This window comes from Avibacterium gallinarum (assembly GCF_002921135.1).
Classification (GTDB): domain Bacteria; phylum Pseudomonadota; class Gammaproteobacteria; order Enterobacterales; family Pasteurellaceae; genus Avibacterium; species Avibacterium gallinarum.
In genome coordinates, this window is sequence record NZ_PQVJ01000015.1 from 1 (window position 1) to 56,840 (window position 56,840).

59 protein-coding genes and 1 tRNA gene (1 of these 60 running past the window's edge) are annotated in these 56,840 nt (G+C 41.7%); 41 read left to right on the forward strand and 19 right to left on the reverse strand.

From position 1 onward, the window contains the following. Window positions 1-95: 95 nt before the first annotated feature. Window positions 96-172, forward strand: a tRNA-Ile gene (locus tag C3007_RS06010). 170 nt (window positions 173-342) lie between these two features. On the opposite strand, the gene C3007_RS06015 is transcribed toward C3007_RS06010, so the two are convergent. Continuing rightward, window positions 343-1,131 carry an outer membrane protein assembly factor BamD gene (locus C3007_RS06015; RefSeq protein ID WP_103853589.1) on the reverse strand — a complete coding sequence of 263 codons (789 nt, stop codon included), beginning with the start codon at window positions 1,129-1,131 and terminating at the stop codon, window positions 343-345. A gap of 96 nt (window positions 1,132-1,227) precedes the next feature. Here C3007_RS06015 and rluD point away from each other — a divergent pair, with 96 nt between their 5' ends. Further along, a complete protein-coding gene (gene rluD / locus C3007_RS06020) occupies window positions 1,228-2,202 on the forward strand; it encodes a 23S rRNA pseudouridine(1911/1915/1917) synthase RluD (protein WP_103853590.1) in 975 nt (324 codons plus the stop codon). A gap of 1 nt (window position 2,203) precedes the next feature. Beyond that, entirely contained in the window at window positions 2,204-2,938 is a 735-nt protein-coding gene (gene pgeF, locus C3007_RS06025) for a peptidoglycan editing factor PgeF (protein ID WP_103853591.1), read from the forward strand. Between the two features lie 31 nt (window positions 2,939-2,969). Here the strand turns inward: pgeF and ygfZ are convergent, their stop codons facing one another. Both ygfZ and C3007_RS06035 read right to left on the reverse strand, forming a co-directional pair. Continuing rightward, window positions 2,970-3,812, reverse strand: a complete 843-nt coding sequence (gene ygfZ / locus C3007_RS06030; RefSeq protein WP_103853592.1) for a CAF17-like 4Fe-4S cluster assembly/insertion protein YgfZ — start codon at window positions 3,810-3,812, stop codon at window positions 2,970-2,972. Window positions 3,813-3,826: 14 nt separating this feature from the next. Beyond that, the gene (locus tag C3007_RS06035) at window positions 3,827-4,690 is read right to left on the reverse strand and encodes a YicC/YloC family endoribonuclease (RefSeq protein ID WP_103853593.1); all 864 of its coding nucleotides are present in this window, start codon (window positions 4,688-4,690) and stop codon (window positions 3,827-3,829) included. 113 nt (window positions 4,691-4,803) lie between these two features. On the opposite strand from C3007_RS06035, the gene rph reads away from it, so the two are divergent. The 4 genes from rph (at window position 4,804) to dusC (ending at window position 8,172) form a co-directional block, all read left to right on the forward strand. Then, a complete protein-coding gene (gene rph, locus C3007_RS06040) occupies window positions 4,804-5,523 on the forward strand; it encodes a ribonuclease PH (protein WP_103853594.1) in 720 nt (239 codons plus the stop codon). A gap of 12 nt (window positions 5,524-5,535) precedes the next feature. Then, window positions 5,536-6,177, forward strand: coding sequence for an orotate phosphoribosyltransferase (gene pyrE / locus C3007_RS06045; protein ID WP_103853720.1), 642 nt, complete (start codon window positions 5,536-5,538; stop codon window positions 6,175-6,177). 90 nt (window positions 6,178-6,267) lie between these two features. Then, window positions 6,268-7,131 carry a co-chaperone DjlA gene (gene djlA, locus C3007_RS06050; RefSeq protein WP_103853595.1) on the forward strand — a complete coding sequence of 288 codons (864 nt, stop codon included), beginning with the start codon at window positions 6,268-6,270 and terminating at the stop codon, window positions 7,129-7,131. A gap of 102 nt (window positions 7,132-7,233) precedes the next feature. Beyond that, window positions 7,234-8,172: a tRNA dihydrouridine(16) synthase DusC gene (dusC, locus tag C3007_RS06055; RefSeq protein ID WP_103853596.1), complete on the forward strand. Its 939-nt coding sequence runs from the start codon at window positions 7,234-7,236 to the stop codon at window positions 8,170-8,172. A 557-nt stretch (window positions 8,173-8,729) separates the two neighbouring features. On the opposite strand, the gene C3007_RS06060 is transcribed toward dusC, so the two are convergent. The 3 genes from C3007_RS06060 to C3007_RS06070 all read right to left on the reverse strand — a co-directional run bounded on the left by C3007_RS06060 (window position 8,730) and on the right by C3007_RS06070 (window position 11,991). Then, window positions 8,730-9,719, reverse strand: a complete 990-nt coding sequence (locus C3007_RS06060) for an amidohydrolase family protein (protein WP_103853597.1) — start codon at window positions 9,717-9,719, stop codon at window positions 8,730-8,732. Window positions 9,720-10,019: 300 nt separating this feature from the next. Next, window positions 10,020-11,765 (reverse strand): DUF3413 domain-containing protein, encoded by a 1,746-nt coding sequence (locus C3007_RS06065; RefSeq protein ID WP_103853598.1) that lies wholly within the window; start codon window positions 11,763-11,765, stop codon window positions 10,020-10,022. A 4-nt stretch (window positions 11,766-11,769) separates the two neighbouring features. Continuing rightward, complete coding sequence (locus C3007_RS06070) at window positions 11,770-11,991, reverse strand: YejL family protein (protein WP_103853599.1); 222 nt, start codon at window positions 11,989-11,991, stop codon at window positions 11,770-11,772. Window positions 11,992-12,109: 118 nt separating this feature from the next. Here C3007_RS06070 and yejK point away from each other — a divergent pair, with 118 nt between their 5' ends. The 4 genes from yejK (at window position 12,110) to cpxA (ending at window position 15,750) form a co-directional block, all read left to right on the forward strand. Then, a complete protein-coding gene (yejK, locus tag C3007_RS06075) occupies window positions 12,110-13,120 on the forward strand; it encodes a nucleoid-associated protein YejK (protein ID WP_103853600.1) in 1,011 nt (336 codons plus the stop codon). Between the two features lie 70 nt (window positions 13,121-13,190). Then, entirely contained in the window at window positions 13,191-13,604 is a 414-nt protein-coding gene (bamE, locus tag C3007_RS06080) for an outer membrane protein assembly factor BamE (protein WP_103853601.1), read from the forward strand. 47 nt (window positions 13,605-13,651) lie between these two features. Next, on the forward strand, window positions 13,652-14,353 hold the full coding sequence (cpxR, locus tag C3007_RS06085; RefSeq protein ID WP_103853602.1) for an envelope stress response regulator transcription factor CpxR: 702 nt from the start codon (window positions 13,652-13,654) through the stop codon (window positions 14,351-14,353). 5 nt (window positions 14,354-14,358) lie between these two features. Continuing rightward, on the forward strand, window positions 14,359-15,750 hold the full coding sequence (gene cpxA / locus C3007_RS06090; RefSeq protein WP_370445394.1) for an envelope stress sensor histidine kinase CpxA: 1,392 nt from the start codon (window positions 14,359-14,361) through the stop codon (window positions 15,748-15,750). Between the two features lie 212 nt (window positions 15,751-15,962). On the opposite strand, the gene C3007_RS06095 is transcribed toward cpxA, so the two are convergent. Both C3007_RS06095 and C3007_RS06100 read right to left on the reverse strand, forming a co-directional pair. Further along, complete coding sequence (locus C3007_RS06095; protein WP_103853604.1) at window positions 15,963-16,592, reverse strand: response regulator; 630 nt, start codon at window positions 16,590-16,592, stop codon at window positions 15,963-15,965. Window positions 16,593-16,603: 11 nt separating this feature from the next. Then, a complete protein-coding gene (locus C3007_RS06100; protein ID WP_103853605.1) occupies window positions 16,604-19,096 on the reverse strand; it encodes a class I adenylate cyclase in 2,493 nt (830 codons plus the stop codon). Window positions 19,097-19,275: 179 nt separating this feature from the next. Here C3007_RS06100 and hemC point away from each other — a divergent pair, with 179 nt between their 5' ends. The 7 genes from hemC (at window position 19,276) to C3007_RS06135 (ending at window position 27,710) form a co-directional block, all read left to right on the forward strand. Next, entirely contained in the window at window positions 19,276-20,205 is a 930-nt protein-coding gene (hemC, locus tag C3007_RS06105) for a hydroxymethylbilane synthase (protein WP_103853606.1), read from the forward strand. Window positions 20,206-20,237: 32 nt separating this feature from the next. Beyond that, the gene (locus C3007_RS06110) at window positions 20,238-20,990 is read left to right on the forward strand and encodes a uroporphyrinogen-III synthase (RefSeq protein ID WP_103853607.1); all 753 of its coding nucleotides are present in this window, start codon (window positions 20,238-20,240) and stop codon (window positions 20,988-20,990) included. Window positions 20,991-21,261: 271 nt separating this feature from the next. Further along, the gene (locus C3007_RS06115; protein ID WP_103853721.1) at window positions 21,262-22,641 is read left to right on the forward strand and encodes a uroporphyrinogen-III C-methyltransferase; all 1,380 of its coding nucleotides are present in this window, start codon (window positions 21,262-21,264) and stop codon (window positions 22,639-22,641) included. Window positions 22,642-22,652: 11 nt separating this feature from the next. Then, a complete protein-coding gene (locus tag C3007_RS06120; RefSeq protein ID WP_103853608.1) occupies window positions 22,653-23,945 on the forward strand; it encodes a heme biosynthesis protein HemY in 1,293 nt (430 codons plus the stop codon). A 59-nt stretch (window positions 23,946-24,004) separates the two neighbouring features. After that, window positions 24,005-24,454, forward strand: coding sequence for a PNPOx family protein (locus C3007_RS06125; protein WP_103853722.1), 450 nt, complete (start codon window positions 24,005-24,007; stop codon window positions 24,452-24,454). A gap of 281 nt (window positions 24,455-24,735) precedes the next feature. Continuing rightward, complete coding sequence (locus C3007_RS06130) at window positions 24,736-26,100, forward strand: diaminobutyrate--2-oxoglutarate transaminase (protein WP_103853609.1); 1,365 nt, start codon at window positions 24,736-24,738, stop codon at window positions 26,098-26,100. Window positions 26,101-26,177: 77 nt separating this feature from the next. Then, window positions 26,178-27,710: a pyridoxal phosphate-dependent decarboxylase family protein gene (locus tag C3007_RS06135; RefSeq protein ID WP_103853610.1), complete on the forward strand. Its 1,533-nt coding sequence runs from the start codon at window positions 26,178-26,180 to the stop codon at window positions 27,708-27,710. A gap of 73 nt (window positions 27,711-27,783) precedes the next feature. Here the strand turns inward: C3007_RS06135 and C3007_RS06140 are convergent, their stop codons facing one another. Continuing rightward, window positions 27,784-28,677: a DMT family transporter gene (locus C3007_RS06140; RefSeq protein WP_103853611.1), complete on the reverse strand. Its 894-nt coding sequence runs from the start codon at window positions 28,675-28,677 to the stop codon at window positions 27,784-27,786. Next, window positions 28,674-29,027 carry a dihydroneopterin aldolase gene (gene folB / locus C3007_RS06145; protein ID WP_172459850.1) on the reverse strand — a complete coding sequence of 118 codons (354 nt, stop codon included), beginning with the start codon at window positions 29,025-29,027 and terminating at the stop codon, window positions 28,674-28,676. Before folB ends, C3007_RS06140 begins: the two co-directional genes overlap by 4 nt. Before the next feature lie 102 nt (window positions 29,028-29,129). Between folB and plsY the strand changes: the two genes are divergently transcribed. Then, a complete protein-coding gene (gene plsY / locus C3007_RS06150; protein ID WP_103853613.1) occupies window positions 29,130-29,732 on the forward strand; it encodes a glycerol-3-phosphate 1-O-acyltransferase PlsY in 603 nt (200 codons plus the stop codon). Between the two features lie 13 nt (window positions 29,733-29,745). On the opposite strand, the gene C3007_RS06155 is transcribed toward plsY, so the two are convergent. Beyond that, window positions 29,746-30,144: a helix-turn-helix domain-containing protein gene (locus tag C3007_RS06155; protein WP_103853614.1), complete on the reverse strand. Its 399-nt coding sequence runs from the start codon at window positions 30,142-30,144 to the stop codon at window positions 29,746-29,748. A gap of 138 nt (window positions 30,145-30,282) precedes the next feature. Here C3007_RS06155 and C3007_RS06160 point away from each other — a divergent pair, with 138 nt between their 5' ends. From C3007_RS06160 to C3007_RS06170, 3 genes are read left to right on the forward strand one after another with little or no spacing between them, the layout of a single operon-like run. Beyond that, the gene (locus tag C3007_RS06160) at window positions 30,283-30,765 is read left to right on the forward strand and encodes a hypothetical protein (RefSeq protein WP_103853615.1); all 483 of its coding nucleotides are present in this window, start codon (window positions 30,283-30,285) and stop codon (window positions 30,763-30,765) included. A gap of 20 nt (window positions 30,766-30,785) precedes the next feature. Continuing rightward, entirely contained in the window at window positions 30,786-31,394 is a 609-nt protein-coding gene (locus tag C3007_RS06165; RefSeq protein WP_165779959.1) for an outer membrane protein, read from the forward strand. A gap of 22 nt (window positions 31,395-31,416) precedes the next feature. Next, window positions 31,417-31,866, forward strand: a complete 450-nt coding sequence (locus C3007_RS06170; protein ID WP_103853723.1) for a DUF2846 domain-containing protein — start codon at window positions 31,417-31,419, stop codon at window positions 31,864-31,866. A gap of 349 nt (window positions 31,867-32,215) precedes the next feature. On the opposite strand, the gene C3007_RS06175 is transcribed toward C3007_RS06170, so the two are convergent. The 6 genes from C3007_RS06175 to C3007_RS06200 all read right to left on the reverse strand — a co-directional run bounded on the left by C3007_RS06175 (window position 32,216) and on the right by C3007_RS06200 (window position 36,642). Further along, the gene (locus C3007_RS06175) at window positions 32,216-32,986 is read right to left on the reverse strand and encodes a class I SAM-dependent methyltransferase (RefSeq protein ID WP_103853617.1); all 771 of its coding nucleotides are present in this window, start codon (window positions 32,984-32,986) and stop codon (window positions 32,216-32,218) included. Beyond that, complete coding sequence (gene trmA, locus C3007_RS06180; RefSeq protein ID WP_103853618.1) at window positions 32,968-34,062, reverse strand: tRNA (uridine(54)-C5)-methyltransferase TrmA; 1,095 nt, start codon at window positions 34,060-34,062, stop codon at window positions 32,968-32,970. The genes C3007_RS06175 and trmA overlap by 19 nt, the downstream gene beginning before the upstream one ends. A gap of 75 nt (window positions 34,063-34,137) precedes the next feature. After that, window positions 34,138-34,467, reverse strand: coding sequence for a MaoP family protein (locus C3007_RS06185; protein ID WP_103853619.1), 330 nt, complete (start codon window positions 34,465-34,467; stop codon window positions 34,138-34,140). 73 nt (window positions 34,468-34,540) lie between these two features. Then, window positions 34,541-35,173: a thiol:disulfide interchange protein DsbA gene (gene dsbA, locus C3007_RS06190; protein ID WP_103853620.1), complete on the reverse strand. Its 633-nt coding sequence runs from the start codon at window positions 35,171-35,173 to the stop codon at window positions 34,541-34,543. An 11-nt stretch (window positions 35,174-35,184) separates the two neighbouring features. Next, window positions 35,185-35,451: a YihD family protein gene (locus C3007_RS06195; RefSeq protein ID WP_103853621.1), complete on the reverse strand. Its 267-nt coding sequence runs from the start codon at window positions 35,449-35,451 to the stop codon at window positions 35,185-35,187. 69 nt (window positions 35,452-35,520) lie between these two features. Further along, on the reverse strand, window positions 35,521-36,642 hold the full coding sequence (locus tag C3007_RS06200; RefSeq protein WP_103853622.1) for an ROK family transcriptional regulator: 1,122 nt from the start codon (window positions 36,640-36,642) through the stop codon (window positions 35,521-35,523). Window positions 36,643-36,866: 224 nt separating this feature from the next. Here C3007_RS06200 and C3007_RS06205 point away from each other — a divergent pair, with 224 nt between their 5' ends. The 16 genes from C3007_RS06205 (at window position 36,867) to C3007_RS06280 (ending at window position 52,080) form a co-directional block, all read left to right on the forward strand. Continuing rightward, complete coding sequence (locus C3007_RS06205) at window positions 36,867-37,646, forward strand: SDR family oxidoreductase (RefSeq protein ID WP_103853623.1); 780 nt, start codon at window positions 36,867-36,869, stop codon at window positions 37,644-37,646. An 88-nt stretch (window positions 37,647-37,734) separates the two neighbouring features. Next, window positions 37,735-39,339, forward strand: coding sequence for a xylulokinase (locus tag C3007_RS06210; RefSeq protein WP_103853624.1), 1,605 nt, complete (start codon window positions 37,735-37,737; stop codon window positions 39,337-39,339). 92 nt (window positions 39,340-39,431) lie between these two features. Then, complete coding sequence (locus C3007_RS06215) at window positions 39,432-40,388, forward strand: substrate-binding domain-containing protein (RefSeq protein WP_103853625.1); 957 nt, start codon at window positions 39,432-39,434, stop codon at window positions 40,386-40,388. A gap of 63 nt (window positions 40,389-40,451) precedes the next feature. Further along, window positions 40,452-41,951 carry a sugar ABC transporter ATP-binding protein gene (locus C3007_RS06220; RefSeq protein ID WP_103853626.1) on the forward strand — a complete coding sequence of 500 codons (1,500 nt, stop codon included), beginning with the start codon at window positions 40,452-40,454 and terminating at the stop codon, window positions 41,949-41,951. Between the two features lie 9 nt (window positions 41,952-41,960). Next, window positions 41,961-42,896: an ABC transporter permease gene (locus tag C3007_RS06225; RefSeq protein WP_103853627.1), complete on the forward strand. Its 936-nt coding sequence runs from the start codon at window positions 41,961-41,963 to the stop codon at window positions 42,894-42,896. Window positions 42,897-42,917: 21 nt separating this feature from the next. Beyond that, window positions 42,918-43,193, forward strand: coding sequence for a PTS sugar transporter subunit IIB (locus C3007_RS06230; protein WP_103853628.1), 276 nt, complete (start codon window positions 42,918-42,920; stop codon window positions 43,191-43,193). Between the two features lie 127 nt (window positions 43,194-43,320). Beyond that, window positions 43,321-43,938: a molybdenum cofactor guanylyltransferase MobA gene (gene mobA, locus C3007_RS06235; protein ID WP_103853629.1), complete on the forward strand. Its 618-nt coding sequence runs from the start codon at window positions 43,321-43,323 to the stop codon at window positions 43,936-43,938. An 82-nt stretch (window positions 43,939-44,020) separates the two neighbouring features. Continuing rightward, window positions 44,021-44,545, forward strand: coding sequence for a hypothetical protein (locus tag C3007_RS06240; protein ID WP_103853630.1), 525 nt, complete (start codon window positions 44,021-44,023; stop codon window positions 44,543-44,545). A gap of 199 nt (window positions 44,546-44,744) precedes the next feature. Next, entirely contained in the window at window positions 44,745-46,277 is a 1,533-nt protein-coding gene (fruB, locus tag C3007_RS06245; protein ID WP_103853631.1) for a fused PTS fructose transporter subunit IIA/HPr protein, read from the forward strand. A gap of 23 nt (window positions 46,278-46,300) precedes the next feature. After that, a complete protein-coding gene (fruK, locus tag C3007_RS06250; protein ID WP_103853632.1) occupies window positions 46,301-47,242 on the forward strand; it encodes a 1-phosphofructokinase in 942 nt (313 codons plus the stop codon). A 4-nt stretch (window positions 47,243-47,246) separates the two neighbouring features. Continuing rightward, window positions 47,247-48,935 carry a fructose-specific PTS transporter subunit EIIC gene (locus C3007_RS06255; RefSeq protein ID WP_103853633.1) on the forward strand — a complete coding sequence of 563 codons (1,689 nt, stop codon included), beginning with the start codon at window positions 47,247-47,249 and terminating at the stop codon, window positions 48,933-48,935. A 129-nt stretch (window positions 48,936-49,064) separates the two neighbouring features. Then, a complete protein-coding gene (locus C3007_RS06260; RefSeq protein ID WP_103853634.1) occupies window positions 49,065-49,313 on the forward strand; it encodes an FAD assembly factor SdhE in 249 nt (82 codons plus the stop codon). 101 nt (window positions 49,314-49,414) lie between these two features. After that, on the forward strand, window positions 49,415-49,990 hold the full coding sequence (gene rpoE / locus C3007_RS06265) for an RNA polymerase sigma factor RpoE (RefSeq protein ID WP_103853635.1): 576 nt from the start codon (window positions 49,415-49,417) through the stop codon (window positions 49,988-49,990). Window positions 49,991-50,036: 46 nt separating this feature from the next. After that, entirely contained in the window at window positions 50,037-50,612 is a 576-nt protein-coding gene (locus tag C3007_RS06270) for a sigma-E factor negative regulatory protein (RefSeq protein WP_103853636.1), read from the forward strand. Between the two features lie 73 nt (window positions 50,613-50,685). After that, window positions 50,686-51,645: a sigma-E factor regulatory protein RseB gene (gene rseB, locus C3007_RS06275; protein WP_103853637.1), complete on the forward strand. Its 960-nt coding sequence runs from the start codon at window positions 50,686-50,688 to the stop codon at window positions 51,643-51,645. Continuing rightward, window positions 51,646-52,080, forward strand: coding sequence for a SoxR reducing system RseC family protein (locus tag C3007_RS06280; RefSeq protein ID WP_103853638.1), 435 nt, complete (start codon window positions 51,646-51,648; stop codon window positions 52,078-52,080). Between the two features lie 135 nt (window positions 52,081-52,215). On the opposite strand, the gene pgtP is transcribed toward C3007_RS06280, so the two are convergent. Continuing rightward, entirely contained in the window at window positions 52,216-53,541 is a 1,326-nt protein-coding gene (pgtP, locus tag C3007_RS06285; RefSeq protein WP_103853639.1) for a phosphoglycerate transporter protein PgtP, read from the reverse strand. Between the two features lie 128 nt (window positions 53,542-53,669). Here pgtP and mobB point away from each other — a divergent pair, with 128 nt between their 5' ends. The 3 genes from mobB to pdxH are packed head-to-tail and all read left to right on the forward strand — an operon-like array spanning window position 53,670 to window position 56,237. Beyond that, window positions 53,670-54,170, forward strand: a complete 501-nt coding sequence (gene mobB / locus C3007_RS06290; RefSeq protein ID WP_103853640.1) for a molybdopterin-guanine dinucleotide biosynthesis protein MobB — start codon at window positions 53,670-53,672, stop codon at window positions 54,168-54,170. A gap of 27 nt (window positions 54,171-54,197) precedes the next feature. Further along, on the forward strand, window positions 54,198-55,592 hold the full coding sequence (locus C3007_RS06295) for a DHA2 family efflux MFS transporter permease subunit (RefSeq protein WP_103853724.1): 1,395 nt from the start codon (window positions 54,198-54,200) through the stop codon (window positions 55,590-55,592). 9 nt (window positions 55,593-55,601) lie between these two features. Beyond that, entirely contained in the window at window positions 55,602-56,237 is a 636-nt protein-coding gene (gene pdxH / locus C3007_RS06300; protein WP_103853641.1) for a pyridoxamine 5'-phosphate oxidase, read from the forward strand. Here pdxH and C3007_RS06305 read toward each other — a convergent pair. Then, a protein-coding gene (locus C3007_RS06305; RefSeq protein WP_103853642.1) for a hypothetical protein crosses the window boundary here: on the reverse strand, window positions 56,234-56,840 show its 3' portion. The gene runs 38 nt beyond the window's last position; 607 of the gene's 645 nt are visible here — the last part of the coding sequence; its start codon lies off the right edge, out of view — the gene reads right to left on this strand; the stop codon is at window positions 56,234-56,236. The two genes, pdxH and C3007_RS06305, sit on opposite strands and share 4 nt — an antisense overlap.

Below are 56,840 nucleotides of genomic sequence, written 5' to 3' on the forward strand. Positions count from 1 at the left end.
TTTGTTATCAGGCTTTTTTGTTCAAATTTAAGCCGCATAATTGGCGAATGATAGACTTCGCTGGGATATTTCACTATAATCAGCACTCTCTTACCGCCCCCATAGCTCAGTCGGTTAGAGCAGTCGACTCATAATCGATTGGTCACAGGTTCAAGTCCTGTTGGGGGCACCATCATTTATCTTTCCTTCTAAATTTCCAATAAATTACTCATTAGCTAGCTGCACAAAGAAAATTAAAGTGCGGTCAAATTTTGATGAATTTTTCTTAAAAAACAACCGCACTTAAAAATTAGGCAATAAAAAACCTCTATTATTGCATAGAGGCTTTTTGATCATTATTTGCTAAGATTTTGGTTTATTTAATTCAAAGTCTTTCGGTTTTTCAATATCGCTGAATTTTTTATCTTTATTCGCCTGAATCAAGGTTTCCGTTTGTTTTGCCAATTCAGGAAGATTCATTTTTTCATAAGCTTCTTTCATTAATGGCAAGGCTTCAAGAGTGGCTTGGGTGTCAGGATATTGCTGTAACATTCCTACTACTCGGTTGGCAACGGCAACATAAGCATTACGTTTCATATAGAATTTAGCAATGGCAAGTTCGTGGCGAGCCAAGGCGGCTTTAATATAAGCCATTCTTGCTAAGGCATCTTGCGCATAAGTGCTATTGGGGAAATTATCTACAAGGGTTTGGAAATTTGCGAACGCCGCTTTCATTGCTGTGTTTTCACGGGTTGCGCGATCAACGCCAAAGAAATCTTGGAAGAAGTTTTCACCTGAGGCAAAATTGGTTAGCCCTGCCATATAGATCACATAATCTACATTTGGACTATTCGGATATTGCTGTAAAAAACGCTCTGCGGCCACTAAGGTTTTGGTGTAATCTTGCGATTTATAATAAGCATAAATTAAATCTAACTGCGTTTGCTCACTGTAATTTGCGGCAGGAAAACGGTTTTTTACCGCTTCTAAATAGCGCACCGCTTGGGAATAATCACCGTCTTGTAAATAGGTTTGCCCTTTGGCATAAAGTTCTTGTTCAGAGCCTTGCTCTACCTCTTTTGATGAATTAGAACAAGCACTCACGGCAAGTGCGGCTAATGCAACGAATGTAAAAGATTTTAATTTACGCATTGATGATTCCTTTTTTACGAGCAATGATAAATAAGTTACAATGATCCGTATTTTATAGCACATTGCTAAATAAGCAAATTATTCACGGATTTATTTATGGCATATCTTACTTTATCGGCAGAAGTTCTGCCAAGCCAAATGGGACAACGTTTAGACCAAAGCTTAGCGGAAATGTTCCCAGACTATTCTCGTTCACGTTTAAAAACTTGGATCGAAAGCGATCTGGTGAAAGTAAACGGTGAAGTGGTGAATGTGCCACGCAGTAAAGTTTATGGCGGCGAACAGATTACCATCAATGTTGAAGTAGAAGATGAAACCCGTTTTGAGCCAGAAAATATTCCGCTCAATATTGTCTATGAAGATGATGATATTTTAGTCATCAATAAGCCAAAAGATATGGTGGTTCACCCCGGGGCAGGCAACCCGAATGGAACGGTACTCAATGCCTTGCTTTATCATTATCCACCGATTGCAGAAGTACCAAGAGCGGGCATTGTTCACCGTTTAGACAAAGACACCACCGGCTTAATGGTGGTGGCAAAAACCATTCCTGCACAAACCAAATTAGTGCGCGATCTGCAAAAACGCAAAATCACCCGTGAATATGAAGCCATTGCTTACGGCATTATGACCCAAGGCGGCACCGTGGACGAACCAATGGCACGCCACCCAACCAAGCGTACTCATATGGCGGTTCACCCAATGGGCAAGCCCGCGGTAACGCATTATCGTATTATGGAACGTTTCCGTAATTACACGCGCCTGCGCCTACGCCTTGAAACTGGGCGAACTCACCAAATTCGCGTGCATATGGCGCATATCGCCCACCCATTATTAGGTGATCAAACTTACGGCGGACGCCCACGTCCACCGAAAAATGCCAGCGAGGAATTACTTACCACCTTGCGTGATTTCAAACGCCAAGCGTTGCACGCCATAATGTTACGCTTGGAACACCCAATCACAGGGGAATTAATGGAATGGTACGCGCCATTACCAGAGGATTTTGTTGGCTTAGTGAATGCCTTAAAAGTCGATTACCTTGCTCATAAAGATGAATTGGATTACTAAAATGGACGCACTCAAACCAAACTGGACAGCCCCTGCCAATATCCACGCTTTCACCACCTTACGTCAAGGCGGCGTTAGCCAAGCGCCTTATGATAGCTTTAATCTGGGCGATCACGTTGGCGATGACAAAAATTCGGTAAAAACCAACCGCACTTTGTTGGTGGAACAATTTCATTTGCCGCAGTTTCCGCTTTTCTTAAATCAAACGCATAGCACAAGGGTGATCCGCTTGCCTTATGAGGGCAACAATGTAGATGCCGATGCGGTTTACACCAACCAACCGAACCAAGTTTGCCTTGTAATGACCGCAGATTGTCTGCCTGTCTTGTTTACCAATCAACAAGGCACGGAAGTCGCTGCCGCACACGCAGGTTGGCGTGGTTTATGTGATGGCGTGTTAGAACAAACGGTGCAACAATTTCAAGCTGAACCACAAGAGATTATTGCGTGGCTCGGGCCGGCTATCGGGCCAAAATCTTTCCAAGTGGGGGAAGATGTTCGCCAACAATTTATCGCGCAAGATCCCAATGCTGCACAAGCCTTTGTGCCAGATCCTAGCGAGCAAGGCAAATACCTTGCGGATCTTTATCACATCGCCCGCTTACGCCTTAACAAATTAGGCATTTCACAAATTAGCGGTGGCGAGCATTGCACCTATTTAGAACGGGAAAACTTCTTTTCTTTTAGACGAGAGAAACAAACGGGAAGAATGGCATCGTTGATTTGGTTTGAATAGCAAAATTGGGCATTACGCCCAATTTTCATTTTTATGATAAGTTGTAAGGCAATTCAATGAGGTTTAATGCTGTTTCTGTGCCAGACAGACGAAATGCCGTATCTGCGTCAAACTGATTATTCATCACCACTTGCAGCCATAAAATGCCGTCAAAATGCACCGCACTTAGGATAAAACCTGTTTTGCGCCAGCCATTTTCCAGCTGTATTTCAATTTCTGAACCCAGCGAAACAGGCGTGTTGGTTTGCGCGTTAAACAGGAACATCGCGCGTTTGTTTATGCCACGATATTTCGCTCGCGCCACGGTTTCTTGCCCGATATAACAGCCTTTTTGGAACGAAATGGCTTGTTCGATACATTGTAAATTCAAGGCTTGCGGGATAAATTCGTTTTGGCTCTCGGGCGATAAAATCGGGTAGCCCGCTTGCATTATGGTTTTCTCCCATTGTGCAATTTCACCAGTAAAATTAATCTGTTGTGCGGTTTTATTTAATAACATCGCGCACGCAGATTGCCCTATTTCAAGGCAAAAATCTGCCGAAATTGCACCGCACTTTTGTTTATCCAATAGTCCGATTACTTGCCAATCTTGCTCTGCAAAGGCAACTTTGGAAAAGACCGCATATTTTTTCAGATTATCCAACGCTGAGGGCAATAAGGCGTGGCGGATAATCAAGTAAAACTGCTCGGCATTTTCACGCAACAGACGAAATACGCTGCTCATTTTTCCTTTTGGATCGCAATGGGCTGTGAGGGTGGATTGCCCGTCTGCCAGCCCATTCACATCACAGGTGAGCTGACCTTGCAGAAATTTTTCTGCGTCCATGCCTTGTACAGAAATAACACGATATTGTGAGAGATTGATGATTGCCATAAAGATTCCAAAAATTATTCCAAATTCTGAATTTGTTCACGCATTTGTTCGATAAGCACTTTTAATTCCACCGCAGAATTGGTGATTTCCGCGCTAATGGATTTTGACGCCAGCGTGTTACTTTCGCGGTTGAGTTCTTGCATCATAAAATCGAGTTTACGCCCTACCGCGCCGCCTTTTTGCAAAATGCGTTGGGTTTCTTTAACGTGCAGCTGTAAACGATCTAATTCTTCCGCCACATCAATACGCTGCGCTAATAGCACCATTTCTTGCTCGAGTCGTTGCGGATCGGCTTGTAATTGCAATTCGTCAAAACGTTGTTGCAGACGTTCACGCTGCCACTGCAAAATCTCTGGCATTTTTGACCGCACTTTATCACTTTCAGTGGCGATGGCCGTTAAACGCTGCTGGATCAAGTCGTTTAATTTTTCCCCTTCACGCCCACGCATTGCGATAAATTCATCAAGCGCCGCTTCAAAGCCAGCTAACAATTCTTGGCTAATGCGATCTAAATCCTGCTCTGGGGTTTCCACCACGCCGGGATAGCGCAGAACATCGGTAAGATTGATTTCCCCTTCGCCAGCTTGTTGTTTGATCCATTGTAAGGATTGGATCACCTGCTGCGCCAAGGCTTGGTTTAAATTCAGGCTGGCTGTGGCTTGCTGTTTGCCTTCAAAACGCAGATTACATTCCACCTTACCGCGAGTTAAACGCTGGCGTAATTTTTCTCGCAAGGTGTTTTCTAAACCGCGAAATGGCTCTGGCAAGCGGAAGACGGTTTCCAAATAACGTTGATTAACGGAACGAATCTCCCAAACCGCATTGCCCCAATCTTGCTTGATTTCATAACGGGCAAAGGCCGTCATACTATAAATCATAATAAATCCTTAATTTACGCTAAAAATTGCCGCCTATTCTACCGTTAAATTTCTCATCTGTCAGTTTGCGTGTTAGAATGAGCGCCATTTTATGAATGAGTAAGGAATTTCCAATGCGTCCGAATGATCGCCCATTAAATCAACCCCGCCCAATTAAAATCACCCGCCATTTCACTAAATATGCCGAAGGTTCGGTGTTAGTGGAATTTGGCGAAACCAAAGTGCTTTGCACCGCCAGTGTTGATGAAAGTGTGCCACGTTTCTTAAAAGGGCAAAACCAAGGTTGGGTTACGGCAGAATATGGTATGTTGCCACGCTCCACTCACAGCCGTATGCAACGTGAAGCGGCCAAAGGAAAACAAGGCGGACGCACGATGGAAATTCAGCGTTTAATCGCCCGCTCTTTGCGTGCAATGGTGGATCTCACCGCCCTTGGTGAGCGTTCTATCACCTTGGATTGTGATGTGATCCAAGCCGATGGCGGCACGCGTACGGCTTCTATTACTGGGGCTTGCGTGGCATTAGTGGACGCGATCAACGGCTTAATGCAAAAAGGTGCGCTAAAAAACAATCCAATCAAAGGCTTAGTAGCAGCCATTTCGGTGGGCATTGTAGAGGGCGAAGCGGTATGCGATTTGGAATATGTGGAAGATAGCAACGCCGAAACCGATATGAACGTGGTGATGACCGATGATGGCCGAATGATCGAAGTGCAAGGCACAGCAGAAGGCGAGCCATTCTCCCACGAAGAGTTATTAACCCTGTTAGATCTTGCAAAACAAGGCTGTGAAGTGATCTTCAACGCGCAGCGTGAAGCCTTAGAGCAAGCATAATTGGGGGCGCAAATGCAAGGCTACAAAATCGACTTTATCAAATTCGCGCTCAGCCGTAATGTGCTGAAATTTGGCGAATTTACCTTGAAATCTGGGCGCATTAGCCCTTATTTCTTTAATGCAGGTTTGTTTAATACAGGCGCGGATTTAGCACGTTTAGGCGAATTTTATGCCGCCGCCATTCAAGCAAGCGGCTTAGATTATGACGTGATTTTTGGCCCTGCTTACAAAGGCATTCCCATTGGCACCACGGTGTCGGTGGCGCTGTTTAAGCAATATGGCATTGATAAACCAGTGTGTTTTAACCGTAAAGAAGCCAAAGATCACGGCGAAGGCGGCAATTTAATTGGCAGCCCATTGCAAGGCAAGGTGCTATTGGTGGACGATGTGATCACCGCTGGCACGGCAATTCGCGAAGCAATGGATTTAATCGCACAAAATCAAGCGAAATTAAGTGCAGTAGTGATTGCGTTAAATCGTAAAGAACGTGGCAAAGGCACGCTTTCTGCCATTCAAGAAGTGGAACGCGATTATCAATGCAACGTGCTTTCGATTATTGATTTTGACGATTTAATGCAATTTATTGAGCAAGAGGCGGATTATCAACAATATTTGCCTGCGATGCGTGCTTATCGTGAGCAATATGGCATCTAAAATACAGCGTATAAAAATCGCGAAAAACGCACCGCACTTTATTTTATGTATAACTCAAGATTTTATGCATAACTCAAGTTGGAGAACAGAATGAGTTTTATTGGAAAGTTATTAGGTTTTTTCATTGGCTACCGTTTTGGCGGCTTTTTTGGTGGGCTGGTTGGTGCTTATTTAGGGCATTTAGCCGACAAAAAATTGTATGAACTAGGTAGCGTCAATTCGAGCTTTTTCAAACGCAAAGAAACCCGCCAATCCTTGTTTATGCAAACCACCTTTGCGGTGCTAGGGCATTTGTCTAAATCGAAAGGACGGGTTACGCAAGATGACATTGCCCTTGCTAATAACCTAATGAACCAAATGAATTTGGACGACAAAGGGCGTAAATTGGCACAAGAAGCCTTTAATCGTGGTAAAGATCCGAATTTTCCGCTACGCCAAGTGATCCGCGAATTTTGCCAAGCCTGCGGTCAGCGTAGTGATCTATTAAGAATGTTCTTGCGTGTTCAGCTGCAAGCCGCTTTTGCTGATGATCACCTGCACGAAAATGAAAAAGAAGTGCTACAAGTGGTGGCGGAAGAATTGGGCTTATCTAGTTTCCAATTCCAACAGATTCTAATGGCAGAAATTGCCGCTCGCCAATTCAGCCGCGGTGGTTTTTATTATGAATATAACGGCTCACAACAGGGCGATTATCAACAAGGCGGCTATCAGGGGGGTGGTTATCAAGCACACAGCGGCCCAACCTTGCAAGATGCTTACAACGTGCTTGGCGTGAGCGAAAATGACGACCGCGCCACAGTAAAACGTGCTTACCGCCGTTTAATGAACGAAAACCACCCCGATAAATTAGTCGCCAAAGGCTTACCAGAAGAAATGCTCGAAATGGCGAAAGAAAAAACCCAACAAATTCAAGCCGCTTATGATTTGATTTGTAAAGCGAAAGGGTGGAAGTAAACCTTTCTTCATTGCTGAATTTTTTACCGTTTTTCTCAAATAACAAAGTGCGGTGAAAAATTCAGCTTTTTTATTTTTATCAAAAGAGTAATAGTAAATAAAATGCGTGTTTTCCTCGCGCCAATGCAGGGCGTGCTTGATCCCCTTGTGCGGCAGCTTTTGACTGAAATTAACGATTATGATCTGTGCGTATCGGAGTTTGTGCGTGTGGTGGATCAGCGTTTGCCAGTCAAAACTTTTTACCGTTTATGTCCAGAACTGCAGCGCGGTGGGCGAACGCCCGCGGGAACACCCGTACGCGTACAACTTTTAGGGCAACACCCACAGTGGCTGGCGGAAAATGCGGTGTTGGCGGTGGAATTGGGATCGCACGGCATTGATTTTAACTGTGGTTGTCCGTCTAAAACGGTGAATGGTAGCCACGGTGGTGCGGCATTATTAAAGCAGCCCGAATTGATTTACCAAGCCACCAAAGCTTTACGCGAAGCCCTACCGAAAGGGCAAGTAGTAAGCGTGAAAGTGCGTTTGGGCTGGGATAGCGATAATCGCGCCTTTGAAATTGCGGATGCGGTGCAACAAGGTGGCGGTACGGAAATCACCATTCACGGACGCACCAAAACCGATGGCTATCGTGCAGAAAAGATCAACTGGCAGAAAATTGGTGAAATTCGTCAACGCTTAACCATTCCTGTCATCGCAAATGGTGAAATTTGGCATTGGCAAGACGCGCAAGACTGCCTTGCCATAACAGGCTGCCAAGATGTAATGATTGGACGTGGTGCATTAACCATTCCCAACTTAAGCCTTGTGGTGAAGTTTAATCAGGAAAAATTAGATTGGACGCAAGGGGTAATGCCTTTGCTGCACCGCTATGCGCATATTGAAAACCTGCAAGATACCGGCTTTTACCACATTGCCCGCACCAAACAATGGCTACAATATCTGAAAAAATCTTACCCACAAGCCACCGCACTTTTTGAGCATATTAAAACCTGCCAAACGGCAGAGGATTTACGTCAAAGATTAGCTCAAATGAGATAAGCCTTGTTATGGACTGGCTAGAAAAATCATCAAAAATCCCACCGCACTTTTGTTTATTATGGCTTTCAAATTCAGGGAGTTTGAGAAGGTGAAAAATCCTCCGTGTGTGGAGGATTTTATTTGCGGTAGTTAAACGTCCAAGCCCAGCACTTTTCGTCCGTTGATACTGGCGATGTTTACCATTGCATTTAAATCTGGGAAACGGCTGCTTGTAGCGAATGTAGGTTAGCTAGAAAAATCATCGAAAATCCCACCGCACTTTTGTTTATTATGGCCCCCTCAAATTCAGGGAGTTTGATAAGGTGAAAAATCCTCCGTGTGTGGAGGATTTTATTTGTGGCAGTTAAACGTCCAACCCCAACACTTTTCGTCCGTTGATACTGGCGATGTTTACCATTGCGTCTAAATCTGGGAAGCGGCAGCCTGCGGCGAATGTAGGTTAGCTAGAAAAATCATCAAAAATCCCACCGCACTTTTGTTTATTATGGCCCCCTCAAATTCAGGGAGTTTGATAAGGTGAAAAATCCTCCGTGTGTGGAGGATTTTATTTGCGGTAGTTAAACGTCCAAGCCCAGTACTTTTCGTCCGTTGATGCTGGCGATGTTTACCATTGCGTCTAAATCTGGGAAGCGGCAGCCTGCGGCGAGTAGGCTGAGTTCTTGCCACATATCCCCTTCACACAGTGGCACCATATAATCGCAGATGTTATCCGTGCCAATGGCAACGGTAATGTTTTCTGGGATCATTTCATCAACTGGGGTGAGCGCATTGTGGAACGGCATTAAATCTTCTTTACGGTTACTGTCAATCCACGCCATTGGGCAGGCGATCATCATCATTTGCGCTTGGCGCATTTTTTCGTACAGTTTGTAGCGATATTCACGAGAATGTGCGCCGATGGAAATACCGTGAATCGCCACCACGCGTCCTTCCATTCCGTGTTCAATGGTTTTGTCGCACAGCTGTTCCGTTTCTTTTTCTTTTGGTGTGTTGAATTGATCAACGTGAACGTGGCACATAATGCCGAGGGATTTTGCTTTATCGAGCAGAATATCCATTGCTTCCAAGCCACGTCCGTAATCCAGCTCATCACGATAAGGTAGCCCGCCGATCATATCCACCATTTCCGAGCCAATATCGAACCATTTTTTTGCGGTGGGCTCAATTACGCCTTTCAGGGTTTGATTGGCGAATTTAAGGGTGATGTCGTGTTTATACACATCGCGAGCTTTGTGGGCAGCGATGATGGCGCGATCTTCACAAATGGGATCAATATCCACAAAAGTACCAAAGGCGGTTACCCCTTGCGAGATCATCAATTCAATAGCTTGGCAAAAGCGCGCGTAATAGTCATCTACGGTGGAAGTGCGTTTGACTTCGTCCACTAAATCCCATTTTTGTTGCAAGTTGCTCGTATGATAAATGCCAATTTTTTCCGGCGTCATCGTGAACGCACGGTCAGCGTGAGCGTGTGAGTTTACCCAACCGCCTTTCTTGATAATTTCATCTCTGATATAGGTTTTAAAGCTACGAACGTGATTACGCATAATTTTCTCCGTAATAATGAAAGCGAGGCGGACAATAGGCTAGATATGAAAAAATCCCAATAAAGTGGGATCTTGTTATTAAGAGAAAATAGCTTTGCGCTCAAGCGGTGAGCGTCTTGATTGGTGTGTTGTGTAATGTTATGAAAAATTCGCAGATTTTTACTTAATAACATTCTATCTTGTCCAGATTGATTTGAATAATAAAACAGGCGAAATGCCTTTGCTGGGGCGATAGTATAAGCGGTTCAATAGTAAAAATATAATTGGTTTTAACTATTGGTTGCCTGATTTTTATTCGTTTTATTTTTCGAAAAAAGCACTATCTTGATTAAACACTTCTAAGAACAAGCCAAGCGGTGGCGTGCGTGAAGAGGCTTTTTCATAAGTGCGGTCATATTTTTGATAATTTCCGCGCCGATCAATATGATATTGCGTGCCGTTGGCGGTGATGATCACATTCCAGCGATAATTGCCTGCTTGCACCCAAGTGCGGCGTAAGGCAGGGTTAAATAAATCCACGCCTTGCGCATAATCAGAAGCGGGATTTTGCACGCCAAATAAATGTTTCATTAAGGCAGGCAAAATGTCTGTGTGGCTGGTGAGTTTTTCCACTTGACCTTGCGCTAGCCCTTGCCACGCAATAATCAGCGGAACCTGAATTTGTTCTGGGGCAAAATAGTTGCTTTGTTGTTTTTCACTTAATGGCTTGAAGTGATAGCCCTCTTCGGCGGTGATCAAAATTAACGTGTTTTGGCGATCCACTTGACTTAATACGCTATCTAGCAAACCGTCCAATTCATTCAGTTGAAGCGCATAGCCTGTTTCATTTAAGTCTTTTGGAATGGCTAAACTTAAATAGCTGAAATAAGGTTTTTCGCTATGGCGTTTGGCATACCAATTTTGCCATTGTTGCACGCTGGCTTGATTGCTGCGTACTTTGTGATCTAATTTTTGTTGATTAAACACATTCTGGCTTAATAAACTGGCGTGAAATCCATCGCTGGCGAATAATCCCAACTGATAAGCGGATTTCTCTTGTTTGAGTGCGTTAATGAGTACTGATGGCGTTTTGTTGCTTAATAGGCTATCCGTGTAGTTCGCCGTTAATCCGTAGAACAAGCCTGTTAAGGCGGTGTTGTTGTTATTGCCCGTGCTGTAATGATTGAGATACTGCGTGGCTTGCTCGGCAAAGGCGCTGAGTTTTGGCATTTTGTCTGCGCTGACAGCATCATAACGCAGTCCAGATACCGTGATCATCAGAATATTGCTTGGCTTAACTGGAGTAAAATGCAACGGCGATTTTGGATAATCAATCTTTAAGGCTTCAGGTCGCCCTTCTTGTTCTAGAGTTTGGCTATATTGATCCTTATCTAAGAAACCGTGCTTTTCCAAGAAAGAGCGCGCCGTCATTGGGTAAGACAGCGGAAAATTGGATTTCTGCATTGTGATCGGGCGATAGATAAAGGCATCTGCCCAAGCATAAATTAAATGAGTGGCAATAAAGGTACAAACAAAGAATACGCCTAGGCCCTTGAGCCATTTTTGCCGTTCAAGGCTGCGCAATTTTTCCCACGACCAACGAGAAAATAGCATTTGAATCAATAGAATAATCGGCATTGGCACAAAGAACAGTTGCCAGTTACGCGAAAGCTCACCATTATCAGGATTGACCAATAAATTCCACACAAGGGAAGAAAGGTGAAAATTAAAGCGCGCGAAAACTTCGGTATCGACTAATAATAAGGTTGCACCAATGGTGGTGAGAATCACACTCAGCCCACGGAAAGTGCGGTTGTTTTTTACGATAAAACTGAGCGGAAAAATAATCAGTAAATACAGGGCAAAAACAATAAAACTAAAATGCCCGAGTAGGCTGATGAAAAAATAGAGCTTGCCAAACAGTGTGTCTGGCCAATCGATCAAAAAGGCGTAACGTGCGCCAATGACAATCGCCCAAAGGATATTAAAAAAAGCAAACCAATGCCCCCAAGCGATTTTTCGCGAGGTGTTTTCACGATATTGTCTGCTTGTTTTAATTCCAAACATTTGATTATTGTTTCTCTTTCAAAGAGTTCATTAATGCATCAGAAAAGGCCTGAGCAAGAGCGATACGTTGCTGTTGGCCCATATTATTTTTGAGGACATTGGTAACCATATTGCCCAACACTACTAAAGATAAATCCACCGGCGTTTGATGTTTTTCAAACACTGCGATCAGTTCATTTAATAAGGTATCGACTTGTTTATCTTGAAATTTTGATTGTTTCGCCATAATGAATATTGTTGTTAAATTTGAAGGCCGAGAATAATTTTGCGTATGCTAGCATATTTTCGCCTAAAGTGCGGTTATAATATCGCACAAATTTGTTTTTATAAATATGGATTAAAAAATGAGTATTACGGTTAAGCAAATTGTGTTACACCAATTGGTCAAACACCAGCAAGAAGAGGCTATTCAGCTTGATGTGCAGCTGCGCAATGAGCTGTTGCCCATTAGCCCTGAAGTCGAACAAATGATGTTGCACCTACACCAAGGTTATCAAAATAAAGCCAAAGCCTATGGTGTGTTTGAGGAAGCGTCAGAATTTGCGCAAAATCTTAACCGTTTTCTCGAAAATGAATTAGATTTCCTGCCGTTTAGCCACCAATCGGCGCAAAAACTCGCCCAAGAGTTAGGCAAATATAGCTTTGCTGATAGCGGAACCTTCGTGCTGTGCCAATATAATTTTTTAGCCACTGATTATTTATTTATTGCCTTGCTTGATAGCCGAGCCAGTATGTTGGTGGACGAAAATTTAGAAATTCATCGTACGCAATATTTGGATCTCACCCAATTTGACATTGCCGCACGCATTAACCTGACCGATTTGCAAGTGGACGCCAATTCCAACCGCTATCTTACCTTTATTAAAGGAAAAGTGGGGCGTAAAATTGCCGACTTTTTTATGGATTTTCTACAAGCCGAAGAGGGCTTAAATCCGCAAGTACAAAACCAATGTTTATTGCAAGCGGTGAGCGATTATTGCGAACAAGGCGAATTAAACAATGAGCAATCGCAAGCGGTGAAAAAGCAAGTGTTTGAATATTGCAAAGGACAAATGAGCGCTGGGGAAGAAATTGAATTGCGGGAACTTTCCGATAGCTTGCCCACTCTAAACGAGCAGTCTTTTGCAGATTTTACCCAAACGCAAGATTATGGCTTGGAAGAGCATATTCCTCCGGTGCGTTCAGCGTTGAAAGGCTTAACCAAGTTTTCAGGCTCTGGCAAAGGGGTAACCATCAGTTTTGATGCGGAGCTAATTAATCAACGTGTGATTTGGGACGAAATGGGTGATACGCTCACGATTAAAGGTTTGCCACCAAATTTGCGTGATCAATTACAACGCTGGCTAAAAGGCTAGAATTAATTTGGCAATAGGGCGAAGTTTAGGTATTATCCCCTTCATTATTAAAGAATAAAAGGTAACCAATATGCAGTTAAAAACTCTTATTACAGCAGCAATGTTAGCGCTAAGTGTAACGGCTTGTTCAACCGTAAGCAAAGTGGTGTATCGTATTGATGTGCCGCAGGGTAACTATCTTGAAGCTGCCACGGTGGATCAAGTAAAAGTGGGAATGAATAAGCAACAAGTGCAATATTTATTGGGCACACCTGTTTTAATTGACCCATTTAGTAATGACACTTGGTATTATGTTTTCCTTATCCAAAAGGCTTACCAAACGCCAGAACAACACACCTTTATCGTAAACTTTGATAAGCAAGGGGTGGTTACTCATCTTGATTTAGATAAGCCATTGCCAACAGCCGGTGAAAAAGAAATCAACAATGTGGTGATTGAAGCTTCAGAAAGTCAAAACAAACGTTGGTGGCAGTTCTGGAAATAAAAAATTCGGCAAAATTACACCGCACTTAATTATAAGGACCAATCATAATGGCTAAATTATTATTAGTGGACGATGATATTGAACTTGTGGAACTTCTGGCTGAATTACTTCAGTTAGAGGGCTTTGAGGTAGATACCGCAAACAATGGTAAAGAAGCCTTAGACAAATTGGATAACAGCTATCACCTCGTGTTATTGGATATAATGATGCCTGTATTAAACGGCATTGAAACCCTAAAACAAATTAGGCAACATTTCACCACACCGGTAATGATGCTCACGGCACGGGGCGATGAAATTGATCGCGTTATCGGCTTAGAATTGGGTGCGGACGATTATTTACCGAAACCTTTCAATGATCGTGAATTGGTAGCAAGAATTAAAGCCATTTTACGCCGTACCGAACTAGCAAGTTCAGTGAATGAAAGCAAATCGGAAGAAAATCAGCAAATTGAGTTTTGTGGTTTAACCCTCTATCCGGGACGTCAGCAAGTGCTTTATGAAGATAAAAATCTCGAACTCACAGGTACTGAATTTGCCTTATTACAAATCCTTATTGCCAACCCGGGGCAAATTCTTTCTCGTGAGCACTTGAGTATGGAAATCCTTGGTAAACCGCTCACGCCTTTTGATCGTGCCATTGATATGCATATGTCAAATTTAAGGAAAAAACTTCCACCACGAAATGATGATTCCCCTTGGTTCAAAACATTACGAGGCAAAGGTTATCTGCTCGTTGCGTCTAAATAAACTCAATCAAAATGAAATTAACTTTTCTTAATACGCTCTCAATGCGAATTTTTGCCTTATTCTGGCTCGCCTTTGTTCTTCTCCTCGCATTGATTTTTTTACTACCTTATTTTGACGCACGTATTTACACCGAGCTAGGCAACGAAGAGGTTTCGGGGTATTACGGTGAAATATCCACCGCCATTCGTAATAAACAACTGGCACATATTATCTCGGGTGTGCCAGTTATCCCAGTGGATAAATTTGATGGCATTCACCCCGTTCTTGCCGATCAAAACGGCAATATTCTCGGCGCAAGAAAGGAAGAAATTGCCCCTATTCAGCAATTTATGTACCACACCAGCACCACATTAAAACCGCTGAAAAAAAACTTTTATGACATTCAAATTGCAGGGCCTTTTACCGTACATCTCAATTTAGAAAATGATGTGCCTTACACGCTCTATTTTGTCAGCCGTGTTAATCCACAAAAAGAAATTCTTTCCTACATTTTTGACCGCCCTTGTATTCTCATATTATTTATTATGTTGATTTCCACCCCCTTGCTGTGGTGGCTTTCACGCAGTATCGGACGACCATTACGGCATTTACAACAAGCCGCAAATGCCGTGGCGTTAGGAAATTTTAAAGTGGACAAATCCCTTGAAACCCAAGGGACTATTGAATTACGCCAAGTAGGACAAAGTTTCAACCGAATGACGATTGCCTTAGAAGATCTGCTTTCTAATCAACAAACTTTGCTTTCCTCTATTTCACACGAGTTAAGAACGCCGCTCACCCGCTTGCAACTGGCACTTGCATTATTACGCCGCCGCGTGAACAGCAGTGCAGAAATTGCACGCATCGAAAAAGAAGCGGTACGCCTTGATGAAATGATCAACGATCTGCTTTTGCTTTCGCGCCAGCAATTAAACAGCCACATTCTGCGAGAAATTTTCCCCATCACCGAAATTTGGCACGATATTATTAAAGATAGCCGCTTTGAGGCAGAACAGAAAAAATTATCTTTTAAAGTAAAACAGCTTATCCATAAACCAAGCCAATATTATCTCAATGGAAACAAAGGGCTAATTTGCAGTGCCATTGAAAATATTTTACGCAACGCGCTGAAATACACGCATTCTAAAATTGAAGCAACGATCTTCGTTGAAGATAATTCAATGGTCATTGCGATTGATGACAATGGGGCAGGCATTCCAACTAGTGAATATGAAAATATTTTCAAGCCTTTCTACCGTATTGACGAAGCCAGAACCCGCGAAACAGGCGGCACAGGGCTAGGGCTTGCGATTGTCGCCAATGTTATCCGTGAACATCAAGGAAAAGTTTGGGCAGCCTCAAGCCATCTTGGCGGGTTGCGTGTTGTGATCAAACTGCCACTGTGGATTTCTGAATAAAAATATTTTGAGTTTGTTGGGTCATCTATTTCAGAAATAAAAACACCAAAATTTCCAACCGCACTTCTATTTTGCACGATTTTCCATTTATTGTAATAAAGTTAGTGCGGTGCTTTTTTGTTAAGTTTTTGTAGAACGAGAAAGAAGTAGAGATAAAAGAAAAAGATAAGAAAAAAGAGCGGATTTTTCACCGCTCTTTTGTTTTGAAATGGTTAAGCACCTTTGTGTTGGAAATAAAGCACTGTGGCGGCAACACGAGAATGAACGTTTAGTTTACGCAGCAAATTGCGGATATGCACTTTTACCGTTTCTTCTGAAATGAAAAGCTGCGCTGCAATTTGTTTATTGGATAAGCCTGTGGCGATAAGGCGTAATACGTCCATTTCGCGATCCGTTAAGGTGTAAATTGGATCTTGTTCTGGGCGCTGTTCTAATAGCAGATCTTTAATGGAATCACTTAAAATCACTTCGCCTTGTGCAATGCGTTTGATTTGCCCAAGTAGTAGATCTGGCTCGGTATCTTTTAATAGATAACCATCTGCACCTGCGTCCACTAGGGTGAACACATCATTTTTCGCATCAGAAACGGTGAGAATAATAATGCGAGCGTCCACATTTTCTGCGCGCAATGCTTTAAGGGTGTCTAATCCTGATAACCCTTTCATATTCAAGTCAAGAATGATTAAATCTGGCGAAGTGCGTAACGCAAGATTAATGCCTTCCGTGCCGCTCCCTGCATCTCCAACGACTTCAAATGCTTCATCAAGTTCTAATAATTGTTTTATGCCACGACGCATCAATGGATGATCGTCAATGAGCAATATTTTCATTTTATCAAGCATAGTTTCCCCTATTATGATGACACCAAACGGCTATAAAATGGCACAATTTTGATCCCATTATCACTTGGTAATAATTGATAAAATTGTGGGTAGTTAAAATTTCGTTGCACAATTTTATACGGATTATTATCTCCCTCCAAGCCTGCCGACTGGTAAATATGATTTATCTCATAAATTTTCTGTTCTTTTTCGCCTTCACAGTTGCGATAAATCTCAATGCGGTTGGCTTCATCTAAAATATAGACGTTGAATGTGTGATCCAAGTTATTTTCAAAGAAAAATTGTAAAAAGCCTTCGCTAGCAAAGGCGTCAATTTCATAAGGATATTTTTTGCGTGCTTGGGGCTTTTCTTTATGTTCGATGAGCTCTTGCACTTCGACATTAAAATCATTGTTATCAATCAATGGCGGATTGTGGATTTCTTGTAGGCTAATGCCGCGTTCTTCAAAGAAAAATTGCCAGTTTTTCCCTGCTACACGCAATAAATTATTTTGTGGTGCATCACTCACGCCCACTTGAATACTGATACATTTTTGAATTAAGGCGGTAACAATGTTGCGCAAGTTTTTTTGATAATATTTGCTGTAACAAAACACATTGACGCTTTGTGGCGAAGTTGCACCACGATAAATTTTGTTAGAAAGCACTTTTAATGCGAGCAAAATGGCATTTGGCCCTTCAAAGTGCAGGGTACGAATTTCATTCCATAAATTGCGGTAGGTAAGATCGATGCTGCCGACTAAACTTTCTTCATCAGGGCCAAAGCTAAATAAATCACTGGCGACAATGCTGGCTTTGGCTTCAGATAAGTGTGCAGTGGGATCTTTGGTAAGGTTGATCGACACCACTAAATTTTTGATTTCGCAGTTGTGGTTTAATTCTTCGTTACTTGCCACAGGCACGATGGCGGGCAAGGACAAGCGAAGATCGGCGACAAAGTGGCGTAATTTATGCAGATCAACATTGGGGCTGAAAATATGTAATTCAGTTTTTGGCGTAAGTAGGCGGTTAAAATATGCCCACGCCACGAGTTTATTGAGGTTTTCGCTATATTCCACATAGCGCTGTTGCTGAAACCCGCGAATATCGGGTGTTTGATTGACTAAATACCAGCCATCTTTGAAATTACGGTTATTTTTCACCTCAATAAAAGTGATGTTTTTTTCCGATAAATCAGAAGAAATCATCGCATTGAGCAGGGTGATTTTGCCCGGTAATTCTTCAAAGGCGGTGTAAAGTTTACGAGTTAAAATGCTAATATCTTGCGGCATTATGCTGGAATTTACCTTATATTTGCGGGCAAATTGCACTAAATGGCGATAGCTGAACATCAAAAACTTAATTAAGTTATTATGGCTTTCTTTCACCCGTTTTATTTTCCAACAGGCACGCTGATTAAGTTCCTGCACCAAATCTTTCGACCACCCCCAAGTGCGGGCAAGATTTTGTAATTGCGATAAGCGCCAAGTGTTTTTCGGCACTTTGTTGCTGTATTCGTTCGCTTTAATGTAAAAACAGCGGCGCACAAATTCTAAACGGCGTAAATCGTTAAGACCGATCAAATAATTGGTTACCCGCTCAAGCATCGTGAGATAAGGATCAAAATGATGTTTTTTGTCCCCATTAAGCAAGCGAGCTTTAAATTCTTGTGCAATCAGGTAAGTGTCGGGATAGTCCGCTGAATAGGTTTCCAGCAACAAAATTTTTAAGACGGATTTATAAGGCGAATCAATCCCCTTGTAGAGTTGCCATAAACTTGCACCAAAATATTCATTAGCAGAAAATGCTCCTAAGCCGCCGAAATCCACCCAATCATCAGGATCGATCACCTTTTCTTCGATTAAACGAGCCACTTCATTTTCGTAATCTTTTTCGTTTTCTACCGCCAAATGCAGCCACAATAGGGGTTTACCCGCAAGGCGAATGGCGGAACGATAAAATTCATCAAGCAGCAGCATATATTGTGCTGAGCCGCAATTTTCCGCCGTCAAAGGATCGGCATAACGAAAGCAGCGGAAGCGGTTTTGATCCATTAGATATAAATTAATTTCCACCCCTAGAGTTAATGCCCATTGCTGTAACGCCTCCATTTTTTGGCTTAATAAATGGCGATCTTCAGGGCTAATTTGTGGGTGGTGGCAAACCCAAATATCTAAATCTGAAACGGACGTTTGGCTAATTGAGGCAATACTACCCATAACATAAACGCCAAGCACAGGAAAGAAAGTGCGGTGGGAAAATGGCGAATTTTCAATTTCTTGTTCGCTTAAATCAAAACGTGCGGAAAGATATTCGCGTTGATAATCCGATAACACAAAATCAACAATCCCAGCGGGGGCATTTTCGATATACCCCGGCAGTTGATGATGATTGAGGTGCAATAATAAGCTAATGGTCTGAAATACTTGGTTAAATTGTGTTGAACTACCTGAAATTGCACGCTCAAAACGTAAGTTATCCAGATATTCCACTTGCTTTTTCGCACTATTAATATCGTAATTCAATTTATATCCTAGGAAAGAGGGATTGATAAATGAACAATTTCCTCGAATTTCACACAAGGAAATTGAAGTATTACTCTATCACTTGCCTCATAGGAAAGCAAAAAAATTAAATGGAAACTGACATTTTTCAGCAACAGTGATAGGATAAGGCAATTATTTCTAATCTTCTTTTTTGCACGATGACGACAAAAAAACTACTCAAAATCGCCACGCGCCGTAGCCCTTTGGCATTATGGCAAGCTAACTATATTAAAGATCGTTTAACTCAATTATACCCACAACTTACGGTGGAGCTTGTGCCAATGGTTACCAAAGGCGATGTGATTTTAGACACGCCTTTAGCCAAAATTGGCGGCAAAGGCTTATTCGTCAAAGAGTTAGAGAACGCCTTATTAAATGGCGAAGCAGATATTGCGGTACATTCAATGAAAGATGTGCCAATGCAATTTCCTGCAGGATTAGGTTTGAGCGTGATTTGTAAACGTGAAGATCCGCGCGATGCATTTGTGTCAAATTCTTACCGCACTTTAGATGAGCTACCTGAAGGCGCGGTGGTGGGCACATCAAGTTTGCGCCGCCAGTGTCAGCTGAAAGCCTTACGCCCTGATTTGAATATTCAATCCTTGCGCGGCAATGTGGGAACGCGCTTGAGCAAATTAGATAACGGTGAGTATGATGCCATTATTTTAGCTTCCGCAGGCTTAATTCGTTTAGGAATGGCGGATCGCATCGCTTCTTTCATTGATACCGAAACCTCTTTGCCAGCAGCAGGACAAGGTGCAGTGGGCATTGAATGTCGCACTGATGATCTAGAAACTCAACAATTATTAGCGCCATTGGCTGACGCCGAAACCACCGCCTGTGTGCTAGCAGAACGAGCAATGAATAACCACTTACAAGGTGGTTGCCAAGTACCCATCGCAGGCTATGCGGTAATTCGCGACAACCAGCTTTATCTCAAAGCCTTGGTAGGCAAAACAGACGGCAGCTTAATCATTCGTGCAGAAAATCAAAGTGCGGTGGAAAATTCACAAGAATTAGGCGTGCAAGTGGCAGAAAGCCTGTTAAAACAAGGGGCTGATGAAATTTTGCAAGCCCTTGGTATTTGATCGCCTAGGCTTATAACAGCAAGGAAAAGAAAATGGCAGTGTTGGTTACGCGCCCTGATGAAAAGGGCAAGCAACTGGTGGAAATGCTTGCAAAGGCAGGTATTGCAGCCATTCATTTTCCGCTCTTTTCCATTCAAGCTGGGCGTGAACTGAATGATTTACCCCGTCAGCTAAATCAACTCAACGCAGGTGATTATGTTTTTGTGGTATCGCAAAATGCGGTAACTTATAGCGCAGAAAGCCTGAAGCAAGCGGGCTTTCAATGGCGAGCAGATTTACATTATTTTACGGTCGGACAGCGAACCGCGCAGGTCTTTTCAAGTCAAACAGAACAGAATATTCATTATCCTTTTCAGCAAGAAACCAGTGAGGGCGTGCTTTCTTTATCGGCAATGGAAAATTTGCACGGTAAAACCATTTTGATTTTACGCGGTAATGGTGGCCGTGAGTTTTTCTCCGAGCAAGCTAAGTCGCGTGGGGCAACAATTCAAACTCTCGAATGTTATCGCCGCGAACCGCTGATTTATGATAAGGCAGAGCAAGTGAGTATGTTAAAACGCGCTGGAATCAGTGAAATTGTGGTAACGAGTAAAGAAATTTTACGTTCATTGCTGGATTTTGTGCCAAAAAATGAACATAATTGGTTAATGTCTTGTGGATTAATTACAATTAGCGAAAGAATTGCTCATTTCGCCCAAGAAAAAGGGTGGCAAAACGTGCGTATTTCGCCAAAAGCAAATAATTCAGCAATGTTAAATGCGGTATTGCAACGAAATGAAGTTTAATCAGCATAAGGAATAAATTATGGCTAAACATCACGGCAAAAAAATGGGGAAAAATCGTTTAACGGAAACCTCGCCCGTACAGCCCGTACAGCAAGAAGTCGAACAACACGAAGTAGGAAAAGAAGTAGAACAAGAACCTACTGTTCAAACCAGCCAACAGCAAGCAAACCGAGAAAGCGAAGCGAATCCCCAAAACACAGAACAAAATGTGTTGGAAGTGCAGCAGGACACCGATTCAAATCAAGCCCAAGTAACGGAAGAGCAAACAACAATGAAAGAAAAAGAGCAAACTCAAGAACGCGATGAACTATCGCAACAAGCGAAATCCTCTGAAACAGAAGCAAGCCAATCGGCTGCTGAGCCACAAACCGTCATTGTTAAAAAAGGCGGTACGGGTGTGGCGATTTTAGCCTTATTGGTAGCGTTAGGCCTAGGCGGCGCAGGCTATTATTTTGCGGAACAGCATTTAACCAAAGTGCAAGGCCGATTAACCGCCCTAGAACAACGCGCTGTGCCAGCCAACGTACAGGGCTTAATGGATAGCGATTTAGCCGCATTAAAACAAGATCAAGCAAAAATTGCACAGCTTGCTCAAACTAGCCAATCCACCAACGACAAATTAACGGCGTTAGAAAAAATGGTGGAAATTAAGGATCAACAAATCACTTCATTACAAAATCAAGTTAAGAATTTAAGTAATGCACAGAAAACGGCACAGCCGAATGATTGGTTGCTTTCTGAAGCAGATTTCTTATTAAACAATGCGTTACGTAAATTAGTGCTAGATAATGATGTGGATACCGCTGTTTCCCTATTAAAAGTGGCTGATGAAACCTTAAGTAAGGTGTCTGATCCGCGTGCGATGCAAGTGCGTAGTGCCATTAATGCAGATTTAAAACAGCTATTGTCGGTGAACAATATCGATCAAAACGCCATTATGCAACACCTTTCTCAGCTGGCAAATAACGTGGACGAACTCACCGTGCTAAACGTGAATTTTGATGATCCAAATCCAGCTAACGAAAAATTAAGTGGTTCTTGGGAAGATTGGAAAGAAAATGCGGAGAAAAGCGCGACCTCTTTCTTAAACCATTTTATTCGTGTTACACCAAAAAATGCTGAAAGCAAAGCCTTACTTGCACCAAACCAAGATATTTATTTGCGTGAAAACATTCGTTTACGCTTACAGCTAGCGATTATGGCGGTGCCGCGTCAGCAAAATGATTTGTATAAACAATCTTTAGAAACTGTGGCATCTTGGGTAAGAAGTTATTTTGATACCAACACGGAAGTGGCAAAAACTTTCTTAAATGAAGTGGACGAACTGGCAGAGCAATCTATTTATGTCGATGTGCCAACTCAACTTAGCAGCCTAAATATGCTAGATAAACTGCTTAATAAACCATCACAAGAAGTGCAGAAAATTGAGATTTCCGTAGATAAAGATGTGGCTAAAGAAACAGCACAAGAAGCGAAAGCCGCTCCAGTAGAACAACCAGTAGCGGACAAAGCTGAAAACAATGTAGCGCAAAGTGATGCAAACCAAAGTGAAAAGCCGAGCGAAAATCAAGCTGACGCAGAAAAACAACCTGATGCAGAAAATAAAAGTGCGGTAGAAAATTCTGACAAATCTGAGCAAACACAACAGTAGAGGAAATAGCAATGTTTAGAACCCTATTTTTAATGCTGGTGTTACTTGCCGGCTTAATCGCAGGCCCTTATTTATCGGGCAAACAAGGTTATGTGCTAATAGAAACCAGCACATACAGCATTGAAATGTCCATCACCACCCTTGTGATTTTCTTTGTAATCGCAATGGCGGTGGTGTATGGCATTGAATGGATCATCACCAAATTCTGCCGTTTGAGCAACAGCACCTATGGCTGGTTCTCGCACCGTAAACGTCTTAAAGCGCAAAAACAAACCCTTGAAGGGTTAATGCTAATGGACGAAGGACAATATTCTAAAGCAGAAAAATTGATTGGTAAAAACGCCAAACATTCTGATGAGCCAATCCTAAACTTTATTAAAGCGGCAGAAGCGGCGCAACAGCGTGGTGATGAGTTTGGCGCAAATCGTTATTTAATTAAAGCGACCGAATTGGCAGGCACGGATAATCTGCTTGTTGAGATTGCCCGCACGCGAATTTTGTTACAGCAAAATAAATTGCCGGCTGCGCGCAGTGCCATTGATAGCCTGTTAGTAATGACCCACCGCAATAAAGAAGTGTTGAAACTCGCGGTTGAGATTTACTTAAAATCCCACGCCTTTGAAGCCTTGGACAAAATTCTTGATCAAGTGGAAAATTCAGGGCTGTATTCCGACAAAGAATTTGCCACCTTACAACATCGCGTTGAAGATGGCTTGCTTGATGAGAAAATGAATGAAGAAGGTGTGGACGGCTTGCTTAAATGGTGGGACGATCAACCGCGTAAACGTCAAAATGATCTTTATGTGAAAGTGGGATTAATCCGCCGTTTAATTGACAGTGATGATCACGAAACCGCTTATAAATTGATCTTAGAAGCCTTGAAAAAAGTGGACGACAACAGCCCACTGGCGCAACAACTTTGCACACAAATTACCCGCGTTCAACCAGTAGATAACAGTAAATTGCTGAAAATTATGGAAAAACGCGCGAAACAAAGTAAAGAGCAAGGCTGTTGTTGCACAAATCGTGCTTTAGGTTACTTGTATGTGCGTAATGGTGAATTTGCCAAAGCGAGTGAGGCATTCAAGAAAGTGCTGGAAAATAAAGCACAGCTTGAGCCAAATGATATTACAATGGCGACCTATGTGTTTGAGCAAAACGGTGAAAATGAATTGGCTAAACAACTTCAGCAAGAAAGTTTGAAATCCGCTATGTCGGTGCAAAACTTAGCTCCTGAAGAAAACGAAAAAACGCCAGAAAATTCCACCGCACTAGCAGAAACAACAGAAGCCAAAAATGCTTAAGGTAAACCTAATGCCCTGTTTTGCAGGGCATTTTCTTTTATGTGATGAAAAATGATGTGATGAAAAATCTTCCCCATAACATTGCACAATTTTTACAACAACAAACCGTGATGAGCATTGCCGTACATAGCGCACAAGGCTTTTGGGCGGCCAACTGCTTTTATGTGTTTGATGACAACAATATTAGCCTGATCTTCTTTTCTTCTCTTTCCACCCAACACGCACAAATTATGCAACAAAGTGATCTAGTGGTTGGTACGATCGCCACCCAAACAGATCAAGTGAACGAAATTGAAGGCGTGCAATTTAAAGGACGTGCCATTTTGCTCAATGAAAATGCTCGTCAATCCGCCCTTAAGTCCGCCCTTAAACGCTATTATGACCGTTACCCCTTTGCACGGCTAATGAACACGGATTTGTGGCAAATTGAGCTTGATGAAATCAAACACACGTCAAATAAATTCGTTTTTGCCCAGAAAACTTACTGGCAAAGAACAAGTGCGGTGTAATTTTTGATTATTTTGCCTAAATAAGTAAAAATCGCTTTTCTTTCTAGCAAAAAAGGGTACTATATCCCGTCCTTTGTAAGGCTTAGGCTTTACGAACCTCTATTTTCCAAATTGGAAAAAATAAAAAAGCTGAAACGCTTTTTTTAATAAGTAGCGAGTCAAATGCCCCATGGCATCTTATTTGGAAGAATAAGAAAGCTTAGGCTTATAACGCATATGACGTTATCCCGCAAGGCACCCGACTTATTTTTTTAACCTCTTATCGAAGGTATAGATTAAAAATGACAAACACTCCTGTAACTCCAATCAACAACGCAACCAACGAATATTACCTTACTCGTCAAAATGAAATGGAATCCAATGTGCGTAGTTATCCACGCAAATTGCCATTGGCGATCGCAAAAGCACAAGGCTGCTGGGTAACGGACGTAGAGGGTAATGAATATCTTGATTGCTTAGCTGGTGCAGGTACATTAGCCCTTGGACATAATCACCCCGCGGTGATCCAAGCTATTCAAGACGTATTAAGCAGTGGTTTACCGCTTCATACATTAGATTTAACCACGCCATTAAAAGACGCATTTACCGAAGAACTGCTTTCTTTCTTCCCGAAAGATCAGTATCGCTTGCAATTCTGTGGCCCTTCTGGTGCTGATGGCACAGAAGCAGCGGTAAAACTTGCTAAAACTTACACAGGGCGTGGTAATGTTATCGCATTCTCTGGTGGTTACCACGGAATGACCCACGGTTCATTAGCGATGACAGGCAACTTAAACGCGAAAAACGCGGTACAAAACTTAATGGCTGGCGTGCAATTTATGCCTTATCCGCACGAATATCGTTGTCCATTAGGCTTAGGTGGTGAAGCAGGTGTTGATGCTTTAACCTATTATTTTGAAAACTTTATTGAAGATGTTGAAAGCGGTGTGGTAAAACCTGCAGCCGTGATTCTTGAAGCCATTCAAGGGGAAGGTGGTGTGGTTACTGCGCCAGTGAAATGGTTACAAAAAATCCGTGAAGTGACCAAAAAACACGGCATTGTGTTAATCCTTGATGAAGTACAAGCAGGCTTCTGCCGTTCAGGAAAAATGTTTGCCTTTGAATATGCAGGCATCGAGCCAGACATCGTTGTAATGTCAAAAGCGGTAGGTGGAAGTTTACCATTAGCGGTGCTAGCTATTCGCAAAGAATTTGATGCGTGGCAGCCAGCAGGACACACAGGCACATTCCGCGGCAACCAAATGGCAATGGCAACAGGTTATGCCTCATTAAAAGTCATGCGTGAGCAAAACTTGGCGCAAAATGCCTTAGAACGCGGTGATTTCTTACAAACTGAATTGAAGAAATTAGCCCAGCAGTATCCTTGCATCGGCAACGTGCGTGGACGTGGTTTAATGATCGGGATTGAGATTGTTGATGAGCGTAAACCACAAGATCGCATTGGTGCTTATCCAGCAGATGGTGAACTTGCTGCGGCAATCCAAAAAGCCTGCTTTAACAATAAGTTATTGTTAGAACGTGGCGGTCGTGGCGGTAACGTGGTGCGTATTCTTTGCCCACTTATCATCACGCAAGCAGAAAGCGAAGAGTTAATCAAACGCTTTGCTCAATCTGTCGCAGACGCATTAAAAGCCGTGCGTGGCTAATTATTAATCTAGCTAAATGGGGTGTGTAACGCCCCTTTTAGCTATTTTTACCTCAATCATCTTTCAGGAAATTCTCAATGGTCGATTTCGCAAAACACAAACAATCCCTTCTTTGCAATGATCCACAATCTATCGCTGATTATGAAAAAAATATGGCAACAGCAATAAGTGCGGTAGGAAATTGGCTCAAAAATAACAAAATGTACACTGGCGGCAGCATTAAACAGCTACGCGAAGAAATTGCTTTTCAGCCCTCTGAACAAGGTTTTGGCTTAGAAAAATCTTTAGATCGCTTAACGGAATTATTCTTAAATAAAAGCCTAAAAGTGCATCACCCTCATTCTTTAGCGCACTTACATTGCCCAACCATGGTGGCAAGCCAAGTGGCAGAAGTGTTTATTAACGCCACCAACCAATCGATGGACTCTTGGGATCAAAGCCCAGCAGGTTCATTAATGGAAGTGCAACTGATTGAATGGTTACGTGAAAAAGTGGGTTATGCGGCAGGTGATGCGGGCGTGTTTACCTCTGGCGGTACGCAATCTAACTTAATGGGTGTGCTATTGGCGCGTGATGCTTGCGTGGCAAAACACTGGAAAAATGCGGAAGGCAAAGAATGGTCTGTACAGCAAGATGGCTTGCCAGCAGAAGCCTTGCAACGTGTAAAAGTGCTATGTTCAGAAAATGCACATTTTTCTGTGCAAAAAAATATGGCAATGATGGGAATGGGATTCCAATCTGTGGTGAGCGTGCCTTGTAATGAAAATGCACAAATGGACGTCAATGCCTTGGCAGAAATTTTGGCAAATCTTAAAGCGGAAGGAAAATTGGTGGCCTGTATTGTGGCAACCGCAGGCACAACTGACGCGGGGGCAATTGATCCACTCAAAGACATTCGTAAATTGGCTGATCAATATGATGCGTGGTTACACGTTGATGCCGCGTGGGGCGGTGTATTGTTGCTTTCCAATGAATATCGCCATTGGTTAGACGGCTTAGAGCTGGCGGATTCTGTTACCCTTGATTTCCACAAACACTTTTTCCAAAGCATTTCTTGCGGTGCATTCTTGCTTAAAGATCCGCAAAATTATCGTTTTATTGATTACAAAGCGGACTACCTAAATTCAGAATATGACGAAGAACACGGCGTGCCAAACTTAGTAGCAAAATCACTGCAAACCACACGCCGTTTTGACGCGTTAAAATTATGGTTCACCGTAGAAGCCCTTGGCGAAGAACTTTACGGCTCAATGATCGACCACGGAGTGAAACTCACTCGTGAAGTGGCAGATTACATCAAAACCACAGAAGGCCTTGAATTATTAGTTGAACCGCAGTTCGCTTCGGTGTTATTCCGTGTCAATCCTGCGAACTACCCAGCGGAATTTATTGATAATCTCAACCAAAATATCGCAGACGAATTGTTCGCCCGTGGTGAGGCCAATATTGGGGTAACGAAAGTTAATGGCGTGCAGGCCTTAAAAATGACCACCCTTAGCCCAATCGCCACCCTTGAAAACGTGCAAGCCTTGCTTGGTCAAGTTCTAGAAACCGCTGATAACATCAAAGATGCGATCGTTGCCGGCAATTATGTGCCAGCGATTGATTAATCTTTCTAGACGATAAGAAAAAAGTGCGGTGAAAAATACCGCACTTTTTGTTTCTTCGCGTTTATTTATTGCGTTATCCTTTCCGATTACACATCAGCAACCCTAGCACAATTAATGCGCCACTGGCGAAATGATACCAATAGAGCGCTTCGCCCAAAACGCTAATACCAAGCAACGCAGCGAATAACGGCGTTACATTGGTAAACACCGCACCTTTCGCGCCGCCCACAAGGCTTATGCCGTAATTCCAAAAGGCGTAAGACAAAATAGATGGCCCGATAACCAAATAGCCAATCATTGTCCAATGGCTCGTAGAGATTTGGCTGATAATCGGCTCGCTAGCGGTTAAGGCTTTCCAGAGAAAAACTGGAGTAAAGCACAACATCGCAATAGCAACAAGCAAGGTGAGCATCACTGCGTTGGGTAAATCTGTTGGACGTAGGCGGATAATGCAGCAATACAACGCCCAGCTCAATGCCGAGCCAATCGCCCATAAATCCCCTTTATTCACATTAAAGCTCAGTAAGGTTTGTGGTTCGCCTTGGCTTAATAAACATAATACACCGAAGAAACTCACCACTGCCCCTGCGAGCATTAAAGGGCGAATTTTATCCCCGAAAACAAGACGATTCAGCAATAACACCGCAATCGGCACAACCGCAAGATAAATGCTGGCATTAAGTGCGGTGGTGGTTTGTAAGCCCTGATAAAGAAATAACGGGAAAATGACAATGCCGAGTAAAGAAAGTGCGGTCAAAATTTTCCACGTTTTTTGAATAGTGGGGTAGAAAACGAGGGCACGTTTAGCAAACAGCAATAACAAAATCACCGTAGCGGGAAACCAACGAAGATAAGTTAGCACAATGGGATCCACTTCACGGCTTAGCATTTTGCCGAAAATATAATTGCCGCCCCAAAATAAGGTGGCTAAAATCAGGCAAAGATAGCCATAATGCTGTTTATTCATCTTGTGCCGCGTTCCACAATAACCCCCACATTGCGCGCTTGCGATACGGCTTTAGGCTTGCTTAATTTAATTTTTAACCAGCTTAGCCCATATTTTTGTTCAAGCTGCGCTGCCACTTCATAAGCCACGCGCTCAATTAAGAAAAAGGGCTTAGATTGCACATAGTCAATGATAAATTCGCTAACTTCTGCGTAATTTAAGCAATATGCCACATCATCACTTTCTGCTGCTTGACGGCAATCCCACGCCATTTCTATATCAAAAATAAGCTTTTGTTTGATTTGTTGCTCCCAGTCATACACGCCAATTTGAGCGAAAACGACCAATTCTTCAATAAAAATGCGATCTATCATAAAATCCTTCAATATCCTGAAATACTATTAGGCGTATGCTACCAAGTTTATGTACAATAGACGAACAAATTTTTCACTTGACGAATCAGGTAGGTAAAAATGAGCCTTTTCGCCCTTTTTTATATGTTCTGTGCGTATTTGCTCGGTTCAATTTCGAGCGCCATTTTATTTTGTCGCCTAGCAGGCCTACCTGATCCGCGCACCACAGGCTCACACAACCCTGGTGCAACTAATGTACTACGCATCGGCGGACGCTGGGCTGCCTTAGCAGTACTAATTTTTGACATTCTAAAAGGAATGCTTCCTGTATGGGCGGGCTATTATCTTGGCCTAACCCAATTTCAGTTAGGCATGGTTGCACTGGCCGCCTGCTTAGGGCATATCTTCCCCATCTTCTTTAAATTTAAAGGCGGAAAAGGCGTCGCCACCGCATTTGGCGCAATCGCCCCTATCGGCTGGGGCGTGGATCTATGGATGCTCGGCACTTGGCTTGCGGTATTTTTGCTCACAGGCTATTCATCTTTAAGCGCCGTTATCGCCGCCATCACCATTCCTTTTTATGTATGGTGGTACAAACCTGAATTTACCTTCCCAGTGGCGCTCGTCTGCTGCCTGCTTGTTTACCGCCACCACGACAATATCCAACGCCTATGGCGCGGGCAAGAGGACAAGGTTTGGAATAAATTTAAGAAAAAGTTGTAAAAAACGACCGCACTTATTTTTCTTTGCGGTGTTGTGCTTTCAATAACGCAATAATTTCTTTTAAGGATTCAATTTCTTTGTCTTTTTGTTCTAATAGTTGATCTTTATAACTTAACGCTAATTTGAGTTTTTCATTTTCAATGGTAACTGCTTCATTTGTCGCATAATAATTAGAGCTAAGATGGCTATTTTCATTAATTAAAAAGCAAATATTACGATCATCTTTTACCAATTCAGAAATATCCATATCAAAAATTTGCGCAATTTTCTTTAATTTTTCGTAATGTAACTGGGTTTCGCCACGCTCAATTTTTGCATAACCACTGGCGGATAAGTTCATCTTTTCTGCCATATCTTCTTGCGACCAATGATTCATTTCTCGCATTAATCTAATTTTTTCGTGTATTGCCATTGCCTGCTCCATTTGTTCAATCTCTGCCGATATTGAGCAGAGAACTGTCAATTTCATATGTGGTTTATCGCAACCTAGGTTATGTAGAATTATCTCGCTTTGAAAGCGTACATTTTACATATTTAATGAGGTTTATCTATGAAAAATTTATTAAAAGTGGCGTTATTAGCCACAACGTTAGGCTTGACAGGGTGTGCTACGATTGTGAGTAAAAGTACTTATCCCGTTTCTATTCAATCTGTTCCTGAGGGGGCGAAGTTTACGATTACAAATAGAGAAGGGAAAATCGTCAGTCAAGGTATTACTCCACAAGTGGTTAAACTAAAATCGGGCGCTAGCTATTTTAAACCTGAAAAATACCTCATTACTTTTATCAAAAAAGGTTTCACACAAGAAACAATTGAAATTCAAGCAACGTTAGATGGTTGGTATTGGGGAAATTTTGCGATAGGTGGACCATTAGGATTACTTGTCATTGATCCGATAACAGGGGCTATGTATCGTTTACCTGAAAATGTTGTAGCGACTTTAAATAAAGGTAAAGGAAGAGCATTGACAGTGATTGATATTCGTACACTCTCGGAAGAGCAACGTAATAAACTTCAAAAAATTAATTTATAAATATGAATAGGGGAAATGTTATGAAAAAATATTTTATGGCTGCATTATTTTCTAGTACAGCATTATTTGCCCAAGCTGATGGCTTTTCAGGCTTCTACGTAGGTGCAGAGGTTGATTTTAATAAACAGTCTTTTTCTATTCCAGTAAAAGAACTTGGTTATAGCTATTATGATGGTAATTATACGGGTTCTAGCTCTCGCTCTGTTGGTGTGGGCGTTGTTGGTGGCTATATGTTTGATTATGGCAATAATTTTGTTGGTATTATTGAAGGGAAAATTAGCCTTCCTAATAACAAAACCAAGGATTCTTGGGGAAATGAAATTGCTAAAGAAAACCTACGTTTAGGCGTACATTATTTGCAAGGATACCAAATTGATCGCTTCTTACCTTATGTAAAAATTGGGGCTGAATATGGTAACTTTGATATGAATGATAGCAACCCTGCATTTAATCGTGTGAAATTTGAGAACAGCGGTGCAGTGGGTTTTAGCTATGGTGCTGGCGTGAAAGCAAAAATTACTGATAATTTTGTTGCAGGGTTTGATTACAGTCGCGTAACCTTAGAGGGTAAAAACAGTATTGAATTTAAGAGCAATACCATCGGTGTAAACTTTAGCTATTTATTTTAATTAAGGTTAAATGGTGAATAAAATGAAAAAAATTCTTTCAGTTTTAATGTTGGTAGGTACCTTGATTTTAACGGGCTGTGCGAAAGTGCCTATGGCTTCAGAGGCAGAAGATGTGCAAGCCAAGCGGTTTGATACCCCTAATAAAGCAATGTCGGGGTTGTATATTTATCGTGATTCAACTTTTGGGGCGAGATTAAGAAAAAATCTTTATATTGATGATAAATTTATTGGACAATCTGCTCCTAAAGTTTATTTTTATAAGTTAGTTACGGCTGGAAAACATAAAGTTTCTACTGATTCAGAATTTGGTAATAACGATTTATATATTACAACAGAAGGCGGAAAGAATTATTTTATTCGGCAGTATATAAAAATGGGTGTTTTTGTTGGTGGGGCAAACCTTGAACAGATTGATGAAGAAAAAGCAAAAGCGGCTATCAAAAAGCTAAAACTTGCTCGTTCACCACAGTAATTCATATCTAAAAGGCTATTCCATTCTATCTGCCTTCAAAAGTTGGATTAAACAGCCAACTTATTAAGAGGGCAGATTTTTTTATGTCCAAATGTAATCGATTTTTAGATGGCAAGTCATTGCGTGTTATTTTAGTCATAACAAACTCATTGTCGGTTTATCAGCATTTTCAACTGCTCTTATACGCGGGATGGCGCACTATAATCTCTATGCCTCTAAAAGAAGTAGCTGTATGTGGTTAAGAAAAGATACTATTTTCCCAAATTCAAATTAAACGTGATGAGGGCATAAAATGTGGCAAACACTAGTTCTAGTGGCAGTACCAAGTCTATTTTATTAAGTCATGCCTCTAAATCACAGTATAAATATCAAAGCGATGATTTTTGGTTTCGCGGCTAAAGTGCGGAGCTTTTTCGGCGAGAAATTGGGCGTAGTCGGGGCGTTTTACCACCACACGTTTTTGCGCGATTTGTAAGGCAGGGGCGAGCAGTTGGTCAGCGTCTTCATCTGCGCCCACTAAATGCTGAAAAACGCGCATTTCTTTTTTTACCAAGGCACTTTTTGCTTTGTGGGGATACATCGGGTCGAGGTACACCACATCTGCTGTCGTGCCTTGTTGTGCAAGTTCATCAATCTGTTTTATGGGCAATAACTGCATATTTTGCTGCATCATTGCGCCGATTTCTGCGTCTTGATAAGCCCGTTGCAAGCCGTCTTGCAGCAATAAATAGACCACAGGGTGGCGTTCTACTAAGCGCACTTGGCAGCCAATAGCAGCAAGGACAAAGGCATCACGCCCTAGCCCTGCGGTGGCATCAATGACGCTAGGCAGATAATCTTTTTTGATGCCAACGGCTTTGGCGATGGCTTCGCCACGTCCGCCGCCGAATTTGCGCCGATGCGCCATTGCACCGCTGACAAAATCTACATAGACCGCGCCTAATTTGGGTTCGTCTAATTTGCGTAATTCTAAACGCTCAATGCCGTTTTGTTCCGTTTGTACTAAGGCCAGCGGGCTGTCTGGCTGGTGAGTTAAGCCTTGCTGTTCACAAAGTGCGGTGAAATTTTGCGAATTTTTTGTTTCGCAAATCAGTTGCACGGCTATTTTCGGATCAACCATACACCAGATTCCATATGTTCAGTATAAGGGAACTGATCAAACAGCGCCGCACGCTCAATGCGGTGGGTTTGACATAGGGTTTGCAAGTTGTCGCATAGAGTGTACGGATTGCAGGAAATATACAAAATGCGATCATATTGTTGCACCAATTTTACCGTGTCAGGATCAAGCCCTGCCCGTGGCGGATCAACAAAAATGGTATTGCAATCATAAGCTTGCAAATCAATGCCTTTTAAACGATTAAAGGCACGCGCACCGTTCATTGCTTGAGTAAATTCTTCTGCCGACATTCTGATAATCTGCAAATTATCAATATGGTTCGCGGCGATGTTAAATTGCGCGGCAGCAACCGATGGTTTGGCGATTTCTGTTGCCAGCACCTTACGAAAGTTTTGCGCCAGCGCAATGGAAAAATTGCCGTTGCCACAATAAAGCTCGAGCAAATCCCCTTGGCTGTTTTGGGTGCAATCAATCGCCCATTGCAACATTTTGCTATTTACCACCGCATTGGGTTGCGTGAAACTGTTTTCCACTTGGCGATAAATATATTCTTTGCCGTTTACAGGCAGAATTTCGTCCACATAATCCTGATCTAAACAAATTTTTTGTTTAGACGCGCGCCCGATGATCTGCACGTCAAAACCTTGTTGTTGCAGGGTTTGGCGTAATGCTACCGCCGCCTGTTGCCATTGTTCATCTAAGACTTTGTGATAAAGCAGGCTTACGATAATTTTATTGCTCAGGGTGCTGAGATAATCAATTTGAAATAAACGATGCTTGAGAATGGTTTGCTGTTTGAGCAGGGGCAGCAAGGCTTGCATCATTTCATTGATAAGCTGGCTGGCAATGGGGAAACGATCAATGCGATAAGGTTTGCGCGTTTGGCGGTCAAACATAATATGATAAAAATCATCATCTTGATGCCAAACACGAAATTCAGCACGCATACGATAATGTTGTTTTGGCGAATCAAATACCGCTAATTCTGGTGCATCAAAGGGGGCTAAAAGTGCGGTCAATTTTTGGCGTTTTTCTGCCAATAATTCATCATATTTTTCGATAGGTAAGGCTTGCATTGATAGTTCTCATTATTCGTTGCCAACAAAAAGAAAAGGCTTGATTGCTCAAGCCTTATGATCTTGCTAGGCAGATTAATCCGCGTTGCTCATCTCTTCTAGGTTATCCGCTACCACGCCAGATAAAGTATAAACACGTTTTGTGGTGCTGGTTAAAGTGCGGTATTTATTCCACGTTTTTTCAAAGAACGTTTCTGGCTGACGCTCGCCTTTACAAAATGCTACAAAGGCTTTTTCTTCTTCTGTTGCAGGCGCACGCTCACCACTATCTAAGGCTTTAAATGCTTGACCATATTGCTCTAAAGCTTGAGATTCTTTGATTGTATAATCACCGTGGCGAGCAAAACCGCGGGGATAGTTTTTATCGTCAAAAAAACGACGCGTTACGCTAAAACTTTCTGCCATAATATCCTCAATATTGCGAATTCAAAATCGGCACGCATTAAACCAATTTTTGCCTAGTTTTGCAATTTATTTGTTACTTTTGTAGCAAGGCTTTCACGGTTTCAACATAATCTTGAATGAAACCCGCTTCACTGTGTGATAAGCCCTCAGGGTTCACACGATATTTACCGTTCACATAGAAATCTGGCACACCGTGTACATCAAAACGCTCAGCTGCTTGCACTTGCTGATTGTACAAACCCGTTACCGCAAAACTGTTAATACCGCCATCAAATTGTTCCGCACTTACCCCGCTATCAATAAAAATTTGACGAATAGCATCTAAACTTGGCGCACTTTGATCACGATTTTTCACCGCAGTTTGCGCTGCTTCAAATAATGGCGCTTTGACTTTCTCTTCCACGCCTAAAGCCATCGCCAATGCCCACGCGCGAGTGAGATTTTCTGATTGAAAACCTAAGAAATTCACGTGATATTGCTTAAATTTTGTGCCTTCAGGTAATGCCGATTTCACTTTCTCAGGAATGTGATAATCCATTTCAAAGGCATAACAATGTGGGCAATAAAAAGAGAAAAACTCAATTACTTCAGGCTGAACTGCGCGTTCAGTATTTAACGCAATGTATTGTTTTCCCTCTGTTAAATCCGCAGCTTGTACATTCGCTACAAAAAATAATGATGCTAAGGCAACAAGAAATTTTTTCATTACAACTTTCCTTATTCAATAATGCCACGCGCTTTTAGCAACGCGGTTTTAAAATCTTCTTCATAATCTTTTTTAATCCCAGGGATCGGCTCGTGCTTATCTGTGCCATACATTTTTAAATGATAGATAATCACTTCATCCGTTAATTCTGCCACAGGTTTATCAAACCCCGCTTCATCAGCGATTTTCTGCAAAATCTGGGTTAAGCTCAAATCAGGATCTTGCGACCAATAAGGTTGCAACAATTCCAACACTTCATTTAGACGATGACATTTCATAACAGTTCCTTACCTTGGATAATAAAGGGCTAAATAATACTGTAATTGGGGGGAGAAAGGAATAAGTTTTTAGGGCAAGTATGCTGTAATAAATGGCAAGGCTGCCCCCATTGCTGTCGCATTATTGTGTTGCTCTGCAATCCTTATAAATTGTCCCTTTATTGGAAATGGGTTAAGTTTTTCAATACGTTGCTGTAATTGTTCAATAATGTCCGTTTGATAAAGATATTGTGCTATTTCTCCCCCAAGAATAATATCGCGCTCTAGCAGTAAATAGACGTAATTTAGCCCTTGAGCAAGAGCATCTAGATAATTATTCCAACGTTGTAAAGTATTAGAGTCATTTTGTTCCAGTTTTGTAAAAAATTGTGTCAAACTTTCTGATGGCGCAATAAGAGCGGAAACAGAGCAATAAGTTTCTAAACAACCTTTCTTACCACAGTAGCAAGCTTTACCTGTAGGATTTATTTGTAGGTGTTCTAGTGCTCCAGAATAGCCCTGTTTACCAAGATCAATTTGGTTATTTAATATAATTGCTCCGCCTAAATGTTCGCTAATGGAGACATAAATAGCGTTATCAATGTATTTTACAGTCCAAAGCTCCGCAGCTGCTGCACATTTTACATCGTGAAAAAATTTTACTGGAACGTTGAAATGTTGCTGTATTTGAATGATATTTAATTTTTCACAATCAAGCACTCTGCCATACAGAATGCTATCGCCTGTGTGATTGACAATGCCTTGAATTGAGATGCCAATGCCTAAAATTTGTTGTGGCTCATATTGATGTTCTGTGATAAAAGAATGAATGTGATGACAGATTTCGGTAATGTATTTCTCAGTGTTAGAAAATGGCGCAGGGAAAATCTTAAGTGCGGTAGTTTTTCCTTTCAAATTTAGTGCTAATACTTTGATATCTTTTTGTTGAATTTCGACACCAATTGCAATAAATGCATCAGGAATAAGAGTATAAGCCGTAGCTGGTCGCCCACCTTGAGAGGGGGCAAGCCCATATTCTTTAATTTTATTTTCGAAAAGTAATTTATTGATATTATGTACTACTGTGGGCAAGCTAAGACCTAATGTTTTTGCGATTTGCGGTTTTGCGAGCGCTCCATTTTCAAAAAACAATTTATAAATTTGCCGGTAATTCTTTTCTTTTATATCTATAAGTTCTTTATTATCAATCATTTATATCTTTCCTTAAATCATATTCTCCAAAATTTCTTTATTTCAAAATTATGTGAACTATGTCACAAATTTGTTAAAAAGTTCTTTTTTACGTAAGTTATTTTAGCAAAGTCTGTTGTGAAAATATACTAAAGCAACTAATATAAAGGCACTTAAGTTAAATGGCTTTATATAAGTTATTTTCTTAAATTTCTATTGATTGCTATTAACATTAGGAGTGCATTATGGGTATTTTAGAAAAAATGAAATTAACTGGAAAAACGGCATTTGTTACTGGTGGAGCAAGAGGTATTGGTAAAAGTGTAGCAATGGCTTTTGCTCAAGCTGGTGCCAATATTGTTATTGCAGATTTTGATATTGCAGAGGCAGAAAAAACAGCAAAAGAAATTGCCCAGTCAGAGCAAGTCAAAGCAATTGCAGTACAAACAGATGTAACAGATGAAGCAAGTGTAAATCATTTAATGGATGTAATTAAGCAGGAGTTTGATTCACTAGATATCGCTTTCTGTAATGCTGGAATTTGTATCAATGTTCCTGCAGAAGAAATGACATTAGCGCAATGGCAGAAAGTGATTAATGTGAATTTAACAGGTGTATTTTTAACTGCGCAAGCAGCGGGAAAACTAATGATTGAGCAAGGAAAAGGTGGATCAATCATTAATACTGCATCAATGTCCGCACATATCGTGAATGTTCCTCAACCACAATGTGCCTATAACGCTTCAAAAGCAGGTGTAATTCAGTTGACCAAGTCGTTAGCAATTGAATGGGCTAAATATGGTATTCGAGTGAATAGTTTAAGTCCAGGCTATATTGGTACAGAACTCACTTTGAATTCAGAATCTTTGCAACCATTTATTAAAACTTGGAATGAAATGGCTCCATTACATCGTCTAGGGACACCAGAGGAGTTGCAATCTATTTGCGTATATTTAGCAGGAGATACAAGTTCATTTACAACGGGTTCTGACTTTATTGTTGATGGCGCATTTACTTGTTTCTAATTAAATATAAGGAATGCTCATTATAATAATTTATGAGCATCCTTGAGATATATTGCCATTATTCATTTGGTATTAAGAGGAGGGATATATGCAACCTTCAGCAAAAAGTTTAATTGAAAATGGTCAAGCCTATTTAGGCATTGAATTAGGTTCAACAAGAATTAAATCTGTGCTTATTGACGAAAAGGGCTTTATTTTAGCAAAAGGTTCATTCGATTGGGAAAATCATTTCGTTAATGGTATTTGGACTTATCCTTTAAATGAAGTTTGGTCTGGTATAGCAGAAAGTTATCGTGATTTAGCGAACAGTGTAGAAAAACAATATGGTGTTGTTATACAACGTTTAGCTGCAATTGGTGTAAGTGCAATGATGCACGGTTATTTAGCGTTCGACTCCCAGGAAAAACAACTTGCAGAGTTCCGGACTTGGCGTAATAACACTACTGCAGTAGCGGCAGATAAATTAACTGATTTACTACAATATAACATTCCGCAACGTTGGAGTATTGCTCATCTCTACCAAGCTATTCTTAATAAAGAATCTCATATCTCAGATGTTGCTTATATTACGACATTGGCAGGCTACGTGCATTGGCAGCTTACAGGTGAAAAAGTATTGGGAATCGGTGATGCTTCAGGAATGTTTCCTATTGATTCTACTTACAAGAATTATGATCGTTCGATGATTAAGATTTTTGAACATCTTATAGAACCGAATGGCTTCAATTGGAAATTAGAACAGATTTTACCGAAAGTCTTAGTTGCTGGAGAAAATGCAGGTACATTGACAGAGAAGGGCGCTGCATTACTTGATCCAACAGGTAGCTTGCAGGCTGGTTGTCCACTTTGCCCGCCAGAAGGTGATGCTGGGACAGGAATGATGGCAACTAACAGTATAAAAGTTAAAACGGGAAATGTTTCTGCCGGAACTTCTGCTTTTGCTATGGTTGTGTTAGAGAAACCACTTTCACAGGTTTATCGTGATTTAGATATGGTGACCACGCCAGCGGGAGATCTTGTCGCGATGGCGCATTCACAAAATTGTAGCTCAGATCTTAATGCTTGGTTTCAGTTATTTAATGAGGTGCTGTTGAGTTTTGGTTTAACGGTAAACCCTGACAAATTGTACAGCACATTATTTAATCAAGCCTTGATAGCTCAGCCTGATGCTGGAGGATTGCTTTCTTATTGTTTCTATTCTGGGGAGCATGGTGTGGATTTGACTGAAGGTTGCCCACTCTTTGCCCATCCAGCCAAAGCCAATTTTTCTTTAGCAAATTTTATTCTTGTCCAACTTTATACCGCATTTGGTGCAATGAAACTAGGTATGGATACGCTAACGAAAAAAGAGAAGGTAAAAATTGAAAAGATTTTTGCTCATGGTGGCTTATTCAAAAGTAAAGATGTAGCACAAAATGTGCTTGCTGCTGCATTAGACGTTCCTGTCGCATTACTCGATACAGCAAGCGAGGGTGGCGCTTGGGGAATTGCGTTACTCGCCGCATATAGCCAACAAAAAGGCTTGTTATTAACAGAATATCTTGATCAAATCGTTTTTGCTGGCGTAGAAGATAATGTTAAAAAGCCAGATCCAGCTTGGGTCGAAGGTTATGAACGTTTTATTCAACGCTATAAAGAAGGATTAGCGATTGAACGTGAGGCGGCAAAATTCGCTACTACAACCGTACATTAAATTTATGGGGAAACCCATTTTTAGGGAAATTATGACCGCACTTTTGTTGGCATAGTTTCGTATTATACATTCACTTCACTAAGGTGGTTTATATGAAAAAATTAATTACTGCATTAGCGCTTTCTCTTTCAGTTGCAGCAACAGCTGTGGCAGATGACAAAATTAAAGTGGGATTTGCCAATCGAACACTCAATGGGGCTTTCTTTAATGGGCTAACAGAATATATGAAAATTCATGCTAAAGATGCAGGATATGAATTAATTACAACAGATGCTCGTGGAGATCTTAATAAGCAAATTGCTGATGTGGAAGATATGTTATCTCAGGGAATCGATTACCTAGTCTTGAACCCACAAGATCCCGTTGCTGGAATTAAAATTACAGAAATGGCAAAACGCGCTAAAGTGCCAACGATTGCATTGGATAGTGATATTGCACTTTCTGCACCTGTAATTACACGTATTCAGGCTAATAATGCAGCAAATAATAAAATGATTGGTGAATTTGCTGTGAGTCAATTCGGTAAAGAGCCAATTAATCTTGTATTAATTAGTGGTAACCAAGGTAATTTAGTGGGTGAAGCACGCCGTAATAATTTTCTCATTGGTGTAATGGATGCTCAAATCCGTCAATATAATCAGTCTAAAGTTAATGTTATTTCTCAAGTTTGGGGAAATTGGGATCAACAAGGTGGTCTAAAAGCAATGGAAGATGCTTTAGTTGCTCATGGTGACAAAATTAATGCTGTGTACGCTGAGATGGATGATATGGCATTAGGTGGTATTAGAGCATTAAAAGCTGCGGGTAAATTAAAAAATGTGAAAGTTTATGCGCATGATGGTTATAAATTTGGTTTAGAAGCCATTAAAAAAGGAACATTGCAAGCAACTGCCTCAAATAATCCAGATGCTTTAACCAAGTTAACTATTGATACTATTAAAGCTTACCAAGCAGGTAAACGTGATTTCCCTGATTATCTATATATCAAGCCATTATTAATTACTAAAGAAAATGTTGATGAGGTATATAACCCAGATTCTTTATATTAATTAAATAAATCATCTTCCCATAGGTTGTGGGGGGACCACAACCTTGTTTTAGGAGAAAAAATTATGTCTGAATTTGCAATTGAAATTAGCAATGTAAGTAAGCATTTTGGTGGCGTTAGAGCGTTAACTGATATCAGTCTTAATGTTAAGAAAGCAAGTATCCACGCTTTAATTGGTGAGAATGGAGCAGGTAAATCGACCTTGATGAAAATCCTTTCTGGTATTTATATTAAAGATAGTGGCACCATCAGGATAAATGGAGAAGAGGTTAATTTCTCAAATCCTAAAAGCAGTCAAAAGAAAGGAATTGGTATTATTCATCAAGAACTTGCATTATCTCCGGATCTTTCTGTTGCAGAAAATATTTTTTTAGATGATTTAGGAAATGGAAAACAAACTATCAACTGGAAATCAATTAATGATAGAGCGCAAGAAGCGTTAAAAACATTAGGATTTGATATTTCTCCCCAGATGCGATTAGGTGATTTAAGTGTTGCTTATCAACAAATGGTTGAAATTGCCAAAGCATTAACTAAAAACGTCAATATTCTCATTCTTGATGAGCCAACAGCTGTATTAGCTGATCCTGAGATTGATATTCTTTTTGAAAATCTTAAGAAACTTCAGGCACAAGGCGTTACTATTATTTATATCTCTCATCGCTTAGAAGAACTATTCCGAATTTCTGATTCGATTACAGTAATTAAAGATGGACAAACCGTTGCTGAGCTTGATCCTAAAACCTCTACAGAAGATGATATTATTCGCTATATGGTCGGACGCGAATTAGAGTCTTTATATCCAGAGAAAAATATCCCACAAGAAAAAGATATTTTTAGAGTTGTTAATTTAAATCGCAAAAAAATACTAAAAGATATTAATTTCAATGTTAGAAAAGGTGAAATCGTTGGTTTAGCCGGATTAGTCGGGGCTGGAAGAACGGAAGTAGCAAGATGTATTTTTGGAATTGATAAATATTCTAGTGGAGAGATTTATAAAAATGAGGAGCTAATTAGTGTACATAATGTACCTTCAGCAATTAATTATGGCATTGGATTAGTCCCTGAGAGCAGGAAAGAACAAGGAGCGGTGCTAAATTTGTCAATTTTAGAAAATATGACAATGGCAACATTAAATAAATATTCTACAGCGGGTGTAATTAATCACAGTTCAGAAAAAGAAGCTGGTGGAAAATTACAACAATTATTGCAGATTAAGTTAGGTAAATTAACCGATCCTATTTCTAGCTTAAGTGGAGGGAATCAACAAAAGGTAGTACTGGCAAAATGGTTGAGTACAGATTGTGATTTCATTATTCTTGATGAGCCAACAAGGGGCGTTGATGTGGGGGCTAAAGCAGAAATTTATCGCATTATTTCTGATTTAGCAAAATTAGGATATGGCTTATTAGTTATTTCTTCAGAATTAGTTGAGCTTATTGGATTGTGTCATCGCATTTATGTCATGAGTGATGGAGCAATTACCGGTGAGTTACAAGAAAATGAAATGACAGAAGAAAATATTATGAGATTAGCTATTCCAAAACGAGAAACAATAAACTAGGAGAGAAGTATGAAAAAGCTATATTTATTTTGTTTAAAACACTCCACATTAATGTTTTTTATTTTAATGTTAGTGATTGCTGGATTATTAACAGATCGCTTTTATTCGTTAGAAAATATTACTAATGTGTTAAGACAGAGTGTACCACTTGGTATTGTTTCTCTTGGGTTACTGTTTGTTATTCTAACTGGTGGAATTGATTTGTCAGTAGGATCAATAATGGCTTTAGTATCTGTTATTGTCGCATTATTAATGCCTGATTATGGTATCTTTGGAAGTACAGTTATTGCTTTATTAGTAGGTGCTGTAATTGGAGCGGCTGCAGGGGGGTTAATATCTTATTTCAAAGTAGCACCTTTTGTGGCTACGCTAGCGATGATGACTGTTGCTCGAGGATTAGGGTTGATTGTATCCAAAGGTCAGCCGATTTTCGTAGAAGATGATGCGTTCACCGATTTTGGAACAGGTTATTTTCTTGGTTTACCATTACCTTTTTACGTATTATTAATTTGTTTCTTTGGTGCATTATTTGTATACAAAAAGACAGTATTCGGGCGTTTAATTATCTCTATCGGAAGTAACGAAGTAGCTACTCGTTTTGCGGGAATTCAAGTCGAACGTTATAAATTTCTCGTTTATGTTATCTGCGGTGTTGCTTGTGCTTTAGCGGGTGTTCTTGCAACAACAAGAACGGGGGTTGGCTCACCGGTATTTGGAATTGGATTTGAACTTGATGCTATTGCGGCAGTTGTTGTTGGTGGGGCAAGTTTATCAGGTGGTAAAGGGACAGTAACTAATACATTAATTGGTGTATTAATTTTAAGCATTATTTCTAACTTAATGAATTTGTTAAATATACCTGGTTATCACCAACAAGTCGTAAAAGGCGGGATTATTATCCTTGCAGTATTATTAGAAAGTCTTAAGAATAAACAACAAAATTAAAAGATATTGAGTGAGGTAGTTATGTTTTTTTCTAAAAAAGAGAGTGAAACAATTTCTCCCTACTTAAAAGAGCAAGCTAAAAATTTATTAGATGCTGTAGGAGGAAAAGAAAATTTAACCGGTATCAATGCTTGTATCACCAGGCTACGTCTTGATATCGCAGACTTTTCTAAAGTGAATCATCAAAAATTAGTTGATTTAGGTTCTAAAGGTAATGTTAGAGTTGGAGAAAACCAGTTACAAATTATCTTAGGAAAAAGTGCGGATAAGATAGCACAGATAATGAAAACACTATAATTAGCCTATTACTACATCATAAAAGTGCGGTAGAAAAACATACAATTTTTCCACCGCACTTTTTTATTTGCGGATTTATCAAGTAGAATGAGGCCATTTGATAGGCTAAAAAGCAAAGCGAGGGCAGATGAAAATCAGTGCAGTGATTCTTGCTGGTGGTCGGGCAAGGCGTATGGGTGGGGTGGATAAAGGGTTGCAGCTTTTCCGTGGGCAGCCGTTGGTGTGGCATTGTTATCAGCGCTTGAAAGATCAGGTGGCGCAGGTGTCGGTGAATGCCAATCGCAACCAAGCGTGCTATGCGCAGCTTGGTTTGCCTGTGTTTGCCGATGAATTGGCAGATTTCCAAGGGCCGTTGAGTGGCATTTTAACGGGGCTAAAATTGGCAGAGCGTGATTTTGTGCTGTTTGTGCCTTGTGATTGCCCTTTTTTACCGTTGAACTTATTGGAAAAATTACAGCAGCCCATTTTGCAATCTTTGCAACATCATCAAAGCAATAGCCAAAGTGCGGGGGAAAATTCGTCAGTTTTACTCACTTATGCCACCGATGGTGAGCGTGAACACCCGACATTTTGTTTGGTTTCCACCTTATTGGCGGAAAAGCTCGCTGCTTATTTACACAGCGGTGAGCGGCGAATGTTGCAGTTTATGCGAGAAAATGGCGCGATTGCGGTAGATTTTCGCGATCAGAAAGAGGCGTTCCAAAATTTTAATACGCTGGCGGATTTAGAAAGCGAAATGCGGTGAAAAAATCACGGAAATTTGGCTTTTTATTCAAATTATAATCAGTATAATAAGAAAAATCTGATTAACAAAAAACGGATAAGTTATGTTCAAAATTATTTCAATTTCAGTGTTAAGTGCCTTTTTAGTGGCGTGTTCTTCTTTGACTTCTTATGTGCCGTTTATGGACAACGAGAAAAAAGTGATCGATTTAGATAAAGAGAAAATCGATAAAAAATCCTATGCCTCTGCGTATGCGGCAACGGTGCAAACCTATTCAGGGCGTGTAAATGAAGATTATGATGTGAATTCTTTTGCTAGTGGCGCGAATGATTGGTATCTCAACCGCATTTTAGTGCCGATTGAAGAAGTGAAAGCAAAATTATACCAAGGCGGAGGCGTGGATAGCCAAGTTTATGCTTATTATAGTGGTGTGGTGTTTGCTTCTGAATTACAGAATAATTTCAATCGCTTAAGTGCAAATTGTTGGTCGCAAATCAGCCAGCCAAGTGCAACGCAAGGGATTTATGATGCAATGCGAGATCTACAAAAAGGGCAACCGCGTTCCTTAGATGAGGGCTATATCGCGGAAGGCAGCGATCAAGTATTGAAAGTCTGTACAGGAAAATAATGTGTAAGGTTACTGATGTTTAATCAGTAACCTTTTCTTTTTTTATTGAAGCTGAAAGGTTTTTGCTTAACGTTCAGCAAGTGTTTTAATAAAGCGTTAAGCAAATCATCAGTAAAACGTATCGCCAAATTGGTTTTGCGAAGAAGTGAGCTAGTATCACAACGCCATTTGGTATTCAAACCAATATTCTGGAGGGAAAATGCTTAACTTATCAGAAAAAAATATTCACTTATCGGCACAAGCCGAAAATAAACAGCAAGCCATTGAATTGGTGGCGCAAGCGCTTGAGCAAGCGGGCAATGTGGAGGCAGGATATTTAGCAGGAATGTTAGCGCGCGAAACGCAAACGTCCACCTTTTTAGGCAACGGCATTGCCATTCCGCACGGCACATTGGAAACACGTCCAATGGTAAAAGAAACGGGCGTGCAAGTGTTTCAATTTCCGCAAGGGATTGAGTGGGGCGATGGCAACAAAGCCTATGTGGTGATCGGGATCGCCGCACGTTCCGATGAACATCTCAGCCTGCTTCGCCAGCTTACACAAGTGCTTGGTGATGAAGAAAAAGCGGTGAAATTGGCGACATTACAAGAGGTAGAAAAATTCCGTGCCATTTTAATGGGCGAAGAAACGCTGGAAGTGAAAAGCGAAGATCTGAGCCTTGATGTGGATACTGAAAGTCTGCTTACTTTAATTGCGATTAATGCCGGCAAATTGCAAAACCAAGGCGCGGTGAATAATCAATTTGTGGCAGAGGTGATTGCCTCGCCAGCATTGCCACTGGGCGGTGGTTTATGGCTTACCGATTCGGTGCAAGGCAACGAGAAAAATGCCCTTACGTTCAGCCGTGCAAAACAAGTATTCCAGCATAATCATAAAGCTGTGAAAGGCGTGCTAACGGTGGCTTGTGTGAATGGGCAAATTGATGAGCTACTCGCGCGCTTGCTAGAAAATTCCGTGCAGCAAGCCTTATTAAATGGAAATTCTCAGCAAATTTTGACAGCACTTAATGGTGGCGAAGTGAGCGTTGAAAGCCCAGCGCCTGCCAATACCAGTAGCGAAAATGCAGGCACGGTTATCGGCACATTTACCGTGCGTAATGAACACGGCTTGCACGCGCGCCCTTCAGCGGTGTTAGTGAATGAAGTGAAAAAATTCGCCTCGAAAATTACGGTGGAAAATCTCACTCGTGGCGGTGAAGCCATCAGCGCGAAAAGCCTGATGAAAATCGTGGCATTGGGCGCAACTCTTGGACATCGTTTACGTTTTAGTGCCGTGGGTGAAGATGCCAAACAAGCCATTGAAGCCATTGGTAAAGCCCTCGCAGACGGCTTGGGGGAAGAAGTGTCCTCTTTATCGCCGAAAGATCCAGATCACATTGAAGTGATTGGCGAAAGCAGCGCAGCTAGCGAAAAAACTGCAGAAAAAACCACCGCACTTGATAATCAAGATCCAAGCGAAAGTGTTGAAGCGGTATTTGTGGTGCGTAACGAACACGGTTTGCACGCACGTCCTGCCGCGGTGTTAGTTAATGAAGTGAAGAAATATAACGCTTCAGTGGCGGTGCAAAATGTGGATCGCGATAGTCAATTAGTGAGCGCTAAAAGTTTGATGAAAGTGGTGGCGCTTGGCGTGGTGAAAGGGCATCGTTTACGTTTCGTTGCAACCGGTGAAGAAGCACAAAAAGCCCTTGATGGCATAGGTGCGGCGATTGAAGCTGGCTTAGGTGAGTAGGATTAGGTGAGTAGGAGTTGATAATGGCAAAAGTGGCAACCATCACGTTAAATACCGCCTATGATTTAGTGGGACGGTTAAAACGTATTGAGCTGGGTGAAGTGAATATGGTGGAAACCTTGGGCTTATTCCCTGCGGGCAAAGGCATCAACGTAGCAAAAGTGTTGAAAGATTTAGGCGTTGATGTAGCGGTGAGTGGTTTCCTTGGTCGTGATAATCAAGGGGACTTCAACACAATGTTTGCGGAGCTTGGCTTAGAAGATCGCTTTCAGCGTGTGGCGGGCAAAACCCGCATAAACGTGAAAATCACCGAAACAGAGGCCGATGTTACGGATCTCAATTTCCTAGGCTATGAAATTTCACCACAAGATTGGCAAGATTTTGTGCAGCAATCTTTGTTGTTATGCAAAGATTTTGACATTGTTGCAGTGTGTGGCAGCTTGCCACGCGGTGTCAGTCCAACAGATTTCGCTGATTGGCTCAAACAGCTACAACAAGCAGGCGTAAAAGTGGTGTTAGATAGCAGCAATGCAGCGCTTAGCGCGGGGTTATCCGCCAATCCTTGGCTAGTGAAACCCAATCATCGTGAGCTTGAGGCTTGGGTGGGACATTCCTTACCAACCCTAGAAGACATCATCACTGCCGCTGAAAAATTGCGCGCACAAGGCATTGCTAATGTGATTATTTCAATGGGCGCGGACGGTTCTCTGTGGTTAAGCGAACAAGGCGTAATTCAAGCGAAGCCACCAAAATGTGAACAAGTGGTTAGCACAGTGGGCGCGGGTGATTCAATGGTGGCAGGGCTAATTTATGGCCTAAGCAAATCGCTTTCACAGCAAGAAACCTTGGCGTTTGCCAGTGCGGTGTCTGCCTTTGCGGTATCGCAAAGTAATGTGGGCGTAAATGATCCTGCTTTATTAACACCAATCTTAGAAAAAGTAGAAATTTCAGTGATTAAAGGGTAGAACAATGAAGATTTTTTTGACAAACACACAACAATTAGGCAACGCCAAAGCCTTTTTGATTAAACAAGTGCTGGCTGCGGCAGCAAAACAGCAAGGCGATGAAGTGGTGGCAGAAGCTAACCAAGCGGATTTAATAATCGCCTTAGGCAGTACGCCAAATAACAGCGCATTACAGGGCAAAAAACTGTTTTTGGCAGAGGTGGAAAACGCCTTTAATGCGCCAGAGGCGACCTTAAAACAAGCACAGGCGGAAGCGGTGGAATATCAGCAAGCGGAAAATAAAAGTGCGGTGCAAAATGCGCCAGATTTTTCTAATCAAACGAAAAATATTGTGGCAGTTACCGCTTGTCCAACAGGCGTAGCGCATACTTTTATGTCTGCGGAAGCCATTGCGGAATATGCTAAAAAACAAGGCTGGAATGTGAAAGTGGAAACCCGTGGACAAGTGGGATCGAGCAATATCATTTCCCCTGAAGATGTGGCGAATGCGGATCTTGTCTTTATTGCTGCTGATATTGATGTGGATTTAAGCAAGTTTGAAGGCAAGCCGATGTATCGCACCTCCACAGGGCTTGCGCTGAAGAAAACGGCACAAGAATTTGAAAAAGCCTTTAAAGAAGCGAAAATTTACACAGGGGCAAATGCAGCTAAGGTACAAGCCAGCGAAGAAAGCACTGGGGAGCGTAAAGGGTTGTATAAACACCTGATGACAGGGGTTTCCCATATGTTGCCATTGGTGGTAGCAGGGGGCTTGCTGATCGCCATTTCCTTTATGTTTGATATCGAAGCCTTTAAAGATCCAAATATTGCAGGTGGTTTACCAAAAGCCTTGATGGATATTGGTGGCGGTGCAGCATTCCACTTAATGATTGCCGTGTTCGCAGGTTATGTGGCGTTTTCTATCGCTGATCGTCCCGGATTAGCTGTGGGTCTAATTGGCGGTATGCTCGCTACCACCGCAGGTGCAGGGATTTTAGGCGGGATTATTGCCGGTTTGCTTGCAGGTTATGTGGTGAAATTCTTAAACCAAGCCATTCAATTACCAGCGAGTTTAAGCTCATTAAAACCGATTTTAATTTTGCCATTGCTCGGTTCTGCGATTGTCGGCTTGGTGATGATTTATCTGATCAATCCACCAGTAAAAGGCTTAATGGACGCATTGGTGGAATGGCTCAACACAATGGGGCAAAGCAATGCATTATTATTAGGCGCGGTGCTTGGTGCGATGATGTGTGTGGATATGGGTGGCCCAGTAAACAAAGCGGCTTATACTTTCGGCACAGGCTTGATCGCTTCTGGCGTTTACACCCCAATGGCTGCGGTAATGGCAGCGGGTATGGTGCCACCGATTGGAATGGCAATTGCTACATTATTAGCACGCAAAAAATTTACCGCCAATCAACGTGATGCAGGTAAAGCCTCTTTCGTATTAGGTTTATGCTTTATTTCTGAAGGTGCATTGCCATTTGTGGCGGCTGATCCTGTGCGCGTAATTGTATCAAGCATTATTGGTGGTGCAGTGGCTGGCGCGATTTCTTTAGGCTTATCCATCGGCTTACAAGCACCACACGGTGGTTTATTCGTGATTCCATTTGTAACTCAGCCATTAATGTATTTAGCGGCTATTGCTATTGGTGCGGCGCTAACAGGCGTGATTTATGCAGTTATTAAGCCAAAACTTACGGAAAAATAACCGCACTTTATTATTAGCAAAACCCGACTTAGATGTCGGGTTTTTTGTGTTTTCTCTCTGAAATTATTCGAACAAGGAAAAGCAAATTCCGCTATAATCCCCCATTATTCAGTTCAACAGGGAACAGAAATGGAAAAATATAATAAATTTCGCCTTGAATGGGATTGTCGGCGTGGAATGTTGGAGTTAGATAAAGTGATTATGCCTTTCTTTCAGCAACATTTTGATGAGCTAGATGAGCAACAAAAAGCCACGTTTGTGCGTTTATTAGCGGCAACGGATTTACAGTTATTTTCGTGGTTTTTTAACCGAAAACCTGCGCCAGATCTTGAATTACAGCAAATGGTTTCCTATATACAAGAAAAATTATCGAGCTAATTTGATAAAAAGATTGAACTTTTACGATTTTCACCCCTCTAAGAGAACACGAGCTTGCTGTCTTGTGTATCAAGGCTTGTTAGAGGTGTATAAGAGGTTATATGACTGAACAGCTAACAGATCAGGCTTTGGTAGAAAGGGTACAGCAGGGAGATAAGAAAGCATTCAATTTGTTGGTATCGCGTTATCAAAATAAGGTGGCAGGGTTATTAACCCGTTATGTTTCACCGAATGATATTCCCGATGTTGTACAAGAATCATTCATTAAAGCATATCGCTCTATTGAATCATTCCGCGGTGACAGTGCTTTCTACACTTGGCTATATCGTATCGCCGTGAACACGGCAAAGAATTATTTAACCGCACAGGGGCGCCGCCCGCCGAATGAAGATATTCTGGCAGATGAGGCAGAATCCTATGATGTGGGAACAAATTTGCGGGACGTAGATACGCCCGAAAATCAGATGTTATCTGGTGAATTGAAGAAGATCATTTTTGATACCATTCATAGTATGCAAGAAGACTTAAAAACCGCCATCACCTTGCGTGAGTTAGAGGGCTTAAGTTACGAAGAGATTGCCGATATTATGAATTGCCCAGTAGGAACGGTGCGTTCACGCATATTCCGAGCAAGGGAAATTATCGAAAATAAAATTCAACCCTTTCTTCAAGGCTAACGCAACGTTTACTATTTATTAAAAGAAAACAAACCCGGAGTTTATGATGCAAAAAGAGCAACTTTCCGCTTACATTGATGGCGAACAAATCAGCGAGGCAATGACAGAAAAACTTTGCCAAAATGCTGATTTACAAAAATCCTGGGCAAATTTTCATACTATTCGTGCAGTAATGCGTCAGGAAAGTGAAGTATTATTGGGTGCGGATTTCACTGCAAAAATGGCAGATTTAATCGAGCAAGAAGAAATTGTGGTGGCACAACCGATGGTTTCTCAACCAATGCCAGAAGAAACTGCGCAATCGCCATTTATGCAAAAACTGAAAGCGTGGTTTATGCCGATGACTCAATTTGCCGTGGCTGCGGGCGTGTGCTTAGTTGCGGTAATGGGCGTACAAAGTTTTATGGCACACAATGGCAAAGAAAACCAAGACGCGCCTGTATTGCAAACCTTGCCATTTAACAATTCCGTGCAAGAAGTGAGCTATAATGCGCCAACCCAATCGGTGATTACGCCTGAGCAAATCGAGCAAAAAAATAAACGCATTGATTCGATGCTACAAAGCTACGAATTGCAAAAACGCATTTATGCGGATAGATTAAATTTGCAAAATCAGAAATAACAATGAATGAAGTTTAGGTTATTCACCACCATTTTTGGTGGTGAATTTGTTTGTATCCTATGTGTGAATAACGATGTTAAAAACGGTCAAAAAAATCACCGCACTTTCCTTAGTGCTATTTTCTGCAAATCCCTTATGGGCGGCAGAACCTGATGCAGTCCAGCCACGCCAATTGCTAGACGAAATGCAACAGGCAGGCTCTCATCTGAACTATGAAATTGCTTTCGTGCAAACCACGCCGAATATGGCTTCACTACGTTATAGCCATATTTATCATAATGGCAAAACCTACGCCCAGCTGCTCACCCTTGACGGAATGCCGCAACAAATTGTGCAACGTGATAATGTGGTGAGTTATTTCCAACCGAATTATTCTCCGTTCTCGATTAACGCTAATCATATTGTGGACAGCTTGCCTGCGATTATGTGGAGCAATCTTGATGCGTTGAAACAAAATTATGATTTCACCTATATTGGACGCAACCGCGTGGCAGATCGCGTGGTACAAACCATTCGCATTTTGCCGAAAGATGATTTTCGCTATCAATATGTGGTCTTTATTGACGAACAAAGCCATTTGTTATTACGCAGTGATGTGTTAGATCGAGAAAATAACCTGTTAGAACAATTCCGCGTGGTAAATTTATATCAAAGCGAACAATTTGATGATTTACTCAATGCCATTAATCATATGGGTTTTCCTGCGCTGATTAATGACAAAACCACTTTCCAGCCAAGCAAGGAAGCCTTTAACTGGCAGCCAAGCTGGTTACCAAACGGTTTTAAGCTGATTAATCGCAGTGTGGAAACCAATGGCGAAGAACGCATTGAAGCGCAGCTTTACAGCGATGGATTGTTTTCCTTCACCCTTTACCGCTCAAGCTCAATTTTGCCAAATGAAGAAAAAAACGGCTGGTGGAATGGCACCAGAACCTTTTATAGCGAAACCTTTGGCGATAACGAATTCACCCTTGTAGGGCAGCTACCGATTTCTACCGCAAAACGCATCGTGCAAGATATTAAGGTGAAGTAAATGCTGAAAGAAAGTGCGGTAGTTATTTCCTATCAATCTGGCATTGCGCAAGTGAAATGCCAATCGCAAAGTGCCTGTGGGAGCTGCGCGGCAAAGTCTGCCTGTGGCTCAGCGGCTCTGGCGGAACTGAACGGCACAGGCACGGCACATTTTTTTGCAGTGGAAACCATCACCCCTGTCAAAGCAGGGCAAATTATCGAAATCGGTTTAATGGAACGCTCACTGATTTTGTCTAGTTTGTTGGTGTATTTTTTCCCGTTACTCACCTTATTGCTTTCCACGCTGATCGCTGATCAGGTTTTCCAAACCGAACTTTGGCAAGGCATTTTTATCGTTTTTTGCACCGCACTTGCTTTTGTGATCGTCCATTTTGTATCGAAATCTTGGCAGAAAAGAGAAAGTTATCGCCCGATTTTTTTGCGGGTGATTAATTAAAGTTTTGGTAGAAAAAACAAGGTCGGTAAGAGGGTATCTTAAAAAAATAGCAAAATTTTTGACCGCACTTTGTTTTTAGACGAAATAAAAACGCCTTATATTTTGTGATATAAGGCGTTTTTTATAGCGGAATAATTAACGTTCTACTTTTCTAAACAAGGTGAAAGAGATAAAAATAAAGGCAAGGATACTTGAGGCGATGAGTATATAGAAACCGCCGTCCCAGCCAAAATTATCAACCACTGCACCTAACACGGTTCCCGCACTTGCTGATCCTAACAAATAACCGAACAAGCCTGTTAATCCAGTTGCTGTACCAGTGGCTACACGTGGCACAAGATCAGCGGCTTGTAAACCAATCATCATTACAGGCCCATAAATGAGGAAGCCGATTGCGATTAAGCAGATGTTATCCACCATTGGGTTACCTGCAGGATTTTTCCAATAAACGAAAATTGCAATTAATACCCCTGTAAGGAACATTAACATTGGTGGCGCACGGTGTCCTTTGAACACTTTATCACTCAAATATCCACTTGCGAGCATTCCAAAAATTCCTGCGTATTCATAAAGGAAATATGCCCAGCTTTGTTTATCAAAAGTAAAATGTTTAACTTCTTTCAGATAGGTTGGCGCCCAGTCAATAATACCGTAACGAATGAAGTAAACGAATACGTTCGCAATCGTAATCGCCCATAAGAATTTATTGTTGATAATATATTTAAAGAAGATTTCTTTACCTGTTAAAGTATGGGCAGATTCAATTTGTTGCACTTTACCTTCTTTGTATTCTTCAATTGGCGGTAAGCCTTGCGATTCAGGCGTATCACGCATTAAGAAGAACATTAAAATACTGAGTAAAATGGCTATTGTCGCTGGAAGATAGAATAACGCTTGCCACGCACCAAAAAGATATAAGCCTAAAATAGCCAGTGGGCCAATTAATCCGCCACCAAGGTTGTGGGAAACGTTCCACCAACTCCACCAGCTTCCCCGTTCGGAAGTAGAGAACCAGTTGGTCATTGTTTTTGCACCCGGCGGATAGCCCATACCTTGGAACCAACCGTTTAAGGCACTAAGCACGATCATTGCTGAAAGTGAAGAAAGCACGCCCGGCACTAAACCAAAAATCATACTTACCATTGCTGAGGCAACCAAACCAATGGTAATGAAATATTTTGGATTACTGCGATCTGATACATTTCCCATAATAAATTTACTAAAACCGTAGGCGATGGCTAGAGCAAAGGATACAGTACCAAGCTGTGCTTTTGTGTAACCATATTCTTCAATTAAATGTGGAATGGCGAGAGAAAAATTCTTGCGAATTAAGTAATAAGCTGCATAACCAATAAATACACCAAAGAAAACTTGCCAGCGTAATCGGCGATAATCCCGATCAATCGTGGCTTTATCTGTGATACGCGGGGCAGGTGGTGAGGCTTTTAAAAATCCAAACATAAGATCCTCCTATTTTGTAAAATTGAGAGTATTATTAGGTATTTGAATAAATTAATCTGTGATATTCTTCACAAAAAGATCATTGTTAAATTTAATTGCTGAATTAACTTTCAAATAGAGGACATAAAATGCGCCCAATGCTTGGCATTACAGGATATAGCGGCACTGGCAAAACCACTTTGCTGGAAAAACTTTTACCTCAGCTTGCTGATTTAGGCTTGCGCGTGGCGGTGATTAAGCATAGTCACCATAACGCGCAGGTGGATAAAGAGGGCAAGGATAGCTGGCGAATGAAAGAAGCAGGCGCGAGCCAAGTGGTAATGGCTTGTGATAACCGTTGGGCATTGATGACGGAAACCGCGCAGCCCGTGAGTTTAGACTATTTGGCAGCACAATTTGATCCGCAGCTGACGGATTTGATTTTGGTGGAAGGCTTCAAACACGAACCTATTGCAAAGATTTTATTGCATCGCAAAACAATGGAGAAAGCCTTGCCTGAGCTTGATGAAAAAGTGATTGCGCTCGCCACAGATTACCCTTTAGGCTGCGCCGTGCCACATTTGGATATTAATCAGGTTGAGCAAATTGCCGCATTTATTTTTCATTGGTATCAACAACAAATGAAATAAAGTGCGGTGCAAAATCGCAAAATTTTTATGACAGAAACGAAAAATTATACAGGCTTGGCGTGGATTGCTGCCGTTGCCTTTTTTATGCAAACCTTAGACGCGACCATTTTGAATACGGCGTTGCCGACTATTTCGCGCAGTCTAAATGAATCGCCGCTGAATATGCAGTTGGCGATCATTAGCTATGCTTTGACGGTGGCGTTGTTTATTCCGTTAAGCGGTTGGGCGGCGGATAAATTTGGTACGCGTAAGGTTTTTCGTGCTGCCATTGGCGTTTTTGTGCTGGGATCGGTGGCGTGCGCCTTATCACAATCCCTCGCACACTTAATTTTTGCTCGGATTTTACAAGGGCTTGGTGGCGCGTTAATGATGCCTGTTGCGCGCCTTGCGATAATCCGTAGCGTGCCGAAAAATCAGCTGTTAAATGCGTGGAATATTATGGCGATGGCAGGCCTTATTGGACCAATTCTTGGGCCTGTGTTGGGCGGCTTAATCGTAACTTATATGACCTGGCATTGGATTTTCTTAATTAATATTCCCATTGGTCTGGCAGGGATTTTCCTTGCAGGCGTTTATATGCCAAATATGAAAGGGCAGGTTAGCCGTTTAGATAAATGGGGTTTTGTGCTGTTTGCGGGCGGGCTTGTGGGCTTGACCTTGGGGCTGGATCTGGTGGCTGAGCATTTCACCGCAACTTGGATTGCGTTAGTGGTGCTAGCGGTAGGAATGGCATTTCTGGCTTGCTATTATCTTTATGCCAAACGCGTTCACAATCCGCTAATGCCCCTTTCTTTGTTTCATATTCGCACTTTTCGTTTAGGCTTTATTGCTAATTTATTTATTCGCCTGTGTGGCTCGGGCGTACCGTTTTTGCTACCGCTAATGCTCCAAGTGGTATTTCATTACAGCGCAGAAGTGGCAGGCTGGCTAATGGTGCCAATTGCCGTGAGTTCAATGGCGTTCAAGCCGCTGATTCGAGGCATTCTTTCTCGTTTTGGTTATAAGAAAACGCTGATCAGCACCGCCATTGTGATGACTTTCGTGATTGCTGCAATGAGCTTACTACAACGACACACGCCAATTTGGCAAATGGTGCTGATTTTATTGGCATACGGCGGTTGTATGTCGGTCAGTTTCACCGCGATCAACACCTTAACCGTCGGCGATTTATCCGACAACAACGCCAGCGCGGGTTCAACAATGCTGAGCGTGATTCAGCAAGTAGGAATTGGTATTGGTATTGCGGTTTCTTCGGTGATTTTAGGTTTATACCGCAACGCCCTTGGAGAAAGTGTTGAACAGCTACAACAAGCTTTTAGCTATACATTCCTCACCTCTAGCCTGTTTGGCTTAATCCTCGTTTTGATTTTGACAAGACTTCAGCAAAACGATGGGGAAAATTTACAAATAAAGAAAAATTAAGGAGGCGTGATGAATTTACAAGATATTCGCCAAGAATATAGCCAACAGAATTTATCGAAAGCCCATTGCCCTGATGAGCCAATGACGTTGTTTGAACAATGGCTGCAAGAAGCAATACAAGCACAGGTAAATGAACCCACTGCAATGAATTTAGCAACAGTGGAAAAAAATGGCAAACCAAGCAGCAGAATGGTGTTATTAAAGCAAACCACCGAACAAGGTTTTATTTTCTTTACTAACTACCTCAGCCGTAAAGGGCAAGCGCTCACTCATCAGCCCTTTGCCGCCCTTACCTTCTTCTGGCCAGAATTAGAGCGCCAAATCCGTATTGAAGGAGCAGTTGAACAACTTCCTACCTGCGATTCTGATGCATATTTTGCCAGCCGCCCCTATCAAAGCCAACTTGGCGCTTGGGCGAGCGAACAAAGTGCAGTGCTTTCAAGTAAAGCTGTTTTACTGAGTAAAGCCGTAATGTTTGCGATTAAATATCCGCTTACTGTGCCGCGTCCACCTCATTGGGGCGGCTATATTCTATTACCAGAAATGGTCGAGTTTTGGCAAGGTCGCCCAAGCCGTTTACACGATAGGATTCGCTATTTACGCACTGATGAACAGCACTGGCAAAAAGATCGCCTATCGCCTTAATCTGATAAATTTCCTATATCTAACCCAAATTGCAAATAATGCTCAGCAGGGAGTTGCGCAGATATGGAGGAAAAAGAAAGTGCGGTAGAAAAATTTGGCAAATTTTGCACCGCACTTGTTGTTAGCGTATTTTCTTCTGCGGCATTGCTGAGCAACCACCAGCAGCTTCCTTCCCATTCTGTATCAGTGGGCGATTCAAATCCCCAGCCTAGCAATACTTGCTCCGTTGTGCCGTTTTTCAATTCTGTTTGCGCCAGTTGTAATGGCTGTGCGTTATCTTCTGGTGAAGTGATCAAGAAAATACTATTCCCTGTAGTTTGCAACAGCTGTGCAAGCTGAAAAACTGTTGCGTTATTGAGATTTGCCATAAAATCCAACGGACTAGGCAAATCTTGTTCCATTAACTGGTGGAATAATTTGTTGAATTTACTTGGTGAATTAAAGGGGGAAGCCAAGTAAATGGCTGTGTTTGGCGTAATATAGGGCTTTAGCGGTAATGCACCAAGCAAGCAGAGTTGAGTAAATTTGCTTAAACGGCGAGCGTCCACACCAAAGGCTTTAAGCTGTTGTCGTAGTTCTGCCTCACTCTGCCCTTGTGTGATA

Excerpts from the sequence above, each read along its gene's own strand:
- C3007_RS06015 (WP_103853589.1), bottom strand. The coding sequence starts at position 1,131 with ATGCGTAAATTAAAATCTTTTACATTCGTTGCATTAGCCGCACTTGCC.
- rluD (WP_103853590.1), top strand. The coding sequence starts at position 1,228 with ATGGCATATCTTACTTTATCGGCAGAAGTTCTGCCAAGCCAAATGGGA.
- pgeF (WP_103853591.1), top strand. The coding sequence starts at position 2,204 with ATGGACGCACTCAAACCAAACTGGACAGCCCCTGCCAATATCCACGCT.
- ygfZ (WP_103853592.1), bottom strand. The coding sequence starts at position 3,812 with ATGGCAATCATCAATCTCTCACAATATCGTGTTATTTCTGTACAAGGC.
- C3007_RS06035 (WP_103853593.1), bottom strand. The coding sequence starts at position 4,690 with ATGATTTATAGTATGACGGCCTTTGCCCGTTATGAAATCAAGCAAGAT.
- rph (WP_103853594.1), top strand. The coding sequence starts at position 4,804 with ATGCGTCCGAATGATCGCCCATTAAATCAACCCCGCCCAATTAAAATC.
- pyrE (WP_103853720.1), top strand. The coding sequence starts at position 5,536 with ATGCAAGGCTACAAAATCGACTTTATCAAATTCGCGCTCAGCCGTAAT.
- djlA (WP_103853595.1), top strand. The coding sequence starts at position 6,268 with ATGAGTTTTATTGGAAAGTTATTAGGTTTTTTCATTGGCTACCGTTTT.
- dusC (WP_103853596.1), top strand. The coding sequence starts at position 7,234 with ATGCGTGTTTTCCTCGCGCCAATGCAGGGCGTGCTTGATCCCCTTGTG.
- C3007_RS06060 (WP_103853597.1), bottom strand. The coding sequence starts at position 9,719 with ATGCGTAATCACGTTCGTAGCTTTAAAACCTATATCAGAGATGAAATT.
- C3007_RS06065 (WP_103853598.1), bottom strand. The coding sequence starts at position 11,765 with ATGTTTGGAATTAAAACAAGCAGACAATATCGTGAAAACACCTCGCGA.
- C3007_RS06070 (WP_103853599.1), bottom strand. The coding sequence starts at position 11,991 with ATGGCGAAACAATCAAAATTTCAAGATAAACAAGTCGATACCTTATTA.
- yejK (WP_103853600.1), top strand. The coding sequence starts at position 12,110 with ATGAGTATTACGGTTAAGCAAATTGTGTTACACCAATTGGTCAAACAC.
- bamE (WP_103853601.1), top strand. The coding sequence starts at position 13,191 with ATGCAGTTAAAAACTCTTATTACAGCAGCAATGTTAGCGCTAAGTGTA.
- cpxR (WP_103853602.1), top strand. The coding sequence starts at position 13,652 with ATGGCTAAATTATTATTAGTGGACGATGATATTGAACTTGTGGAACTT.
- C3007_RS06095 (WP_103853604.1), bottom strand. The coding sequence starts at position 16,592 with ATGCTTGATAAAATGAAAATATTGCTCATTGACGATCATCCATTGATG.
- hemC (WP_103853606.1), top strand. The coding sequence starts at position 19,276 with ATGACGACAAAAAAACTACTCAAAATCGCCACGCGCCGTAGCCCTTTG.
- C3007_RS06110 (WP_103853607.1), top strand. The coding sequence starts at position 20,238 with ATGGCAGTGTTGGTTACGCGCCCTGATGAAAAGGGCAAGCAACTGGTG.
- C3007_RS06115 (WP_103853721.1), top strand. The coding sequence starts at position 21,262 with ATGAAAGAAAAAGAGCAAACTCAAGAACGCGATGAACTATCGCAACAA.
- C3007_RS06120 (WP_103853608.1), top strand. The coding sequence starts at position 22,653 with ATGTTTAGAACCCTATTTTTAATGCTGGTGTTACTTGCCGGCTTAATC.
- C3007_RS06125 (WP_103853722.1), top strand. The coding sequence starts at position 24,005 with ATGAAAAATCTTCCCCATAACATTGCACAATTTTTACAACAACAAACC.
- C3007_RS06130 (WP_103853609.1), top strand. The coding sequence starts at position 24,736 with ATGACAAACACTCCTGTAACTCCAATCAACAACGCAACCAACGAATAT.
- C3007_RS06135 (WP_103853610.1), top strand. The coding sequence starts at position 26,178 with ATGGTCGATTTCGCAAAACACAAACAATCCCTTCTTTGCAATGATCCA.
- C3007_RS06140 (WP_103853611.1), bottom strand. The coding sequence starts at position 28,677 with ATGAATAAACAGCATTATGGCTATCTTTGCCTGATTTTAGCCACCTTA.
- plsY (WP_103853613.1), top strand. The coding sequence starts at position 29,130 with ATGAGCCTTTTCGCCCTTTTTTATATGTTCTGTGCGTATTTGCTCGGT.
- C3007_RS06155 (WP_103853614.1), bottom strand. The coding sequence starts at position 30,144 with ATGGCAATACACGAAAAAATTAGATTAATGCGAGAAATGAATCATTGG.
- C3007_RS06160 (WP_103853615.1), top strand. The coding sequence starts at position 30,283 with ATGAAAAATTTATTAAAAGTGGCGTTATTAGCCACAACGTTAGGCTTG.
- C3007_RS06165 (WP_165779959.1), top strand. The coding sequence starts at position 30,786 with ATGAAAAAATATTTTATGGCTGCATTATTTTCTAGTACAGCATTATTT.
- C3007_RS06170 (WP_103853723.1), top strand. The coding sequence starts at position 31,417 with ATGAAAAAAATTCTTTCAGTTTTAATGTTGGTAGGTACCTTGATTTTA.
- C3007_RS06175 (WP_103853617.1), bottom strand. The coding sequence starts at position 32,986 with ATGGTTGATCCGAAAATAGCCGTGCAACTGATTTGCGAAACAAAAAAT.
- trmA (WP_103853618.1), bottom strand. The coding sequence starts at position 34,062 with ATGCAAGCCTTACCTATCGAAAAATATGATGAATTATTGGCAGAAAAA.
- C3007_RS06185 (WP_103853619.1), bottom strand. The coding sequence starts at position 34,467 with ATGGCAGAAAGTTTTAGCGTAACGCGTCGTTTTTTTGACGATAAAAAC.
- dsbA (WP_103853620.1), bottom strand. The coding sequence starts at position 35,173 with ATGAAAAAATTTCTTGTTGCCTTAGCATCATTATTTTTTGTAGCGAAT.
- C3007_RS06195 (WP_103853621.1), bottom strand. The coding sequence starts at position 35,451 with ATGAAATGTCATCGTCTAAATGAAGTGTTGGAATTGTTGCAACCTTAT.
- C3007_RS06200 (WP_103853622.1), bottom strand. The coding sequence starts at position 36,642 with ATGATTGATAATAAAGAACTTATAGATATAAAAGAAAAGAATTACCGG.
- C3007_RS06205 (WP_103853623.1), top strand. The coding sequence starts at position 36,867 with ATGGGTATTTTAGAAAAAATGAAATTAACTGGAAAAACGGCATTTGTT.
- C3007_RS06210 (WP_103853624.1), top strand. The coding sequence starts at position 37,735 with ATGCAACCTTCAGCAAAAAGTTTAATTGAAAATGGTCAAGCCTATTTA.
- C3007_RS06215 (WP_103853625.1), top strand. The coding sequence starts at position 39,432 with ATGAAAAAATTAATTACTGCATTAGCGCTTTCTCTTTCAGTTGCAGCA.
- C3007_RS06220 (WP_103853626.1), top strand. The coding sequence starts at position 40,452 with ATGTCTGAATTTGCAATTGAAATTAGCAATGTAAGTAAGCATTTTGGT.
- C3007_RS06225 (WP_103853627.1), top strand. The coding sequence starts at position 41,961 with ATGAAAAAGCTATATTTATTTTGTTTAAAACACTCCACATTAATGTTT.
- C3007_RS06230 (WP_103853628.1), top strand. The coding sequence starts at position 42,918 with ATGTTTTTTTCTAAAAAAGAGAGTGAAACAATTTCTCCCTACTTAAAA.
- mobA (WP_103853629.1), top strand. The coding sequence starts at position 43,321 with ATGAAAATCAGTGCAGTGATTCTTGCTGGTGGTCGGGCAAGGCGTATG.
- C3007_RS06240 (WP_103853630.1), top strand. The coding sequence starts at position 44,021 with ATGTTCAAAATTATTTCAATTTCAGTGTTAAGTGCCTTTTTAGTGGCG.
- fruB (WP_103853631.1), top strand. The coding sequence starts at position 44,745 with ATGCTTAACTTATCAGAAAAAAATATTCACTTATCGGCACAAGCCGAA.
- fruK (WP_103853632.1), top strand. The coding sequence starts at position 46,301 with ATGGCAAAAGTGGCAACCATCACGTTAAATACCGCCTATGATTTAGTG.
- C3007_RS06255 (WP_103853633.1), top strand. The coding sequence starts at position 47,247 with ATGAAGATTTTTTTGACAAACACACAACAATTAGGCAACGCCAAAGCC.
- C3007_RS06260 (WP_103853634.1), top strand. The coding sequence starts at position 49,065 with ATGGAAAAATATAATAAATTTCGCCTTGAATGGGATTGTCGGCGTGGA.
- rpoE (WP_103853635.1), top strand. The coding sequence starts at position 49,415 with ATGACTGAACAGCTAACAGATCAGGCTTTGGTAGAAAGGGTACAGCAG.
- C3007_RS06270 (WP_103853636.1), top strand. The coding sequence starts at position 50,037 with ATGCAAAAAGAGCAACTTTCCGCTTACATTGATGGCGAACAAATCAGC.
- rseB (WP_103853637.1), top strand. The coding sequence starts at position 50,686 with ATGTTAAAAACGGTCAAAAAAATCACCGCACTTTCCTTAGTGCTATTT.
- C3007_RS06280 (WP_103853638.1), top strand. The coding sequence starts at position 51,646 with ATGCTGAAAGAAAGTGCGGTAGTTATTTCCTATCAATCTGGCATTGCG.
- pgtP (WP_103853639.1), bottom strand. The coding sequence starts at position 53,541 with ATGTTTGGATTTTTAAAAGCCTCACCACCTGCCCCGCGTATCACAGAT.
- mobB (WP_103853640.1), top strand. The coding sequence starts at position 53,670 with ATGCGCCCAATGCTTGGCATTACAGGATATAGCGGCACTGGCAAAACC.
- C3007_RS06295 (WP_103853724.1), top strand. The coding sequence starts at position 54,198 with ATGACAGAAACGAAAAATTATACAGGCTTGGCGTGGATTGCTGCCGTT.
- pdxH (WP_103853641.1), top strand. The coding sequence starts at position 55,602 with ATGAATTTACAAGATATTCGCCAAGAATATAGCCAACAGAATTTATCG.